The sequence below is a fragment of the Novosphingobium sp. PhB57 genome (assembly GCF_004342985.1).
Classification (GTDB): Bacteria; Pseudomonadota; Alphaproteobacteria; order Sphingomonadales; family Sphingomonadaceae; genus Novosphingobium.
Map to the genome: position 1 here is coordinate 400,178 of NZ_SMBO01000001.1, position 56,235 is coordinate 456,412.

The window sequence follows — 56,235 nt, forward strand, 5'->3', positions numbered from 1 at the left end:
CGCCGGCTGCGCTTCAACCTCGATGCCTTCCGGTCCGATTTCAAGGACTTCCAGGCGACGATCCTGACGCAGATCCCGGACGGTTCGGGGGGCCTGATCAACGCCACGGTGATCGGCAATGCCGGTGGCCTGCGCACCCAGGGCATCGAAGGCAGCCTGGTCGTGCAGCCGATGCGCGGCCTGCAGCTTTCCGGCGCGGTGACGTATACCGACGCCAAGTTCACCGACTACGTCTACAACGCGACGACCAACTACACCGGCACGCGCCTGACCAACTCGCCCGAATGGTCGGGCACCGCTTCGATCGACTACGACCACGAATTCGGCTCGGGCATGGGGCTGCGCGCTCACGCGGACTATGCCTATCGCAGCGAGTACTGGACCGTCGTCGGCCAGCCTGCCTATTCGAACGTGCCGGGATATGGCCTCGTCAATGGCCGGGTCAGCGTCACCCTGCCGAACAGCCGTGTGGAAGTGGGCGTCTATGCCCGCAACCTCTTCGACAAGTACTTCTCCACCGGCTGGCAGCAGTACGGCGTGCTGGGCCTGCTCCACTACACCTCGCCCAATGCCCGGCGCACGGTGGGCGGCTTCGTCAACTTCGACTTCTGACGCCAATCCGGCAAGCAGACCTGTCCCGCCGCCCCCCACATGGCGGCGGGAATTCCTTGCACCTTCCATCACGGACCATGCCATGACCACACGGCGAATGCTTCTTGTCGGTGCGCCGACGACTCTCCTGGCCGCGCCATCCGCATTGGCGCAGGCGCTCGATCCCGGCAGGGCACGGGGGGCGGATCTCGGCTCCCTCGAACAGCTGATGGCGCAGACCCTGCAGGGCGAGCTGGGCGATGAGGCCACCGCGCGCCAGCTCGCATCGCATATTGCCGACGCCGGATTTCGCTGGGAATATCCGAGCTTTCCCGTGCGCGAGGCAGAGAGCGTCGTCGCGTACAGCTTCGGCTACCGCTCGGCCACGGGCAAGGTCGATCCCAGGACCGGCCTTTCGGACGGCGAGGAAACGCCCGAGCCGGGTCCGATCAACGCCATGCTGGCCGATGCCGTTCATGCCATCAGGCAAGTGCGGGACGTGCCTGTCTACGCGCAGTGGGAAATCGCGCAGATCCTGGCCGAGAAGTACCGGATGAAGGATGTCTTCGCGATCTTTCCGGTGAAGGGCGCGGATGGGCGCAAGACCTACCTCAGCACGGACGGAGTGGCCCAGGCCGCCGTCGCCCGGGCGGGTACGGCGCAGGCTCTGGGCAAAGTGGCCGTCGTGGGCCACCGCGACCATGTGAAGCGCTGCATCCTGGTGTCGCGCAAGAACGGCATGACCGCCGCCGCCGCGCGCGAAGTGCCGCTGCCCGTGCACTACGATCCCCGCTCCGCGCAGCCCTGGACGCGCGGCCGCGAAGTCTATCTGCTGAGCGACGTGATCGCCCAGCTGACGATGGCGCAGGCCCGGCTCATCACCGAAGCCTCGGCCTGAACTCCCGCTCCCGAACGCACCGATGACCGGCAGCATTTTCGCTGCTCCGGTCATCGGGCGTTGGTCGCTTGAAAAACCACGCCTATTCAACGGCATGTGTGCCATACCTGAATGCCGACGGCAGAGGAGGCCGCTCGGGCTCGAAGTTGTCGCAGGCAGCGCTGCAACAGATTCGCAGGCCCGGACGAACAGCTAAGGCCGCTCCCTCGCAGCGCTGCGGCAAATTTGCCCGTGAACTCAGCCGATTGCTTTGTGTATTGACGGCAAGGGATTACCGCCGCGCCGGGTTCTATATTGCGCGCCTTCAACAAGACATGATGCCCCACGCGACCCTGTAGACAACGGTTCGTCGCACGGCGCGCCCGAATTACCTGCACAACCACCCGGCATGCCGGGGGTGTTCATGCGCCCGCAAGGTTAATCTGAACACCCAGAAGATCCATAGCGTTCAGGTGAGGCTCCGTGCCGCATATCATACGAAGCTAAAGGGACGGGCTTCGACAGCCGAGGGCGCATTTTGGCCCCGCCGGCAGTCGGACGAAAAGCTGCTGTACGCAGGCCCGATTGGTCGAGTTTGAAGGAGTAGCGCGATGTCTATCATGTCCAAAAGCCCCAAAGTTCTCTTGCTGCTCGCCACGCTGACCGGCGCTGCCTCGGTCAGCCTGTCTGTCCAGGCGCAGGAACAGGAACCGCCTGCGGCCGACGTTTCGGCAACCGTTTACGGCGATCGCCCGGTTGACGCGGGCGAAATGACCGAAGGCCCCGAAGTAAAGGGCATCATTTCCGCGCGCAGCGGCGCCCGCATGCAGGTGACCAGCGCGGATGGCGCCAATTCGGTCATCACCATCAACGATGCCACCAAGATCAAGGCCAGCGGCGGCTTCCTCGGCATGGCGAGCAACAAGCTGCCCGCTACCCAGTTGCTCAACGGCCTGCCGGTGACGGTGAAGACGATGCAGTCCGGCGCGGGCCTGGTCGCCAGCCAGATCAATCTTCAGAACAAGGATCTGAAGACCGCCTCGATGATCCATAACGGCACCGACCAGCGCTTTGCCGAGCAGACGGCCGCCACCGAAGCCCTGCGCGGCCGCATGGGCGATATCGACCAGTACAACGTCAAGAGCACGACCAACGTGAACTTCGACACCGGCAAGGCCGTCCTGTCGCCGCAGGCACAGCAGGAGCTTTGCGCAGCCGCCAGCTCGGCCGAGGGCATGGATAACGCGCTGCTGCTGGTCGTCGGCTACACCGACTCCACGGGCAGCCCCGATTTCAACCAGGCTCTCAGCGAGAAGCGCGCCGGCAAGGTCGTCAACTACCTGCAGCAGGCTTGCGGCTGGAAGCCCTATCGCATGCTGACGCCGACCGGCATGTCCGAAGCCGATCCCCTGGCGGACAACACCACTGCCGAAGGCAAGGCCCAGAACCGCCGCGTTGCGGTGAACATCCTGGTCAGCAAGGGCCTCGACGGCCTGTAAGGAAAACGGGGCGGGCATGGCCCGCCCCGCTGGTCCAGGGTCTGCGAACGGCATGTTCGACTCTCAAGTCGCAGCCACTCGCCGGATCCTGCAAGCCCCGTGCTTCCGATCATGCGGAAGCACGGGTTTTTTGCGCTCAGGCTATCAGAAACGATAGCCCAGGGTCGCCATGACGTTGCGCGGCGCGCCCACGAAGCAGTCGCCACGCGCCAGGCAGGAGGCGAAGTACTTGTTGTTGAGCAGGTTCGTCGCGTTGAGCGCGAGGCGCCAGCTATCCCAGTTGATCTCCGCCAGGGCGTCGACGGTGGTGCGCGAAGGCGTGACGACCGAATAGAGCGAACCGGCAGGAATGACGCTGGGGTTCAGGCCGTAAGGGTCCATCAGCCCGGTCGAAATGCTCTTGCCGCTGTAGACCACGCCGGCGCCGAGGCGCAGCTGGGCGTCGTCGGTGACGCCGAAGGTCTTGGTCGACCATACCGATGCCGTGTGGCGGGGCATATAGTCGAGGCTGCTGTTCACTTCGGATTTGAGCTGGTTGTAACCGTAGTTCACCAGCAGTTCGAAGTTGCCCGGCAGGGTATGGCTGGCTTCGAATTCCACGCCCTTCGTGGTCAGTTCGCCGGACTGGTCGATGGCCGAGCCGGGGCCATAGATGACGCGGTTGCGCTGCTTGATGTGGAAGGCCGTGATCGTCACGAGCGTGCTCGGCTCCGGCTGCCATTTCACGCCCGCTTCGAACTGCTTGCCGGTCTGGGGCTTGAAGGGCGCGCCGGGCGTGCCGGTGCTGTCGGCCAGCGTGCCGGCCAGCGGCAGGAAGCTTTCGGTATAGCTGAAGAAGGGTGAGAAGCCGGCGCCGATCTCGCCGATGATCCCTGCGCGGAATGTCGTGGCGTTGTCCTCGGTTCCTGCGGACGACGTCACGTGGTCGCGGCGGGCGCCCACCACGACGGAGACGCGGTCGTAGAAGCGGATCTGATCCTGAACGTAGACGCCAAGCTGCTTCTGGCTGACATTGGCGAAGGGCCCGGTGGGCTCGTAGGTCAGCAAGGCATCGTAGTCGATGTCGTAGAGATCGACCACTTCGTTGCCGCTGGCATTGCGCTTGCCGACCTTGTTCCAGCTGTAGTCGAGGCCGACCAGCAGCTTGTGTTCGATGTTGGCGCCGGTGTTGAAGGTGAACTGCAGGTTGTTGTCGGTCGAGAAGACGTTCATCCGCGCGTCGCTGGCATCGGCGGTCAGGCCGATGGTGCGGCCATCGGTGCCATAGACCGAGTACGGATCGAGCGGATAGGAATAGCTGTCGGCGTAGTGCGTCTTGTATTCAAGGTCGCTGTCGATGTAGCGGGCCTTGACGCTGAGGCGGACAGCGTCGGAAAACTTGTGCGTGATCGCGCCGCCGCCCTGCAGCGTGCGGCCAGCGTAGCGATCCCAGCCCGCCTTGCCCACGAACGTATATCGCCCGAGGCGGCCGGTGGGGTTTGCCGGGTTGGGGCTGAACGTGCCGACGATGGGCAGGAACTGCGAAGTCGATCCGGTATCATCCTCCTGGTAGAGGCCGGTCAGCACGATGTCCGTGTCGGGGGTGGGCTGCCAGCGGATCGACGGGGCGAACATCACGCGGTCGTCGGGGACGTGATCGACGTAAGTATCGGCATCGCGCACGCGGCCGACAGCGCGGATCGCCAGGTTGTCCGCCAGGGCCAGGTTGACGTCGCCCATGGCTTCCTTGCGGTCGAAGCTGCCGTAGACGAGGTTCACTTCACCGCCGGTCTTGAACTCAGGGGTCTTGGAGACCAGGTTCACGAGGCCGCCGATCGAGCCCTGGCCGAACAGCACCGATGCCGGGCCGCGCACGATTTCCACGCGGGAGAAGTTGTAGGGATCGGCGGTGATGCTGGCGTAATAGCTGAAGATGTCGCGCATGCCGTCGCGGAACTGCAGCGCATCGATGCCGCGGATGTTGAAGCCGTCCACGCGGGTATCGCGGCCGTAGGGATTGGCCAGGACGCCGGCGGCATATTTAACCGTGTCGCTGATCGAGATGGCGCCCTGCGAGGTGAACGTGTCGGACGTGATGACGGTCAGCGGCTGCGGGACCTGGATCAGCGGCGTTTCCGTCTTGGTACCGGTAACGCCGGCCGTGACGACGATGCTGCCATCTTCCACGCCGGTTTCGCCAGCAACGCTCGGGGCCTGATCCTCTGCACGGGCAGTGGCGGCGGTCGATACGGCAAGGAGCGCAACGCCACAAAGGGCGAGCGAGCGGGCGGATTTCATAGACTTTCCCTCATGCAAGTCATTCTCAATAACTGCGCCGTTAACGCTAATAGGAATGACTATCAATGCGCGAGGATCATTCGCCGGAAACTGTGTCCTGGATGCAACAGTGGAGGGAAGGCAGCCTTGTTCCTTTCCTTCTTTCCGCAAGCCTCGCCGCTATTTTCCTTGGCGTCGGCATTGGGCTAGGCTCCCCGGCATGACCGAGACACTGACCGCCGATTCTGCCTCTCATTCTGGCCCTGACTCCGGCCCCGATACTGGCGCCGCCCCGAAGGCTGCGCGCCACTGGGAGTGGCAATACCTCGATCTCATGCGCCGCATCTGGGAGGAGGGCGACGAGCGCGTGGATCGCACCGGCGTCGGCACGCGCTCGGTTTTCGGCGCGACCGTGCGGTTCGACTTGTCCGGCGGGGCGATGCCGCTGCTCACCACCAAGCGGGTCTACTGGAAGACGGCCACCCGCGAACTGCTCTGGTTCCTGACCGGAGAGACCAATATCCGCCCGCTCTGCGCACAAGGCGTGGAAATCTGGACCGACTGGCCCCTGGACCGCTATCGCCGCGAAACCGGCGAGGCGATCGCGCGCGCCGATTTCTCGCGCCGCATCGTCGAGGATGCGGCCTTTGCCGCGGAATGGGGCGATCTCGGCCCGGTCTATGGCAAACAATGGGTCGACTGGCCGGTCTACGAGGATGCGGGCGAGGGCCTGTTCCGCAAGCGTGCGGACGGCGTGAACCAGGTGGCGCAAGTGGTGGAGAGCCTGACGGCCAATCCCGGCAGCCGCCGCCACATCATCGAGGGCTGGAACGTCGCCGAACTCGATGCCATGGCCCTGCCGCCCTGCCACAAGACCTACCAGTTCCACGTCGCCAATGGCCGGCTCTCCTGCGCGCTCTACCAGCGAAGCTGCGACCTGGGCCTGGGCTTCGCCTTCAACATGTGGTCCCTGGCGCTCCTGACGCGGATGTTCGCGCAGCAATGCAACCTTGAGCCGGGCGAGGCCGTTTGGATGGGCGGCGATGTCCATCTCTACCTCAATCACGCGGCGCTGGTCGAAGAGCAGCTTTCGCGGGTCCCGCAAGGAGAGGCCCATCTGGATATCGCCCGCAAGCCCGATTCGATCTTCGATTACCGCGTCGAGGATTTCGTGGTGTCGGGCTACGCGCCGCAGGCCCATATCGCCGCTCCCGTGGCGGTTTGAGGCTGGTTTCGATGCCTCTCACTATGGATTGACATTGCTGGAGGTTGAAATAATATGACCTGACCGTGGAATTTTGAAACGCGCCAGGTTCGTCCCTTTTTCCTTGCGCAGTTCAGGTTTTCGCGGCCCGTAACATCGGGAGAGGATAACCAGAATGGCCGAAGGCCCGGTTCGCACAGGCAAGCCACGCGGCAATTTGCCGCCACTCGATCTCTATGTCCCCGAGCCGAAGTATCGGCCCGGCGATACGGTAGATTATACGCACCTGGAAATCCCCGAACCGGGCCTTCTGGCCCGGCCGGACGAGGCCTGCGAGGCACAGGATACCTGGCCCCTGACGCTGGACATGATCCGCGTGCTGGGCGACGACGACCGCGCGGTCGGTCCGTGGAATCCCGGTCTCGATGCCGAGACTTTGCGCCGCATGCTCGCGACGATGGCGCTTACCCGCGCCTTCGACGATCGCATGTATCGCGGCCAGCGGCAGGGCAAGACCAGCTTCTACATGAAGTGCACTGGAGAGGAGGCGATCTCGATCGCCTGCGCCCATGCGCTCGCGGCGGATGACATGGTGTTTCCCAGCTATCGCCAGCAGGGCATCCTCATCGCCCGCGGCTATCCGCTGGTGGAGATGATCAACCAGATCTACTCCAACCGCGCCGATCCCCTGAAGGGCCGCCAGTTGCCGATCATGTATTCGGCCAAGGACTACGGCTTCTTCACGATCTCCGGCAATCTCGCCACGCAGTTCCCGCAGGCGGTAGGCTGGGCCATGGCCAGCGCGATCAAGGGCGACACCCGCATCGCCACCAGCTTCGTGGGCGAAGGCTCCAGCGCGGAAGGCGACTTTCACGCGGCGATGACCTTCGCGGCGGTCTACAACGCGCCGGTCGTGCTTAACGTGGTCAACAACCAGTGGGCGATCTCCAGCTTCTCCGGCTTCGCCGGCGCGGAGCGCACGACCTTCGCGGCACGGGCGGCGGGCTATGGCATTGCCGGGCTGCGCGTGGACGGCAACGACATCCTGGCGGTCTACGCGGCGATGGAATGGGCCGCCAACCGGGCCCGCGCGAACAAGGGCCCGACGCTGATCGAGCACTTCACGTACCGCGCGGAAGGCCACTCCACTTCGGACGATCCCAGCGCCTACCGCTCCGCGCGCGAGGCGGAGGACTGGCCGCTGGGCGATCCGATCATGCGCCTCAAGCGCCATCTGATCGCGCTGGGCGAATGGTCCGAGGAACAGCACCAGGCGATGGACCGCGAATTGGCCGAGCAGGTCAAGGCGGCCACCAAGGAGGCCGAGAAGAACGGCATCCTCGGCCACGGTCTGCACCATCCGTTCCACACCATGTTCGAAGACGTGTTCGAGGATTTGCCATGGCATCTCCAGGAACAGGCCGAGCAGGCCATTCGCGAGCGACAGATCAAATGGCCGGAGTGGAAGGAGTGAGGACCATGATCGAGGAAAACCCCGTCAGCCTCCACGATGCACCGAGCCGTTCGATGAACATGATCGAGGCGATCAACGACGCGCTCGACATCATGATGGCGCGCGATCCCGATGTCCTCGTCATGGGCGAGGATGTCGGCTACTTCGGCGGCGTGTTCCGCGCGACGGCAGGGCTGCAGAAGAAGTTTGGCAGGAACCGCGTGTTCGATACGCCGATCAACGAATGCGGCATCATCGGCGCTGCCGTGGGCATGGCCGCCTATGGCCTGCGCCCGGTGCCGGAAATCCAGTTCGCGGACTATATCTATCCGGGCCTGGACCAGCTCGTCTCCGAAGCGGCGCGCCTGCGCTATCGCTCCGCCGGCGAATTCGTCGCGCCGATCACCGTGCGCTCTCCGTTCGGCGGCGGCATCTTCGGCGGCCAGACCCACAGCCAGAGCCCGGAGGCGCTGTTCACGCATGTCGCCGGTCTCAAGACGGTGATCCCGGCAACCCCCCATGACGCCAAGGGTCTGCTGATCGCGGCGATCGAGGACAATGACCCGGTCATCTTCTTCGAGCCGAAGCGGATCTACAACGGCCCGTTCGACGGCTATTACGACCGTCCGTCGCGTCCGTGGAAGGGGCTGCCGGGAAGCCAGGTGCCGGAGGGCTATTACCGCATTCCGCTTGGCAAGGCGCGCGTGGTTCGCGAGGGCGCGGCGCTGACCGTCGTGACGTACGGCACCATGGTCCATGTGGCCGAGGCAGTCCTGGCCGAGAAGGGCATCGATGCCGAAATCATTGACTTGCGCAGCCTTGTCCCGCTCGACATCGACACTGTGGAAAAGTCGGTGGAGAAGACGGGCAAATGTCTGGTGATACACGAGGCCACCCGCACGTCCGGCTTCGGCGCGGAACTGGTGACGCTCGTGCAGGAACGCTGCTTCTATCATCTCGAAGCGCCGGTGGAGCGCGTGACGGGTTTCGACACGCCTTATCCGCATAGCCTCGAGTGGGCCTATTTCCCCGGTCCCGTCCGCATTGGCGAGGCGGTCGATCGGCTCATGAAGGATTGATCCGATGGGTCGTTTCACATTCCGCCTGCCGGACATCGGCGAAGGCATCGCAGAAGCCGAGATCGTCGCCTGGCACGTCAAGGTCGGCGACACGGTCGAGGAAGACGGCCGCCTGGCCGACATGATGACGGACAAGGCCACGGTCGAGATGGAAAGCCCGGTTTCGGGCACGGTGATCGAAGTGGCGGGAGAGGCGGGCGACGTGATCGCCATCGGCTCGCCGCTGGTGGTGATCGAGGTCGAAGGCGCCGGCAACGAGGTCGACCGTGCGCCTGCGCCGACGGCTGCTGTGGTCGAGCAGCGGATCGCGGCGGAAACGCCCGATGCCGATGATGTCGCGCGCGTCGAGCAGGCGGCGGCGCCGGCTCCCGAGCCGAAGCGCGAACCGGCTCCGGCGCCCGCTCCGGAACCTGCTCCCTCTGCCGCCGGTGCCAAGGCCCCGCAGCCGCGCCCGGCCGCTCATTCGAAAGTCATGGCCAGCCCGGCGGTCCGCAAGCGGGCGGCCGATCTCGGCATCGACCTTGGCGAAGTGCGCCCCGCCGAAGACGGCCGCCTGCGTCATGCCGACCTCGACGCCTTCCTGTCCTACAATGCCGCGGGCGGTTTTCAGCCGGCCGGGCGAAAGGGCCAGGACGAACAGGTCCGCGTGATCGGATTGCGCCGCCGCATCGCCGAGAACATGGCGGCTTCCAAGCGCCAGATCCCGCACTTTGCCTATGTCGAGGAATTCGACGTGACGGCGCTGGAGGAAACGCGCGCACAGCTCAATGCGGGGAGGGGAGCCAATGTGGACGGGCGCCCCAAGCTGACGATGCTGCCGTTCCTCATCACCGCGATCTGCAAGCTGCTGCCGAAGTATCCGATGCTCAACGCCCATTACGATGACGAGGCGGGCGTGGTGACGCGCTATGGCTCCGTACATCTCGGCATGGCGGCGCAGACCCCCGCGGGCCTGATGGTCCCGGTGATCCGCGACGCGCAGGACCGCAACCTCTGGCAACTCGCCGCCGAGATCGGCCGTCTCGCCAATGCGGCGCGGGACGGGTCTGCGAAGTCTTCCGAGCTTTCGGGATCGACCATCACCGTTACCTCGCTCGGGCCGATGGGCGGCGTGGCGACCACGCCGGTCATCAATCGCCCCGAAGTGGCGATCATCGGTCCGAACCGCATCGTCGAGCGGCCGATGTTCGTGAAGGGCGCGGACGGCGCGGAGCGCATCGAAAAGCGCAAGATCATGAATATCTCGATGTCCTGCGATCACCGCGTGGTAGACGGGTGGGATGCGGCCAGCTTCGCGCAGGACCTCAAGAAGCTGATCGAGGCGCCGGCGCTTATTCTGGCGGGTTAGGCTGAGGGGCTGGAGCAGCGTATATGGGCAGGGATCCGCGTGTCGATGACTATATCGCCCGGTCTGCCGAGCCGCTGCGCCCCTTGCTCGAACAACTCCGCGACATGGCGCACAGGGCGCTCCCTGAGGCCGAGGAGGCCATCAAGTGGAGCGTCCCCCACTTTACCGTGCGGGGCAAGAACGTCGCCGGGATGAGCGCGTTCAAGGCGCATTGCGCTTTCGGTATCCACGGCGATGCCATGTCGCGCCGTTTCATCCGTGTGACATCCGAGGCTGACATGCCCCGCGAAGCCGAATTGTCGGCACTGCTGCACGAAGCGGCGGATCGTATTCTTGGCGGCCGCCCTCCTGCCGGGGCGCGAGCCGAACGAAAGCCGCGTCCGGAAATCCCCATGCCCGCAGAATTCGCCGCCTTGCTCGCAGCGGTGCCGCAGGCGCAGGCGGCGTTCGAGCGATTCGCGCCCTCGCACAGGCGCGACTATCTCGAATGGATCACCGAGGCGAAGACGGCGGCAACGCGGGACAAGCGCATGGCCCAGGCGGCCGAATGGATCGCCGAAGGCAAGACGCGCAACTGGAAGTACGAGAAGCCGCGCAAGGGCGTGTGAGGCCTCAGGGCGAGGGGTGCATCGGCTGGCGTGCCTCTCCAGGCAGCGGTGCCATATCACGTCCGACAGGGTTGGTGGGCCCGATTGCCGAAGTGCGGGGCTCAAGGATGCGGGAATCGCCCCTCGGCCAACTCGGCCTTCCGCTCCTGTCGTCCCTGATCCGGCGTTACCGGAAAGTTTTTTTCCTGCCGTTTTGTTCGCGCGAAGGCACCGGACTTTGCCTTCGGGCCATGAAACCGGCCGAAACCCGACGAAAATCCGCGGGCTATCGAAACTGTCCACAGGCTAGTCGCGGCGTCGTCGCAAAAATCTTCTTTGGCCTGGAATAGTGCGTTGACAGGCACCCGGTGCTGACATAGAGGGCGGCCTCCCAAGCGGACGCAACCGCAAGAACGCGGGTGTAGCTCAGTTGGTTAGAGTGCCGGCCTGTCACGCCGGAGGTCGCGGGTTCGAGCCCCGTCACTCGCGCCACTTGGGAATTTCCTGCCTGTGACAGGCAGGGGAAATGCTGGTAAACCAGCGACTTGAGGTAGTCTAAAAACCTCACTTACATTGCTGCGCGGGTGTAGCTCAGTTGGTTAGAGTGCCGGCCTGTCACGCCGGAGGTCGCGGGTTCGAGCCCCGTCACTCGCGCCATTTCCTTCACGGGAAGTGGTAAAGCAATGATACGAAACAGGCCGGGTTCACACCCGGCCTTTTCTTTTGCCTGCTCCGTTTCAGGGCCGTGCGCGGGGCAAGAAAAAAGCGCCGGGGAATCATCCCCAGCGCCCGGTCTCCATCCAGATCAGGAACCGCTTCAGCGGCAATATCCATACGATGCCGAGGGCTAGGTATACCGGCGTCTGCAGCAGCACATGCCAGTTGCCGATCACCGGCGGCAGGTAGCGCGCCAGCAGCAGGCCGTAGACGCAGAGCGCCGCAAACAGAGCGAGCACCCCGATGGGGATTCGCCAGGTCGGGGTTTCGCGCAAGTCAGATCTCTCCCTCGTAGATTCTGGTCGGCGTCACGATCGCGTCGAGAATGCGGTCGTGCGGCTCCAGGGGGAGAGTTTCGGCCAACTGGCAGTCCCAGGCAAGGCCGATCGCGGGAACGTCGGGATTGGCTTCGAGCCAGCGGTCGTAATGGCCGCCGCCCTGGCCGAGACGATGGCCCTGGGCCGTGAAGGCGAGCAGCGGCACCACGACGATGGCCGGGACCACCGGCTTTGCGTCGGGCAGGGGCTGAAGAGCGCCCCAGGGGCCGATCGTCAGCTGTTCCTCGTCGAAGGGATTGGCCCATTCCCGAAACTCCATCGCGCTTTCGCGCTCCGAGAACCAGGGCAGGGCGATGCGCCGGTCGTGTTCGGACAGCCATCGCGCCCAGCCGAAGGCCGGGGCTTCGTCACGCACGGGGGCGTAGAGGCCGATCGTCAGCCCCTCGGGCATCATTTCCGCGACAGGCGCGGGCGGGCGATTGAGGACGAGCGCTCGCATGCCCTGCGGCAGCGAGGCGACATGCTCCGCACGCGCGGCGCGATGCGCCTTGCGCAAGGCGCTTTTCTCGATCGTGGGGGAGAGAGGAGGCGACGAATCCACCGTGAGTCCCATTCTAGAATATCAGGCCAGAAAGTTCGGAACCGCGACAATACCACCGAAGCGCCTTCGCGGCATGTCGGAATTCGGGCATCTCGCGTGCCGAAAGGATAAGGCCGGAAGCGGGCCTTCGGGGGCCTGTGCGGAGTGGGTGACGGGTCCACCTTGGGTCGTTGCCTAGAAATCCTCTGACGCCTCGACGTCAGGTGGGGACCATGTGCGTCGGACCACGGTCCGGGCAGGGACAGACCCCATTGGATTGCTTATAGCCTCAGGGATGTTCGAACGGCTCGTGCCGGGCAGATCCCGTCATCCCCTAGTTAGGCGTTCGGAGCGCTCTGCTCAAGGAGGTCCGCAAGTTTTTCGACATGATCGGCGATCCGCGCCAGTTCCTCGACCAGCACCTCGGGAATTTCCGGTACCGGCGCGGGAGCGGGCGGCGGGGTGGGGGCCGGCGCCGCCGCGGGTTGCTGGGCGCGCTGGCGCAGCTCGTGCAGTTCGTCGGCCAGCATCAGCGAGGCGAAGAGCAGCATGCGCGGCTCGGTCTGCCCCACCGCGCCGGCCTGCGCCAGCTTTTCGTCAATCATCTCGGCCAGGCGGGTGAGGTGAGCCTCTTCGCCGTCCGCGCAGGCGAGCATGAATTCGCGCCCGCCGATCATCAGGGAGATGTTTGCCATCGGCTCAGGGCTTCTGCTGCGGGGGGAGATGCTGGGGCTGGCGGTGCTGCGCCAGCAGCGCGTCGATCTCGCCCAGCGTGTCCTCGACCGTGCCGCGCAGGCGGCCGTGGCGGTCCTGCAAGTCGCGGCTATGCGATACCGCGCTTTCCAGCCGTGCGAGTGCGGCCCGGATCCTGTCGATTGCCTGCTCTGTAGCGGCCTCGTTCGTCACCTTTTCCATTGCCGCCTGCGCTACCGTGAAAACGCCAAAAGGCAATCAATTGCCCCGCCTTGTTCACAGTGCATTCGATCAGACGAGACGAATGTGCCACCATATGATTGGCGCATCCCTGTACAAGTCCTCATGTAGGCGGCAGGCCAATCCTCCTTAGGTGAACTTGACGGGAGACGGCCTCGCCCTAAAGGGGGTCGGCAAGTTCGAATCGTCCCATTCTTTCCGTTTCCGGAGCCTTCACGATGACCCTTGCTGCTGACCGTCTCGCGCCGATGGCCAATGCCATCCGGGCGCTGTCGATGGACGCGGTCCAGGCGGCCAACAGCGGCCACCCTGGTATGCCCATGGGCATGGCCGACGTCGCGACCGTCCTGTTCTCGAAGTTCCTCAAGTTCGACCCCGCACAGCCCAAGTGGGCCGACCGCGACCGCTTCGTGCTGTCGGCCGGCCATGGCTCGATGCTGGTCTACTCGCTGCTCCACCTGACCGGCTATGCCAGCCCGACGATGGACGACATCCGGAACTTCCGCCAGCTCGGCTCGGTCTGCGCCGGTCATCCGGAAAACTTCCTGATCGAAGGCGTGGAATGCACCACCGGCCCGCTCGGCCAGGGCCTGGCCATGGCCGTGGGCATGGCGATGGCGGAACGTCATCTCAATGCCACGTTCGGCGACGATCTTGTGGACCACAAGACCTGGGTCATCGCGGGTGACGGCTGCCTTATGGAAGGCATCAACCACGAGGCCATCGGCCTCGCCGGAAATCTCAAGCTGGGCCGCCTCAAGGTGCTGTGGGACGATAACCACATCACCATCGACGGCGATACCGCGCTCTCCACCAGCGAAGACATCCCCGCGCGCTTCCGCGCCGCCGGCTGGGAAACGCTGGACTGCGACGGCCACGACTTCGCGGACATCGAACGCGCGCTGGCCGCTGCCGCCGCTTCGGACAAGCCCACGCTCGTCGCCTGCCGCACGGTGATCGGCAAGGGCGCGCCCAACAAGCAGGGCGGTCATGACGTTCACGGCGCCGCTCTGGGCGATGCCGAAGTCGCCGCGGCCCGCGAATACCTTGGCTGGACCTCGGCTCCCTTCGAGATCCCGGCAGAGATCCTGGCCGACTGGCGCGCCACGGGCGAAGCCGGCGCGGCTGCCCATGTGGAATGGTTCGGCCGCCTGGCCGCTTCCGACAAGGGCGAGGAATTCAGCCGCCGCATGGCCGGCGAACTGCCGGAAGCCGACGCGATCCGCGCCAAGCTGGCCGAATGGCTGGAGGGCGAATCCACCGTCGCCACCCGCAAGGCTTCGGAAAACTGGCTGAACGTGCTGGCCCCGGCCATCCCCGAGATGATCGGCGGCTCGGCCGACCTCACCGGCTCGAACAACACCAAGGCCAAGTGCCAGGATCCGTTCAATCCCGAGAACTACGGCGGCCGCTACGTCTATTACGGCATCCGTGAATTCGGCATGGCCGCGGCCATGAACGGCATGGCCCTGCACGGCGGCGTGATCCCCTACGGCGGCACGTTCCTGATCTTCTCGGACTACTGCCGCAATGCGATCCGCCTCTCGGCGCTGCAGCAGACCCGTGTGATCTACGTGCTGACGCACGATTCGATCGGTCTCGGCGAAGACGGTCCGACTCACCAGCCGGTCGAGCATGTCATGTCCATGCGCCTGATTCCGAACCTCTACGTGTTCCGCCCGGCCGACGTGATCGAGACGGCGGAGTGCTGGAACATCGCGCTCGAATCCGAGGAAACGCCTTCGGTCCTGGCCCTTACCCGCCAGAACCTGCCGCAGCTTCGCAGCAGCGGCGACATGCTCTCGGCCCGCGGCGCCTACACGCTCCGCCATGCCGGCGCCGACCGGAAGGTGATCCTGATCGCCACCGGTTCGGAAGTCGAACTGGCCGTGAAGGTGAAGGACGCACTGGAATCGCAGGGCATCGGCGCCGATGTCGTCTCGATGCCGTGCATGGAACTCTTCGCCGCGCAGGACGAAGCCTACCAGCACGAGATCCTTCCCCATGATGCGTCGATCCTGAAGGTCTCGATCGAGGCCGGAACGACCATGGGCTGGGAACGCTATACCGCACAGAGCCGCAATGGCGGCCTGAACATCGGTCTCGACCGCTTCGGCGCCTCGGCCCCGGCCAAGGACCTGTTCGCGCGCTTCGGCTTCACCGTCGAGGCGATCGTTCCGAAGATTCTCAACAAGCTCAGCGTTTAAAGAGGAGATTATTGCAATGGCGACCAAGGTTGCGATCAACGGTTTCGGGCGTATCGGGCGCAATGTCGCTCGCGCCATTCTCGAACGCACGGACCATGACCTCGAGCTGGTTTCGATCAACGACCTGGCGGACGCCAAGGCCAATGCTCTCCTGTTCAAGCGCGACAGCGTCCACGGTACTTTCGAAGGTACCGTGGAAGTTGACGGCACCGATCTCGTCATCAACGGCAAGCGCATTCATGTGACGGCCGAGCGCGATCCCGCCAACCTGCCGCATGCCGCGCAGGGCGTGGACATCGTTCTGGAATGCACCGGTTTCTTCACCAACAAGGAATCGGCCTCCAAGCACATCGACGCGGGCGCCAAGCGCGTGCTCGTCTCGGCGCCGGCCAAGGGCGTGGACCTCACCGTCGTCTACGGCGTGAACCACAAGGAACTGACCGCCGATCACGTCGTCGTGTCGAACGCCTCGTGCACCACCAACTGCCTGGCGCCCTTCGCCAAGGTCCTGCATGAGAAGATCGGTATCGAGCGCGGTCTGATGACCACGATCCACTCGTACACCAACGACCAGAAGATCCTCGACCAGATCCACAGCGATCCGCGCCGCGCCCGCGCCGCCGCGATGAACATGATCCCCACCAGCACCGGCGCCGCCGTTGCCGTGGGCCTCGTTCTTCCGGACCTGAAGGGCAAGCTCGACGGTTCGTCGATCCGCGTGCCGACCCCGAACGTCTCGGTCGTCGACCTGACCTTCGTGCCGAAGCGCGACACCACCACCGAAGAAGTCAACGCGCTGCTGAAGGAAGCGGCCGAGGGCGAACTCAAGGGCGTGCTCGCCTTCACCGAAGAACCGCTGGTCTCGATCGACTTCAACCACGACGCCCATTCGTCGACCATCGACAGCCTTGAGACTTCGGTCCTCGAAGGCAAGCTGGTCCGCGTCCTGTCGTGGTACGACAACGAGTGGGGCTTCTCCAACCGCATGGTCGATACGGCCGGCGTGATGGCCAAGTTCCTCTGATGCGCCTGCTCTGAGGCGTTGATGGAGGCGGGCCGCCTCATCGGTATCGCGCGGCGGAAACGGCCGCGCGCGCCGATGGAGGAACTGCGGTCCGCCGCCGTAACTGCCGCCGCGGGAGTCCAGGGGGACTTTCGCGGCGCGGTGCGTCCGGGCCGGGTGCCGCGCCGACAGGTCTCGCTGCTGGCAGCCGAAGACTGGCTGGCCGCGCTGCGCGACCTGGGATTGGCGGAGGGCGATTGTCCGCCCTGGCATGCACGGCGCGCCAACTTGCTGGTCGAAGGCCTGCGGGTGAACGGGATGCACCTTCCGCGCGAGAAAGGCTGCGTCATCGCCATCGGCGAAAGCCTGCGCATCGCAGTGACCATGGAATGCGACCCATGCAGCCGCATGGAAGACGTGGTGCCGGGGCTCATGGCCGCGCTCCTGCCGGATTGGCGGGGCGGCGTGCTGGGCACGGTGCTGACAGACGGCACGATCGCCGTCGGTGACGAGATAAGGATCGAGCAATGAGCGCTTTCAAGACCCTTGACGACCTTGGTGATGTGACGGGCAAGGTCGCGCTCGTGCGCGTCGACCTCAACCTGCCGATGAACGACGGGCAGGTCACGGATGACACCCGCATCCGCGCCGCGGCGCCGACAGTGCTGGAACTGGCCGAGAAGGGCGCCAAGGTGCTGCTGCTGGCCCACTTCGGCCGCCCCAAGGGTGAGCGCGTCTCGACCATGTCGCTGTCGATGGTGGTCGGCGCGGTCGAAAAGGTGTTCGGCAAGGAAGTGATGTTCGTGCCGGAGATCGCCGGCGACGTCGTCAAGCAGACGGTCGGCATCCTGCGCGCGGGCGACATCGCCATCCTGGAGAACACGCGCTTCTGGAAGGGCGAGGAAAAGAACGACCCCGAGCTGGTCAAGGCCATTGCCGCCAATGCCGACTTCTACGTGAACGACGCCTTCTCCGCCGCCCACCGCGCCCATGCCACGACCGAGGGTCTTGCCCATGTGCTGCCCGCTTATGCCGGCCGCTCGATGCAGGCCGAACTCGAGGCGCTCGACAAGGCGCTCGGCAAGCCCGAAAAGCCCGTCGCGGCCGTCGTCGGCGGCGCGAAGGTTTCCTCCAAGCTCGACGTGCTCAAGCACCTCGTCACCCAGGTCGATCACCTCATCATCGGCGGCGGCATGGCCAACACGTTCCTGGCCGCCAAGGGCGTGGACGTGGGCAAGTCACTTTGCGAGCACGACCTTACCGGCACGGCCAACGAGATCCTCGACGTGGCCGACCAGTCGGGCTGCACCGTCCACCTCCCTTACGAAGTGGTCGTCTCGAAGGAATTCGCCGCCAATCCGCCCAGCTTGCGCACCTGCAACGTTCATGAAGTGGCCGCGGACGAGATGATCCTCGACGTCGGCCCGCTGGCCGTCGAAGCCCTGGGCGACGTGCTCAAGACCTGCCGCACGCTCGTGTGGAACGGGCCGCTGGGTGCGTTCGAGACGGTTCCCTTCGATGCGGCCACCGTGGCCCTGGCAAAAACCGCTGCCGCGCTGACCCGCGAGGGCTCGCTGGTCTCGGTTGCCGGCGGCGGCGATACGGTTGCGGCGCTTCACCACGCCGGCGTGGCGGACGACTTCTCGTACATCTCGACGGCAGGCGGCGCCTTCCTCGAATGGATGGAAGGCAAGGAACTTCCGGGCGTGGCCGCGCTTTCGGCCTGAGTCGATTACACCATCGGTCCCGGACCTGATCCGGGACCGATGACAGGTCTTTGGGCGGGGATGCGAAGCGCGCCGCCGCGAAGGGGCCGTTCAGGGCCGGCGGTCCCGGATCAGGTCCGGGACGGCGAGAGGGGGATGCCGCAGGAATGAGCCACCGTGACCAAGTCGCGCCGCCGTGGCACGGGCGCTACGTCACGTTGGACGGCATGCGCGGGATTGCCGCGCTGGCGGTGGCGCTGTTCCACTTCAACATCTCCCAGGCACCGCACGGCTACGTCGCGGTGGATTTCTTCTTCGCGCTCTCGGGCTTCGTGCTTTGCACCAGCTACCTGCCGCGCTGGCAGGGAGGCATGGGCGCGGGCGACTTCATGACCAAGCGCCTGGTCCGGCTCTATCCGCTGTTTCTCGTCGGGGTGCTGCTGACGACCACGGTGGGCCTGGTACGCCACTATACCGGCGGTGACACTTCGCTGCGCGTGCCGACGATCGTGATCAGCACCGCCATCAATGCGCTGATGCTGCCTTCTCCGCTGACGAACACCCTGTTTCCGCTCAACGTCCCGGCCTGGTCGCTTTTCTACGAGCTTGTCGCCAATCTGGTGATGATCCTGGTGCTGTTCCGCCTGCCGCGGTTCGCCCTGCTGGCGGTCTGCGCGGCTTCGGCATGGTGGTTCGCCCCGGCGGTATTGGAGAACGGCTCGGGCAATATTGGTGCGATCTGGAACGAGTGGTCGGTGGCGCTGGCCCGCACGCTTTACTCCTTCTGCGCCGGCATGCTGATCGCGCGCCTGCGCCAGCCCGCGCACCGGCCGGCGACGCTCGGCGGGCTGGCCTGCCTTGCCGCGATCGCTGCAATGCTGCTGGCCGATCCCCACTGGCTATCGGCCAGCCACTACGACCTTGCCTGCACGCTCTTGCTGTCCCCCTTGCTGGTCTGGCTGGGATCGCGCGTCGAACCCTCGCGAAAGCTGGCGCCTGCGGCCTGGTTCGTGGGCGAGGTGTCGTTCGCGCTCTATGCCGTGCACTGGGCGCTGATAGAGCCGATGCGCTACTTCAAGGACGACCTCCACTACAACGAAGTGCTGATGGCCTTCGCGTTCCTGGGCGCGTGCCTCCTCGTCGCGTGGTTCTGCGTGCGCTGGATCGACGTTCCCGCGCGCATGCTGCTGTCCGACATGCTGCGCCGCCGCAAGCGCGCGCGCGTCTTCGCCGGAACGGATCACCCAACCGACGGATAGCCTTTTGCCGCAGTTGCGAAACGGTGGCTCGGGGAATAAGCCCGTTTCAGGTTGTCGATACAACTAGGAGGAGAAAACCATGCAATATTCGGAAATGGCGGCCAAAATGGCCGGCGGGAACGGCTTTATCGCCGCGCTCGACCAAAGCGGCGGCTCCACGCCCAAGGCCCTGAAGGGCTACGGCATCGAGGAAGGCGCCTGGTCGAGCGAAGAGGAGATGTTCGGCCTGATCCACCAGATGCGCGCCCGCATCATCGCCTCGCCGGCCTTCACCGGTGACAAGGTGATCGGCGCGATCCTGTTCGAGCGGACCATGGATGGCGAAGTCGCCGGCGTGCCCACTCCGCAGGCGCTGATCGCCAAGGGCGTGGTTCCCTTCATCAAGGTCGACAAGGGCCTGGAAGACGAAGCCAACGGCGTACAACTGATGAAGCCGATGCCGACCCTCGATGCCCTGCTGGAGCGTTCCAAGGCGCTCGGCGTGTTCGGCACCAAGGAGCGTTCGGTGATCAATTCGGCCAATGCCGAAGGCATCGCCGCCGTGGTGAAGCAGCAGTTCGAGATCGGCAGCCAGGTGCTCTCGCACGGCATGATGCCGATCATCGAGCCGGAAGTGAACATCAAGAGCGAGACTCGTGCCGAGTGCGATTCGCTGCTCCTGGCCGAGATCCTCAAGAACCTCGATGCCCTGCCGGAAGGCACGCGCGTCATGCTCAAGCTTTCGCTGCCGATCGTGCCGGGCACGTTCGACCCGCTGGTCTCGCACCCCAAGGTGCTGCGCGTGGTGGCGCTTTCGGGCGGCTACAAGCGCACCGAAGCCTGCGCCGAACTGGCAAAGAACAAGGGCATCATCGCCAGCTTCAGCCGCGCGCTGCTGGAAGACCTGCGCTCGCAGATGAGCGACGCGGAATTCGACGCCGCGCTGAGCGAGGCGATCGACGAAATCTTCGCGGGTTCTACCGAAAAGGTCGGCGCGACCACCGCCGCCTGATCCTGCCCGGGGATTTTCGCTTGAAGGAAGGGCGGTGCCGCAAGGCGCCGCCTTTTTCCGTTACGGCCTTTCGTCAGGTCCTTGGCTGCTTGGCAGCGGTCAGAGGCCGCCCATGAAGCGGAAGCCGAACTGGTAGGCGAAGGGCGCCGGTTTCCTGCCGGCAGTGGGCCGGGGCAGGGCATCCAGCAAGTCGAGCTGTCCATCCGCGATCTGCACGGGCTGTCCCAGCGTCATCTCCACTTCGCGCGGCCCCGAACCCAGGTCCACGCGAACGCGAACTCTCAGGCGGCCGGCCCAGACGCATTGGGTGCCTTCGGCGCAGCGGCTGTCCTCCAGCAGGGCGAGCGGGGTCACCTTGGGGCCGTCGACGAAGACCGTCTCGCCGATGCGGGTATAAGCGAGCGGTGGTCCCTCGTAGGGCGCGCGCGGCGGGGGGGATTGCGGGGTGTAGAAATCGGTGGCCGGTGGACCGCCTGCATGGACATCCGGTTCGGGGGCCAGCACTTCCGGGTCCGGGGCGGTCGGCGGCGGGAGCGGGGCAGGGGCCGATGCTGGTGCCGGAGTCGAGGCGGGCGCATGGGGCCGCACAGGGGAGGCTGGAATGATCCGGCAGGCAGACAGCGCGACCAACGCGGTCGCGAGCGAAAGGGCAGTCGTCAGGGCGCGGCTTCTCATGATCCTCACACGGTAGGGGGAGAGGGACTTGGGGCGGCTCCTCGCCGAGAAACCGCATCGCGCCTGAACCTTGCCCGAACTGAAGCCCTTGCGCCAATGCCTCATCGGACGAGGAAGCCTTTTCCTGAGCCCGAGGACGCGCTAGGGCCGCGGCATGGACGAAAACGAACGCGAACCGACGCAGCTTTACCTTATCTCGCCGCTCGAAGTGGGCGGCGGCTTTCCCGATCGCCTGGCGCGTGCGCTGGATGCGGCGCCGGTCGCGGCGTTCCAGTTCCGGGTCAAGGACCTCGACCAGCACGAGGCCGCGCGGCTTGCGGAACCGCTGCAGAAGATCTGCGGGGAACGGGACGTGGCGTTCATCGTCAACGATTCGATCAGCCTGGCCAAGCGTCTCGGCGCCGATGGCGTGCACATCGGCCAGGAAGACGGCACGGTGGAAGAGGCGCGCAATGCGCTCGGCCGCGATGCGCAAGTCGGCGTGACTTGCCACGACAGCCGCCACCTGGCCATGGATGCGGGTGAGGCCGGCGCGGACTACGTGGCGTTCGGGGCCTTCTTCCCTACGACGACCAAGCAGGTGAAGCACATGGCGGGCGTCGACCTGCTTGAATGGTGGCAGGCGATCTTCGAGATTCCTTGCGTGGCCATCGGCGGGATCACGCCTGAAAACTGTGCTCCGCTGGCGAAGGCCGGCGCGGACTTCCTGGCCGTATCGGGCGCGGTCTGGAACGGCGACGAAGCCGCCGCGATCAAGGCTTTCCACGAAGCGCTGACCGCAGCGAACTGATCCTGCCGGGAGGGGGCGGGGCGAAGCGGGAAACCCACAGGGTTTCCACTGTCGCTCCACCGGCTTTCCACGGCCAGTCCCCAGGCTTTGCACAGCTTATCCACAGGCTTGCCCCGCAGGGGCGAGCGGTGCAGAAGCGGCACATGGACATCGATCGTTACTTCGCCCGTATCGGCCTTTCCGAGATGCCGGCCCGCTCTTCGGAAGGGCTGGGCGCGGTGCAGACGGCGCATCGCCAGTCGATCGGTTTCGAAAACCTCGCGATACCGCTGGGACAGGGCATCCGCATCGACAGTGCCAGCGTCTTCGAAAAGCTCGTGACGCGCGGTCGCGGGGGCTATTGCTTCGAACAGAACCGCCTCTACGCCGACGCGCTTTCGGCCATGGGGCTGGTCAATCGGCCCCTGCTGGCCCGCGTGCTGCTGGGACTGGGCGAGGGCGTGGTTCCGCCTCGTACTCATACCCTGCTGCTGGTCAATCTGGACGGCGAGGCCTGGATCGCCGATGCCGGCTTCGGCGGCAGCTACGTTCCGCCGCTCCCGCTAGAAGACGGCGCGCAAGTGCAGACCGGCGACGGCGCCTGGCACAGGCTTCTGCGCGGCGGAGAACGCGGATCGCTGGGCGGTGAATGGCGGCTCGAACGCGCCGGTCCCGCAGGCGCCACCGATGGACGCGGCGCTCCCCACGGCGACTGGCAGCCGCAATATGTGTTTGATCTCGATGATGTCGCGCAGGACGACCTGGAGATGAGCAACCACTGGACCTCGACCCGGCCCGGCACGCGCTTCACCACGCTCTGCGTCGCCAGCGTGGTGCTGGAAGGCGGCTTCGCGTCCTTGAGCGACCGGCAGTTCACGATCGGCCGTCACGGCGAGAGCGAAGTTCGCCAGATCGAAACCGCCGCCGAATATGCCCGCCTGCTGGGCGAGACGTTCGGCATCACGCTCAGCGAGGAAGACGCTGCAAAACTGCCGATTTTCGCCTGAGCAGGCAGTCCCTTACGAGAAGCTCATTTTTCGCTGAGCGGTGATGGCCGGGCGGCTGAGAGCCGCCCAGCTTACTTCTCTCGCAGCCTCGGCATCAGTTCCACGAAGTTGCAGGGCCGGTTCCGGCTGTCGAGCTGCTCGGCCAGAATGCCGTCCCAACCGTCCTTCACCGCCCCGTTCGAGCCGGGGAGAGCGAAGAGGTAAGTGCCGCGCGAAACGGCGGCGCAGGCGCGGGACTGGACGGTGGACGTGCCGATGGTCTTGTACGAAAGCCAGCGAAACAGCTCTCCGAACCCCGGAATGTCGCGCTCCTTCACCCGGTCGATGGCTTCGGGCGTGACGTCGCGGCCGGTGAGCCCGGTCCCGCCGGTGGAGACGATGGCGTCCACGTTCGGATCGTCGATCCAGACGTTCAACCTTGCGGCGATCACGTCGGCATCGTCGCGCTCGATCGCGCGGTCGGCCAGGGCATGGCCGGCATCGCGAATGCGCTGGACGAGGATGTCGCCCGAAGTGTCGTTTTCGGGGCCGCGCGTGTCGGAGACGGTCAGGACGGCGATATTGATGGGCTTGAAGACACGCTCGGGATCAATGGCCACGCACGATTGCCCCGTTGGCCGTCATGCGGACGGCCTGCGAACCCGAAAGGCCGGGGAACGTCGGCCACATATCCTGCGCCAGCGCCATGCGGCTTTCGGACTGGCCGCCGGCCTGACGCTCGTACATCCAGTAATTGCGCAGCACGATGTTCACGTAACCGCGCGTCTCCCAGTACGGCAGGGATTCGATCCACAGCAGCGGATCGCCCTGGCAGTTCACTTCGGAGTTCCAGCGACGCACCGGCAGCGGTCCGGCATTGTAGGCGGCCATGACCTTGGGCAGCAGGCCCTGCGTACCCGGATCGTTGCGCAGCATCTCAAGATGGCGCTGGCCGAAGGCAAGGTTCACTTCCGGCTTGTTGAGATCGGAAGCATTGCCGGTGTAGCCGAGCGAGTTGGCATGATCGCGCGCGGCCGCGGGCATGATCTGCATCAGGCCGCGCGCGCCCGCCGGGCTGACGACGCTGGTCTGGAAGATCGATTCCTGAAGGGCATGGGCATAGACCAGTGCCGGATCGACCTTCCAGCCGCCGACCGGGTTCCACTTGGGCGTGGGGAACCGGCTTGCCGGCTCGGGCTTGCCGCCGAAGGGCGCGTTATAGGCCATCCAGAGCTGGGTGGAGGGCAGGCCGAGATCGCGGGCGAGGCGCGTGATCGAGGCATATTGGTCCGGCGTGCCGATGCGGGCCTGGTGGCGCAGCACTTCGTCGGCCAGGCTGTCCTCGCCGATTTCGGCGAGTTCCACGGCCGTGCGGATGTTGGTGTTGGTGCGCAGCACCTGCCAGTCGTTCTGGGTGAAGTCCGCCGCGGCATGCTGTTCCGGCAGCTTCATGCCCAGCTGCTCGGCGGCCAGCATGCCGTAGAGCGTCTCGTCGCGGGCGGCGGCGAGGCGCAGGGCTGCCGAAGCCTGTTCTGGCTTGCGGCAACGCACGAGCGCGCGGCCGCGCCAGTAGTGCGCCGCGCTGGTGAGTTCGGCGTTCTCGGACGACTTGGCGGTCTTGTCGAAAGCGTCGGCCGCGCCGTCGCAGTCGCCCAGACGCCAGGCGGCCAGACCGGCGGTCCACCACGCTTCGCCGACCCAGGGGCCGGTGCCCATCGCGGCAAGCTGCGCCAGCTGATAGGCCTGCGCATCCTGGTTCTCGATATAGAAGCTCCAGGCCACCTTCTGGCGCCATTCGGCCCGGGTCGAGGGGCTGAGGCCAGCGTCGATCCCGTCCAGCAGCATGCGGGCGCCGGTGGGATCGTCGGCCTTTATGCGGTCGTTGATGCCACTTGCGATCATGGCGGGCATCGTGCCGTCGTCGATCGAGGAGGGCCGCACGCGCTTCACCATGGTCGGCAGGCGGGCAAACTGCTGCTCGGCGGGAAGCGAGGGCACGTTGAGCGCGCCGCGCTTCAAAGCCAGGCGGCTGATCTGGTCTGCGCCGGGCAGGTCGGTGCCTTCGGCCAGCCACGATTGCAGCGCGGGAAGCTCGATCTTGGGAGAGCCGGACGCAAGATAGTAGGCGGCGCGCAGCTGCTGATGGAGCGGGCCCTCGGGACGGTCCGCCAGCAAGCGCTGGACGGTGGACCAATCCTTCGAGTCCACGGCGTCGAAAGCCTGCTTGTAATAGGCGCGGTCATCCTGGCTCAGCAGCGAGGGAACCGCGGTATTGTCCGCGCGCGAGCGAAAATATTCCACGGCCGCGCTGTTGGCGATGGCCGGGCTTGCGCCCAGGGCGGACATGACGGTGAGAACGGCAAAAGTGACCCCTGTGGCTGCGCTGGCGCGCCAGGGTCCCTTGCGGTTTCTCTCCATGCCGGATCTTTTCAAATTCATTCCCCGCATCGTGCGACCTAATCGCCGGCGGAAATCGGTCCTTTCAGGACTTCTGATCCTCCGGCGCGGTTGATACCGACTTGTCAGTTTCAGACTTTGACCACTCTAGCCAGGCGCTCCAGAAGCTCGCCTTCGCGCGCGGTTGTTGCATCAGCGCGGCGAGCCCCCACCCGGCCAGAAGCGGTATAACACATCCTTCATGATGAAATTGTCTTAAAACGGCAGCGCGTTGCGGCGATTCGTGGCCAATGAGCGACAGGACGTTTCCGCCCAGCACCATGAGTCGCTGCGGGGCCACAAGGTTAACGTGCCGCGCCAGCGCATCGCCAAGGCCGCGAGTCTCCGCGGCGCGCCAGTCGGGCAGGGCGTCGTGGCGGGGCAGGGCGCTGGCGAGGTAGACTTCCTCGCGCCGGGTGCCGAAGGCGGCCAGCATCGCGTCCAGCAGCTTGCCCTGGGGGCCGGTCAGCAGCGTTTCGCGGTCCTGCGGCTCGGGAGTCTCGACGACGATCATCAGCGGCGCGCCGCTTTGCCCCGAGGGCAGGATGCGCCCGGTGGACCCGCCGTCGTCCAGCAGCGATTCGCGCATCCACCAGTCGCGGAAGGCCGGAAGGTCGGCCGGTAGCAGCCCCGGATCGATCCGCGAAGGCAGGGCCGGCGGCGCGTCGACTTGCACCGGGGGGCGCCGCCGCGGGGGAATCCGGCCGCCGTTTTCGTCGCGTTCTTCCTCGGGCACGATCCACTGGCGCGGCGTGTCCAGGAAGTCGAAATCGACCCCGGCCTCGCGCCACCAGTCCAGCGCACCTGTGATATCGTCCAGAAATTGCCGATTTGAGGCCTGATCCATCGGCTGGGTCTTGACCTCTTGGCTTCCACCAATCAAGGCAATTCGAGAAAATTAATCGAGCGACTAAATTAGGGGCAGGCTCAGTGGACGCAATGATTGAACGCGAAGAGATGCCGTATGACGTCGTCATCGTCGGCGGTGGGCCTGCCGGCCTTGCCACGGCGATCCGGCTGAAGCAGGTCGATCCGGCGCTGTCGGTCTGCGTGCTGGAGAAGGGCTCGGAGATCGGCGCGCACATTCTTTCGGGCGCGACGATCGATCCCAGGGCGCTCGACGAACTGCTGCCCACCTGGCGCGAGGACGGCTGCCCGCTGGCGGAAACGCCGGTGACCGACAACTGGCACTGGCATCTCACGAAGAAGAAGAAGTTCGGTCTGCCGCATCTGGTCATGCCGCCGTTCATGTCGAACGAGGGCAATTACACCGGCTCGCTGGGCAATCTCTGCCGCTGGCTGGCCGAACAGGCCGAGGCGCTGGAGATCGAGATCTTTCCGGGCTTCCCGGCCGCCGAGATCCTCTATGACGAGAGCGGCGCCGTGATCGGCGTGCAGACCGGCGACATGGGCGTCGACCGCGAGGGCAATCCCAAGGCCGACTTCCAGCCGGGCATGAACCTGCTGGGCAAATATACCGTGTTCTGCGAAGGCGCGCGCGGCCACCTGACCAAGCGGCTCAAGGCCAGGTACGACCTGGAGGCGGATTGCCAGCCGCAGATCTACGGCATCGGCATCAAGGAACTCTGGGATATCCCCGCCGACAAGCACGTCCCCGGCCGGGTGATCCACACCCAGGGCTGGCCGATGAGCGAGACCGACAGCTGGGGCGGCGGCTTCCTCTACCACCAGGCGAACAACCAGGTGGCGCTCGGCTTCGTGACCGCGCTCGATTACAAGAACCCCTACGTCTACCCGTTCGAGGAATTCCAGCGCTGGAAGCAGCACCCGGATATCCGCGCGATCCTGGAAGGCGGCAAGCGCGTCGCCTACGGTGCGCGCGCGATCAACGAGGGCGGCTGGCAGTCAGTGCCGATGCTGGCCTTCCCGGGCGGCGTGCTGGCAGGTTGCTCGGCCGGTTTCGTCAACGTGCCGCGCATCAAGGGCACGCATACCGCGATGAAGAGCGGCATGCTGGCAGCCGAGGCGATGGCCGCGGCGATCAACGCGGGCCGCGCGCAGGACACGCTGGGCGAATACGACACGGCGGTGCGCGAAAGCTGGATCGCCAAGGAACTGAAGCTGGTCCAGAATGCCGAGCCGATGGTCGCCAAGTGGGGCGGAGAAATCGGCACGGTGCTGGCCGGCGCGGACATGTGGCTGCGCACGCTGTTCGGCTTCGGCCTGGCCAAGCCGATGAAGCATCACACCGATGCTTCCACGCTCCAGCGCGCCGATCTCTACCAGCCGATCGCCTATCCCAAGCCCGACGGCGTCATCAGCTTCGACCGCCTGACCAGCGTGTCCTACTCGTTCACCAATCACGAGGAAGACCAGCCGGTCCACCTGAAGCTCAAGGATGCCAGCATCCCGACCGCGATCAACCTGCCGCTCTATGCCGGGCCGGAAGCGCGCTATTGCCCGGCCGGCGTCTACGAATTCGTCGATCCGGACGGTGCGGGCGCCAAGCTCCAGATCAACGCGCAGAACTGCGTCCACTGCAAGACCTGCGACATCAAGGACCCCACCCAGAACATCGAATGGGTGACGCCGGAAGGCGGCGGCGGTCCGAACTATCCGAATATGTGATCGAGAAGGGGAAGGCCATGCCTTCCCCTTTTTCGTTGCCGGTCGGGTGACGGAAGCAGTCTGTCGGGGCATATTGGCGAAGAGTGATGCAGTACCGGGCCGGCGAAGCTCAACTTGCCTCTCCGCGCGCGGCGCGGCATGGACGGTGCGATGCTGACCGAAATCGCCTACGCCAAGATCAACCTCGCGCTTCATGTCCGCAGGCGGCGCGAGGACGGCTATCATGAGCTGGAAACCCTGTTCGCCTTCGTCGACGCGGGGGACGCCCTGGCTGCGACTCCAGCAGAGGCGGACCGGCTGACCACGCACGGCGAATTTGCCGGGAAGATCGACGATCCTTTCGGCAATATCGTCGCCAAGGCGCTGCTGGCGCTGCCGCATGGCGAGGGGAAGCGGGGCTGGGCGGTCGATCTCGAAAAGCGCTTGCCGGTTGCGGCGGGGCTGGGCGGCGGATCGGCCGATGCCGGCGCGGTGTTCCGCATGGTCGAGCGTGCCCATGGCCTGCCCGAGGACTGGCATGCGCGGGCGGCAAGACTGGGCGCGGACGTGCCCGCCTGCGTGCTGTCGCGGCCCTGCATCGGCACCGGCACGGGCACCGATCTGGCCGAAGTGGCGGAGAACGACCTCGAAGGCTGCCCCGTCCTCCTGATCAACCCGCGCGCCCCCGTGCCGACCGGGCCGGTGTTCAAGGCCTGGGACCAGCGCGACCGCGGGCCGATGCCGAGCGGAACCTTGCGGCAGATCGCCCTGGCCGGTCGTAACGACCTGGAAGACCCGGCGATCGCCCTATGCCCGGTGATAGCCGAAGTGCTCGCGGCCTTGCGGGACACCGCGCCGTTCCTAGCGCGCATGTCCGGCTCCGGCGCGACGTGCTTCGCCCTCTATGAGAGTCAGGCAGCCTTAAGCCAGGCCGCGGCAAGGATCGCGGCAGACCATGCCGATTGGTGGCAATTATCCGGGAAGCTGCGTTGAAAACTTCCGATATTTCAGACCCCGAAGCGGCGGGTGAAGTCTACCGGGTGCTCGGCACGCCGGCCGCAGGCGGCATTCTCGTCGTGGCGGACCATGCTTCGAACCATGTGCCGGAGGGGATCGATCTCGGTATTCCCGCCGAGCTGATGAACCAGCACATCGCCATCGACATCGGCGTGGCGGGGGTGGCGCAGCGCATGGTGGCTCCGGGCGTGTGGGGCTGGCTCGCCGGGATCAGCCGCCTGGTCTGCGACCTCAACCGCGATATCGGCATGCCCGGCATGTTTCCCGAGATTTCGGACGGCTATGCGATCCCCGGCAACATGATCGGCGATGAAGGCCGGGCAGCGCGCGTCGCGGCCTATTTCGATCCCTATCACACGGCGCTTGAACAGGCGCTGGAGCAAGCCGCTCCCGCCCTGATCGTCTCGCTTCACAGCTTCACGCCCGGGCTGGCGACTTGCGACAAGCCGCGCCCCTGGGAAATCGGCATTCTCTACAACGAGGACGATCGCGCCGCCCGTCTCGCCATTCCGCTGCTGGAAGCCGAAGGCCTGACAGTGGGCGACCAGGAGCCTTACTCGGGCCGAGTGCTCAACGCCTCGATGAACCGTCACGCCGAAAGGCATGGCCGCCCCTACCTTTCCATCGAGATCCGGCAGGACCAGATCGCCGATGCGGCAGGACAGGCGGTCTGGGCGGAACGGATGACCCGTATCTGCAGCGCGGTCGCCGACGGGCTGCGCTGATTCGTCCGGGTTGTCGCGAAGGCGCGGCGCGGATAGGCTGCCGGAGATTGATCCGGGGGCAACATGATCGGCTATCACCTTGTACGACTGGCGAAATTCTCCGGTCGTGAAACCCGCGCAGCATTCTGGCCATGGGCGGCCGTGGTGGTCGGGCTGGTCCTGCTCGGCGGCGTTGCCGCGATGACGCCGCAAGTGCTCGCGTCCATGGCGAAGATGCGCAAGTTCGCGCTGGAGCATCCCGATCAGGCGACGATCACTTCGGGGCCGGGCCATTATGAGATCAGCATAGAGGGCCATCATCCGGAACTGATGCCCGACATGGGCCCGTTCGTGCTGGCGCTGGAGGGTACGATGGCCGTGTTGATCGTGCTGATCGCCGCCGCTGCGGTGCGCCGCCTGCATGACACGGGGCGTTCGGGCGCCTGGGCGCTGCTGCCCTTGCCGTTCCTGTTTTTCGGCTTCTCCAGGATGCCCGTGCTCTTTGCCGATCCGGTGTTCGACACCCGGCTGTTCGGACTGCTGTTCCTCAACAATCTCTGCTATCTTGCAGCCCTTGGCGCGCTAATCCTGCTGCTCGCCCGGTCCGGCAAGCCCGGTGAAAACCGTTTCGGCCCGGAGCCGCGAGGCTAGTTCCGCACGATCCGAAAAGCGAAAAGCGCGTTTTTGGAAATTTTATGCCTCGCAAAAGCCAGGCACTTGTCGTAGGGGCGCGGTCGAGACGGTAGCTGTCCCGCGCCGTGCCCATGAAAAATCCCGGAGTTCGCACAATGCCCGCCTATCGTTCACGCACTTCCACTCACGGCCGCAACATGGCGGGCGCGCGTGGCCTCTGGCGCGCGACGGGCATGAAGGACGGGGACTTCGGCAAGCCGATCATCGCGGTGGTGAACTCGTTCACGCAGTTCGTGCCCGGCCACGTCCACCTGAAGGACCTGGGCCAGATGGTCGCGCGCGAGATCGAGGCGGCCGGCGGCGTCGCCAAGGAATTCAACACCATCGCGGTGGATGACGGCATCGCCATGGGCCACGACGGCATGCTCTATTCGCTGCCCAGCCGCGACCTGATCGCGGACAGCGTGGAATACATGGTCAACGCTCACTGCGCGGATGCCATGGTCTGCATCTCCAACTGCGACAAGATCACGCCGGGCATGCTGATGGCGGCGCTGCGCATCAATATCCCGGTGGTCTTCGTTTCCGGCGGACCGATGGAAGCGGGCAAGGTCGTGCTGCGCGGCAAGGAGCAGGCGCTCGATCTGGTCGACGCCATGGTTGCAGCCGCCGACGAAAGCTACACGGACGAGGAAGTCCAGGCGATCGAGCGTTCGGCTTGCCCGACGTGCGGCTCGTGCTCGGGCATGTTCACCGCCAATTCGATGAACTGCCTGACCGAAGCGCTGGGCCTCTCGCTGCCGGGCAATGGCTCCACCCTGGCCACCCACTCCGATCGCCAGCGCCTGTTCCTGGAGGCCGGCCGCCTCGCCGTGGACTTGTGCCGCCGCTATTACGAGCAGGACGACGAGACGGCCCTGCCGCGCAATATCGCCAGCTTCGGCGCGTTCGAGAACGCCATGAGCCTGGACATCGCCATGGGCGGATCGACCAACACCGTGCTCCACCTGCTCGCCGCCGCCGTGGAGGCGGGCGTGGACTTCACGATGGAGGACATCGACCGCCTCAGCCGCAAGGTGCCGTGCCTGTCGAAGGTCGCGCCGGCGAAGAACGACGTCCACATGGAAGACGTTCACCGCGCCGGCGGCATCATGGCGATCCTCGGCCAGCTCGACCGTGCGGGCCTGCTGCATACCGACCTGCCGACCGTTCACGCGCGCACCCTGGGCGATGCGCTGAACCACTGGGATATCTCGCGCACCAATGCGCCTTCGGTGCAGGAATTCTTCAAAGCGGCGCCGGGCGGCGTGCCGACGCAGACCGCGTTCAGCCAGAGCCGCCGCTGGGAAGAACTCGATCTCGACCGCGAGAACGGCGTGATCCGCAGCAAGGAGCATGCGTTCAGCCAGGACGGCGGTCTTGCCGTGCTCTACGGCAATATCGCGCAGGACGGCTGCATCGTGAAGACGGCGGGCGTGGATGACAGCATCCTGAAATTCACCGGCACCGCGCGCGTCTACGAATCGCAGGACGCCGCTGTTGCCGGCATTCTTGGCGCGCAAGTCGGCGCGGGCGACGTGGTCGTGATCCGCTACGAAGGGCCGCGCGGCGGGCCGGGCATGCAGGAAATGCTCTATCCCACTAGCTACCTGAAGTCGAAGGGCCTGGGCAAAGCCTGCGCGCTGCTGACCGACGGCCGCTTCTCGGGCGGTACCTCGGGCCTGTCGATCGGCCACGCCTCGCCGGAAGCCGCCGAGGGCGGTGCCATCGGGCTGGTCGAGAACGGCGACACGATCGAGATCGACATCCCCGGCCGCACCATCAACCTGATGGTTTCGGACGAGATTCTGGCCCATCGCCGCGCCCAGCAGGAAGCACGCGGTGCCGATGCCTGGTCGCCTGTGCATCCGCGCCCGCGCAAGGTTTCGGCCGCGCTCCAGGCCTATGCCGCGATGACTACCAGCGCCGCCAAGGGCGCGGTGCGCGACGTGACCCAGCTCAAGCGCCGCTAAGGCATGCATGCCGCCTCCCCGGATGCGATCCGGGGAGGCGGTGTCCCATTTTGGTCTGCCTTGCACATGGCGTTGGCGCCGCGCTGCTTGCGCCTGTAGCAAGGCGCATGGCCATGAAATTCCTCACCGTCCTGCCGCTTTCCCTTGCTCTTGCGGCATGCTCTGCCGGGCATGAGGTGCCGGAGCAGGCCGAAGGCGGAGAGCGCATTCCCTGCGCCGTCGCCGGTTCGGCGGAACTTAAACCGGTCTGCGCGGTAGAGCGCGTGCGCGAGCAGGACCGGTTGGTGCTGGTGGTCCATCATCCGGACGGCGGGTTCCGGCGCTTCACGGTCATGACCGACGGCAGCGGGCTGGCGGTTGCCGATGGGGCGCAAGTGGCGGTAACAAGGCTGGACGGTGATCGGCTCGACGTCAGCCTCGGGGCGGACCGTTACCTGTTCCCGGTCACGAGGAAGCCCCATGCCGCAGAGTCCAAGCCCGCACGATAGCCAGATCCTCACCGTGTCGCAGATGCGCGGCGCGGAGGAGGCGCTGATCGCGGCGGGTTCTTCCGTCGATGCGCTGATGCAGCTGGCGGGGCGCGGCGCGGCCGAGTGGATCTGGCGGATTTGCGCCGGGCGGCGGGTCACGGTGCTGTGCGGCCCGGGGAACAACGGCGGCGACGGATATGTCATGGCCGAGGCCATTCGCGAGCGCGGGGGGCAGGTCGCCGTGGTGGCCGCCGGCGAGCCGAAGTCCGATGCAGCGCGGCATGCGCGCGCGCTCTATCAGGGCCGGGTGCTGGACGCCGGACAGGCGGGCGCAGCCGAAGGCGATGTCTTCGTCGACTGCCTTTACGGCAGCGGGCTGACGCGGCCGCTCTCGGCGGAACAATTCGCGCTGCTGAACCGTCTGGCCGAGGCGCATCACCACCGGGTCGCCATCGATCTGCCCAGCGGCGTACAATCCGATACCGGCATGGTGCTGAACGAAGTGCTGCCGCGCTATGACCTCACCCTGGCGCTTGGGGCATGGAAGTTCGCCCATTTCCTGATGCCGGCGACCGCTAGAATGGGGGCTTTGCGCCTGGTGCCGATCGGTGTCGAACCGGTGTCGGGCGCGGCAACGGCCGTGAGCAAGCCTCGGATTTCGGCGCCCGGGCCTGACGCGCACAAATATCGGCGCGGCTTGCTGGCCGTGGTCGGCGGCGCAATGCCCGGCGCGGCCGTACTGGCGAGCCTGGCCGCGCAGGGAGCAGGAGCGGGCTATGTGAAGCTGTTCGCAGACAGCAAGCGCAATGTTCCCGCGGACCTCGTGGTCGACCAGGGCAAGTTGATCGACGTACTGGCCGATGATCGCAACACGGCCATTCTCGTGGGACCGGGACTCGGCCGCGACACTGCCGCGCGCGAGCGACTGGCGATTGCCCTGGCCGATTCGGCTGCGGCCCTGGTGGATGCCGATGCACTGGTGCTGCTGGGCCCGCGCCATCTGGCCGAGCGCAAGGCGGCGACCGTGGCGACGCCGCACGAGGGTGAACTGCTGGCGCTCGAACGTGCTTTCGGTCTCGACGGCACGGGCAGCAAGCCGCACCGGGCGCTGGCGCTGGCGGAAGCGACGGGGCTGGTCGTCGTCGCCAAGGGGCCGGATACGGTGATCGCCGCGCCCGATGGCCGACTGGCCTGCGCCCCGCGCGCGACGTCGTGGCTCTCCACGGCCGGAACCGGCGATGTGCTGGCCGGCTGCATCGCCAGCCGCCTCGCCGCCGGAGCGGATGGCTTTACCGCCGCCTGCGAGGGCGTCTGGCTCCACGGAGAGGCCGCGCGGCGGTGTCCGCCTGCCTTTACTGCCGGTCAGCTTGGACAAATGGTCCCGGCTGCGCTAGCGGCCTGCCTGTGACTACCGAAACCGAAGAAATCCTGAGAATCGCCTCCAAGGGCGACGGCGTAACCGCGAGCGGGCGTTTCGCCTGGGGCGCCGCGCCGGGCGACCTGCTGCGCGAAGACGGCACCCTGGAATGGGGGCCGCACCATATCCAGGCCGCGTGCACCCATTTCGGCCGCTGCGGCGGCTGCCAGCTCCAGCAGCTGGACGAGGAAAGCCTGGCCGCCTTCGTCGAAGGGCGCGTCGCCAATGCCTCGGCCTCGCAGGAACTGGGCGCGGAGACGATCTCCGCTCCTTACCTGTCCCCGCCGGGCGCGCGCCGCCGCGTGTCGCTGCGCGCCGAAAGCTCGGGCGGGCGCATCGTCATCGGCTTCCGCGAGGCGAAGTCCCACCGGCTGGTGGAGCTCGAAGAGTGCCCGGTCATGGCGCCGGAGCTTTTTGCCGTGCTCGGTCCGCTGCGCAAGCTGCTCATCATGATGGGCAAGGCGGCACCGGCGAAGAAGGGCGGCAAGCCCGGAAAGTCGGCCCGGCACCAGCAGGCGCGCATGGCCGCCGATATCGAGATGACCCTGACTGACCAGGGCGTGGACCTTGGCGTGAAGGGACTCACTGCCGAGGGGTTGGCCGCGACCGAAGCGATGCTAGACTTCTCGCGCGAACATGGCCTCGCGCGCCTTACCATGGACGGCGGCTACGGCTTCGAAACCGTGTGGGAGCCGGTGCCGGTCACCGTGAAACTCGGCGGCGTGCATGTGCCGTTTCCGCCGGGCTCGTTCCTGCAGGCGACGGTGGACGGCGAGGAAGCGCTGGTCGAAGCGGCGCGCGGCTGGCTTCAGGGCGCCGCGACCGTTGCCGATCTCTTTTCCGGGCTTGGCACTTTCGCGCTGGCATTGGCCGGACCGCAGACCAAAGTGCTGGCAGCCGAAGCCGCGCGCGATGCGCATCTGGCCTGCAAGTCTGCCGCTGACCGGGCCCAGCTGCCGGTGTTCAGCGCGCACCGCGACTTGTTCCGCAACCCGCTCCAACCCGACGAACTGAGCAAGTTCGAGGCCGTGCTGCTCGACCCGCCGCGCGCCGGTGCGCGCGAGCAGGTGGAATGCATCGCCGGGTCCACGGTGAACCGCGTCGTCTATATCTCGTGCAATCCGTCGAGCTGGTCGCGCGATGCCGCGCGGCTGATCGAGGCGGGCTTCAGATTGGTGGAACTGCGCCCCGTAGGCCAGTTCCGCTGGTCCACCCACGTCGAACTCGCGAGCTATTTCGAGCGCGCCTGAAGCTGCGGGTTACCCGAAGCGCGGATGTGTGCTGACTGAACCGGCGGCGCCGGATCAGTCAGCCTCTTGCGCTTTCGCCATCATGTCCATGAAATCCCGCGCGGCGTTGCGGTCCTCGTCATTGTCGAAAGCGACGTCGAGGTCCGGCGAGGCGTTGAACAGATAGAGCAGGGACCACAGCGCGAACCGGCGGCTCCGGTCCTTCTCCATGCCCAGATCGACGCGCATGCGATCGATGCCGGTTTCCAGCGCGGTGGGTGCGATGGTCGAAAGGTCGTCGGTGCCGAAATAGCGGCGGAGCTGATCGTCGAAATCCATGCCCCGGCCCTAGCACCGGAAGATCGGATCGCGAAGACCCGTCAGGAATCGCCGTCCTTTTCGGCCATCTGGGCCGCGACGAGCTGGTAGATCACCAGGGCCCAGGTGCTGCCGATCATGCCCACGAAGAAAGTCGACCAGCTAAGGCCCCAGTCCGCGTCCAGCAGATTATTGGTGAGCGCAGCCAGCGTGACCAGCACCAGCAGCGTTTCCAGAGTAGCGAAACCCCAGCGCATGGAGACGACCGAATATGACTCGCTGCGTGTGCTCACGCCCGTCTCCCAACCCAAAGTTATCCCTTTGAGGCAAGAATAATACGGAGAAGGGGCCTCGTCCAGAAAATACGTTCAGATGAAAGCATCTCGAAACGGGATTCCGCCAAAGGCGGAGCGCTGGGTTCAGGTGTCTTCCCGAAGGACGCGTGCGAAGGCTTCGGCATCGGTATTGCCGCCCGAGAGGATCACGGCGGTGCGATCGGTCAGGTCGACTTTGCCTGCCAGCACGGCCGCCAGCGCCGCGGCGCCGCCCGGTTCGATCACGAGACGCAGTTTGGCGAAGGCCAGGCGCTGGGCAGCGCGGATTTCGGCCGGTGTCGCCACGAGGCCGAAGGGGCAGCGGGCTTTCATGATCTCGAAATTGACGGGCCATGTCGCCGGCGTCTGCAGAGCGTCGCAGGCGGTAGGAGGGGCATCGGCGGCCACGCGCTGGATCTCTCCTGCCGCCAGACTGCGGCAGACATCGTCCCAGCCTTCCGGCTCGACCGGGACGATCCGGGCGTCCGGCAAGGCGAGGGCGAGGCCGGCCGTGAGGCCACCGCCGCCGCAGGGCGCCACCACCTGATCGGGGGCTTCAAGGCCCAGTTCCGCCATTTGCGCGGCGATTTCAGTGCCGGTGCTGCCCTGTCCCTCGATCACCCAGGGGTCGCCGAAAGCATGGACGAGCGTGGCGCCGCGGGCGGCGCAGATCCGACCGGCCACCGCATCGCGGTCCTCGCCGCCGGGGCGATTGTAGAGGATCACTTCGGCGCCCAGGGCGCGGGTGTTGTCCAGCTTCACGGCGGGCGCGTCGATGGGCATGACGATGGCAGCGGCAATGCCCAGGCGGCGCGCGGCCCAGGCCACGCCTTGCGCATGGTTGCCGCTGGAGACGCCGACGACGCCGCGCGCCCGCTCCGTTTCGCTCAATGCGGTGAGCCGGTGCCAGGCCCCGCGGATCTTGAAGGCGCCCACGGGTTGAAGGCTCTCGGCCTTGCACCAGATCGTGCGGCCCTCGACCTCTAGCGGAAGCAGGGGCGTGCGCGGCAGGATTTCCGCGACCTTGCGGGCAGCCAGGGCCACGCCTGCGGCAGTGGGGCGATAGTCGGGCGAGTGCGTCATGCCCGGGGGCATAGCCTCAGCGGATCAGGCGCACCATCTGATAATAGCCAAGCGGTCCGCGCTGGACCTCGATCCGTAGGCCATGCTCCCCCGCGAGGCGCGCAGCGACCATCGGCAGGTCCAGGCGCGGGGATACGTGGAATTTCCCCAGCCAGGCCCTGAGCGCGGCGCGCAAGGGAGAGGGCAGGCCGGAAAGATCGCCGAAATCGACCGCATGGAGGACACCGCCGGGCGCCAGCGCCGCGGCGGCCTGCGTCAGCGCCGCCTGCCAGCCGGGGATCATCGAGAGGGTGTAGGAAAGCACGACCCGGTCGAAGCCGGTTCGCCCGAACAGCGCTTGCGAATCGAACCGCGTTGCATCGCCCAGCGCCAGCTGCGCCTGCGGGCCGAGCCGGGCGCTCGCGCTTTTCAGCATCTCGCTGGAGATGTCGAAGCCGTGGCACTGCACGTCCGGCCATGCCGCTGCGATCAGTTCGAGATTGCGGCCCGTGCCGCAACCCACTTCGAGCACGGCCATTCCGGGCCGCGCATCGAGTTCGCGGATCAGGCGATCCCGGCCGAACAGGTAATATTTGCGCGTAAAGTCGTAGATGTGGCGCTGGCCGCGATAGACTTTGTCCATCAGGGCCGCATGATCCTGCGAAACGGCGGTTCCGGTCATCGTCCGGCGCTCAGCCGCGCAGCACGTAGAGGTGGACGCCGCCATAGATCGACGAGCGATCCGCCTGGGTTGCCGCCCGCGATTCATCCTCGCGATAGTCCCAGCGCGACAGGATTTCCTCGGGCACACGGCCCGGCAGGAGCGTCGGCTCCGCGGCCGTGCGGAACAGCACGCGCGAGCCGGGGCGGGCGGTGCGGGTGATTTCGCTCCAGAGTTCGGTCAGCTGCGCGTCGCTCATCCAATCCTGCGCGTCGAGCAGGATATAGCGGTCGAGCGAGGCTTCGGCGCTTTCCTTCAGCACCTGGGTGAAGTTCGCGTGGCGCAAGGTGAGCCGGCCCAGCCGTTCGCGTACCAGCTCGACATTGGCTTCCTGCAGATAGGGGGGCAGCGGCGCCTTGGCCTCACGGCCATAGCCGCGGCCGAAGGCCTGCCAGGCGAAGTAGTTGTCATCGAGCGGGAAGTGGCAGGCCAGCTTCTCCAGCCGCGCGCGCAGCACGTCGGCCATGCGGTTGCCGCCGGCCAGCGCGTCGTATTGCGCAGGCGGGATGCCGAGGCCGAAGAGCGAGGCGGGCTGGTCGGTCAGCCAGCGCACGAGCTTGCGTTCGAAAATCGGCGCGAAGCGTTCGTCGAACACCCGGCGCTGTTCCTCCAGCGTTTCCGCGCCGAGGATCTCGCTCGGGTCGATCTTGTAGAGCTTGGCAAGGACGTGGGCGGCGCCGATGAAGTGACCGAGCAGGCCCTGCTTGTAGATGCCGCGCGTAAAGCCCTTGATGCGCCGGCGGCCCACGAGGTCGCGGCCTTCCCAGTAGCGGCGGGTGGCCTCGTCGAGATGGGGCGCAAGACGCTCGCGATAAGTCGCGAAATTGCCCGGATGGTCGGCCTCGCCGATGAAGCGGCGCAAGTCCGCATAGTCCGTCAGGTTGCGGATCGCAGCGATCTTGAGGCGGCCGAGCGCGATATGCGCGGTGTTGAGGTCCACGCTGGTGATCGCGGCCGGGTCTGCCGTGAGATAGGACAATGCGTTGCAGCTGCCGCTGGAAATCGTGATGATCCGGCTGTCCGGCCCGATCTGCAGGGCTTCCATGTCGGCGACCGGGTCCTCCCAGATCTGCGCGTAGACCAGGCCCTTGAAGGCGAGCGCGAAGGCCTTGTCGAGCAGGCGCGCACCGCGCCTAGTTTCCTGGCGGACGACGGCGCCTTCGATGAGGTTGGATGCGGGATGGGCATTGGACATCGTTCGGCGGACCCCCGGGCCGTAAGAAGCTTGTGCGGCTCCAATGCCTCCGCGGCGTGACCGCGCGATGACGGGACGATGGCGGATTATGACAGTCTTTTGTTTGGTACGCCTGCGACCTCCGTCGTTTTTGCCCCGACCGCCAGTTCGGGCAAAAACTCTCACAGTTGAGTTGTCACACAGGGCCTCTATATGCGGCTGTTCGCGAGCATCGCGTTAAGGAGACAGATTGGTGAGCAAGGTTCTGGTGATCGGCGCAGGCGGCGTCGGTTCGGTCGCGGTCCACAAGATGGCGATGAATCCCGACATCTTCTCGGACATTCACCTCGCGAGCCGCACGGTCTCCAAGTGCGAGGCGATTGCCGAGTCGGTCAAGGAGCGCACCGGCGTCTCGATCAGCACTTATGCGATCGACGCTGATGACGTGGCCGCGACGAGCGCGCTGATCCGCTCGATCGGGCCGGAACTCGTCGTCAACCTCGCGCTGCCTTATCAGGACCTCGCGATCATGGACGCCTGCCTGGCGACCGGCGTGAACTACATGGATACCGCGAACTACGAGCCCAAGGACGTGGCCAAGTTCGAATATCACTGGCAGTGGGCCTACCAGGACAAGTTCAAGGAAGCGGGCCTCACCGCGCTGCTCGGCTCGGGCTTCGATCCGGGCGTGACCTCGGTCTTCGCCATGTGGCTGAAGAAGCACAAGCTCAAGACCATCCGCACGCTCGATATTCTCGATTGCAACGGCGGCGACCACGGCCAGGCTTTCGCGACCAACTTCAACCCGGAAATCAACATCCGCGAAGTGACCGCGCCGGCCCGCCACTGGGAGAACGGCCAGTTCGTCGAAACCCCGGCGATGGGCGTGAAGCAGAGCTTCGACTTCGAAGCCGTCGGTCCCAAGAACATGTACATGATGTATCACGAGGAACTGGAAAGCCTCGCGAAGTTCATCCCCGAGATGGAGCGCGCGCGCTTCTGGATGACCTTCGGCGATGCCTATATCCAGCACCTTACCGTGCTGCAGAACGTGGGCATGACCCGCATCGACCCGGTGATCTACAACGGCGTCGAGATCATTCCGCTCCAGTTCCTGAAGGCGGTGCTGCCCGAGCCGGCCTCGCTCGGCCCCACGACCAAGGGCAAGACCAACATCGGCGACATCGCGACCGGCGAAGCGCTCGATGGTTCGGGCGAGAAGACGTTCTACATCAAGAACATCTGCGACCATGAAGACGCCTATGCCGAAACCGGCAACCAGGCCGTCAGCTACACCACCGGCGTTCCGGCGATGATCGGCGCGGCCATGCTGCTGACCGGCAAGTGGAGCGGTGCAGGCGTGTTCAACATGGAGCAGTTCGATCCCGACCCCTACATGGACATGCTCAACCAGCATGGCCTGCCGTGGACGGTCGAGGAACTCGACGGACCGCTGGCGTTCTGATGGCAGGGCTGCGGACCGTCCTCGTCGCTGCCTTCGGCGCTCTCGCGCTGGTCGGCTGCGCGCCGCAGGACGGTCCGCAGCCGCCTTCCACCCCGACACCGCCGACCCAGCCGGCCGGACACAAGGGCGAGGGGCAGGACTATAACCGCGACATGAGCGCGGACGATCGCGCGGCCTGCCAGTCCGCAGGCGGCACCGTGCAGCGCCGCGGCATGCTGGGCATGGAGCAATGCGTCCATCCCTACGCCGATGCGGGCAAGCCCTGCACCGATTCCGCGCAGTGCCAGGGCAAGTGCGTCGGCAGTGCGGGCGCCGTGTCTCCGGACAAGGCGGCGAGCGGGACCTGCCAGGCCGACGACAAGCTCTATGGCTGCTATGCCGAGGTCAAGCAGGGCAAGGCGGTCAACGCCATCTGCGTCGACTGAGGCGGCCGTGAACTGGACCTTCGTTGCGCCCGTGGCCATGCTGGCGGGCTCCAATATCTTCATGAACACCGCCTGGTACCTGCATCTCAAGATGCCGGGCAAAGCCCTGTGGGTGGCCGTGGCGATGAGCTGGGGCATTGCCTTCTTTGAATATTGCCTGGCCGTGCCTGCCAACCGGATCGGCAGCCAGGTCTATTCGCTGGGCCAGCTCAAGGTGCTGCAGGAGGCCATGTCGCTCATGGCTTTCGTCCTGGTGGCCTGGGCGCTGTTCGGTCAGAAGCCGGGGTTGAACGAGATTGTCGGCTTCGCGCTGGTCGGGGCAGGGGCCTGGTTCATCTTCAAGGGCCCGTTCGGCTGACGTGTTCTTGAAGCCGTGCGCAGGCAGGGCCATCTGGTTGCAAATTCGGCTCCCTTCGCGGGGGCCATCCGAAAAGGACTGAACGAACATGGAAACCCGCGCCGGTGATCCGGGAGCTTTCGCCCATTTCGACCTGTCGCGCGTCGACAGCCCCAGTTTCGTGGTCGATGCGGCCCGGCTGCGCAGCAACCTGCGCGTGCTGGCCGATGTCGGCGAACGATCGGGCGCCAAGGTCCTGTCCGCGCTCAAGGCCTTCTCGATGTGGTCGACGTCGCAGATCGTCGGCGAATATCTCGACGGCGTCTGCACCTCGGGCCTGTGGGAAGCCCGCCTTGCCTCGGAATTCTACGATGGTGAGATCGCGACGTATTGCGCGGCCTACAAGGAACAGGATCTCGACGAGATCCTGCGCCTGTCGGACCATGTGATCTTCAATTCACCGATGCAGATCGAGCGCTTCTGGGCGCAGATTGAGGCGGCGCGCGCGCGCGGAGAGGACTTCGACATCGGTCTGCGCGTCAATCCGATGCATGCTGAAGGCGAAGTGCCGAAGTACGACCCCTGCGCACCGCATTCGCGCCTGGGCTTCCCGATCGACCAGCTCACCGAAGAGCATGTCGAGATGATCGACGGCATCCACATGCACACTTTGTGCGAACAGGACTTCGAGCCGCTGCGGCGGACCTGGGACAAGGCTTTCGATTACCTTGAACCGTTCTTCGGCCAGTTCAAGTGGATCAACCTGGGCGGGGGCCACCACATCACCCGCGCCGACTATCAGCGCGACGAGCTGGTGGAATTCCTGATCGACCTTCAGGAGGATACCGGCGCCGAAGTCTATATCGAGCCGGGTGAGGCCGTCGCGCTCGATGCGGGCATCCTGGTGGGGTCCGTGCTCGACGTGGCGCATAACGGCATGCCCGTGGCGATCGTCGACATTTCCGCCACCTGCCACATGCCGGACGTGATCGAAGCGCCCTATCGGCCCGCGATGCTGGGGGAAAAGGAAGAGGGCGAAGGCGAGCCGGTGCGGCTTGGCGGGCCTTCGTGCCTGGCCGGCGACGTGATCGGCGATTACGTCCTGCCCGTCGCGGCCGAGCCAGGAGCACGTTTCGCGTTCCTCGATCAGGCCCACTACTCGATGGTGAAGACCACGACCTTCAACGGCGTTCCGCTTCCCTCGATCTGGCTCTGGGATTCCGAGACCGACTCGCTCGAATGCATCCGCCGCTTCGGTTACGAGGATTTCCGCGACCGTCTCAGCTAAGGGAAGCCCCTGAAATCAACGCGGGACGGCTCGATCCGTCCCGCGATTCCCCCACTCGGTCCCCTCCTGGTCGACTCGAAAGAACTCGGCCGACCTCTCCTGCATTGTAGCTGTGAAACCGGCATATCCAGGTGTCCCTTTCATGACGGATGACCGGTTAGGGTTGCGCGAGCTAACGCTCTGTAAAGTCGCAGAAAAACCAAGTGGAGAGGCGGCATGATTTCACGCCCGATTTCCGATTATGACGTTTCTGTGAAACGGACCTTTTTTCACTTGCGATTCAGCTTGAGAGCCCTATATCCCGCCCCTCGCTGCCCCATGGGGACTTCCAAACCGCAAGGCAGCTCTTGTCATTAACAATTCCGTTTGGGGGTCCCTTGAGTTGCTCGAATTTCTTGACGCACCGGCTGTAGCGCGCGCAATCGCGCCCGACGAACCCGTTATTCTCAACCGCCCGCACGCTGCTGCGCGCGCGGCCCGTTTCTTCGCAACGAAGTTTCCGGGCAAGGCGCTCTATGCCGTGAAGGCGAACCCGTCGCCGGATCTTATCAAGATCCTCTGGGCGAACGGCATCACGCATTACGACGTCGCTTCCATCGGTGAAGTGCGCATGGTTCGCGGGGCACTGCCCGACGCGACCCTGTGCTTCATGCATCCGGTGAAGACGGCCAGCGCGATCCGCGAAGCCTACTTCGAACACGGCGTCCGCACCTTCAGCCTCGACACGATCGAGGAAGTCGAGAAGATCCTCGAAGCGACCACCGACGCGGAAGGCAACCGCGCGACGGACCTGCGCCTCTGCGTGCGTCTGCGCGTCTCTTCCGAATATTCGGAACTGAGCCTCGCCTCGAAGTTCGGTGTCGATCTTGCCGATGCCGGAGAGCTGCTCCAGGCCACCCGTCAGGTTGCTGACTGGCTGGGCGTATGCTTCCACGTCGGTTCGCAGGCGATGACGCCTTTCGCCTACGTCCAGGCTCTCGAGCGCGCACGCGCCGCGATTGCCGACGCCGGTGTCGTCATCGACATGATCGACGTTGGTGGAGGTTTCCCCTCGGTCTATCCGGGCATGGAGCCGCCGCCGCTGGAAGACTATTTCCAGGTCATCCACCGTCACTTCGAAGCCCTGCCGATCGCCTACAACGCCGAACTGTGGTGCGAGCCCGGTCGTGCGCTCTCGGCCGAGTACAGTTCGATGATCGTCAAGGTCGAGAAGCGCCGCGGCGATGAGCTTTACATCAACGAGGGTGCCTATGGCGCGCTCTACGATGCCGCCCACGTCGCCTGGCGCTTCCCGGTGAAGTGCATCTCGCGCGAGGCCGCCGTCGGTGGCGAGCGTTCGGACGATCTCGAAGGCTTCTCGTTCTACGGCCCGACCTGCGACGACGCGGACTTCATGGAAGGCCCGTTCATGCTCCCCGCCGACATCAAGGCGGGCGACTGGATCGAAGTGGGCATGCTCGGCGCTTACGGCGCGGCCATGCGCACGGCCTTCAACGGCTTCGGCACGGGCGAAGTGCTGAACGTCGCCGACGAGCCGATGGCGAGCCTCTACACGGGCGAGCGCAAGGATCCGCGCGTCTCCGACAATGTGGTGTCGCTGCGCTGATCTGAGGCATCCGATTACAGAAAAGCCCGCCGGGAGCAATTCCGGCGGGCTTTTTCGTGGTTGCTGCCGCCGTCCCGGATCGCGTCCGGGACGGCGGCGCTGCCTCAGGCCTGGACGAACAGGTCCTTGTAGGCGCGTGGCTGGCTGCGCAGGAACTGCGGGGCCGCCTTGACCTTGGCGCCCAGGGCCGCAGCCGCATGCCAGGGCCAGCGCGGATCGTAGAGCACGGTGCGGGCCAGCGCGATCATGTCGGCCTCGCCCGTCGCGATGATGGCTTCGGCCTGCTCGGGCTCGGTGATGAGGCCAACGGCGATCACTGGCATCGACACCGCGTCCTTGACCTTGCGGGCAAGCGGAACCTGATAGTTCGGGCCGACCGGGATCGTCTGCGCAGCGTCCAGTCCGCCGCTGGAAACGTGGTAGGCGGCGCAGCCGCGCGCTTCCAGCGCCTTGGCGAATGCGATGGACTGTTCCACGTCCCATCCACCCTCGACCCAGTCGGTACCGGAAACGCGCATCGTCACGGGCTTGTCGGCCGGGAAAGCGGCGCGAACGGCATCGTAGACTTCGAGGGGGAAGCGCATGCGGTTTTCCAGGCTGCCGCCATATTCGTCCTCGCGCTTGTTGGAGAGCGGCGAGAGGAACTGGTGAAGCAGATAGCCGTGAGCGCCGTGGATCTGCACGGCATCGATGCCGAGGCGGGCAGCGCGGCGGGCGGCGTCGGCGAAGGCGTCACGAATGCGGGCAAGTCCTTCGCGGTCGAGCGCTTCGGGCGGGTTCTCGTCGGGCAGGAACGGCAGGTTCGATGCCGAGACGGTCTGCCAGCCGTTCTCGTGATCGGGCGCGATCTGCGCGCCGCCGTCCCAGGGCTTGGCCGTGCTGGCCTTGCGTCCGGCATGGGCAAGCTGGATGGCAACCGGCATGTCGGACCAGCGGCGCACGCTTTCCAGCACCTGGCCCATCGCCTGTTCGGTGGCCTCGTCCCACAGCCCGACATCGGCGTAGGAAATGCGGCCCTCGGGGCTGACGGCGCTGGCCTCGATCGTCAGGATGCCCGCGCCGGACTGCGCCAGATTGCCGAGGTGAATGGTGTGCCAGTCCGTCATCCGGCCATTTTCGGCGGAATATTGGCACATCGGCGCGATGACGATGCGGTTGTCGAGAGTGAGGTTGCCGATGGTGATCGGCTCGAACAGCTTGGCCATGAAAGTCCTTCTGGTCACGTCGTCGCGGGGGGAAGGCGTCGGGAGAGACGCGCGGAGGCGACGGGAGGAACTTGGGGGCCGATGCGCAAATGAAAAGGGCTCCGCCGTGCGAACGGGGAGCCCTTTGCAAAAGAAAATGTTGCGCCTGCGAAAGCGCGCGGCGGTCAGGCCGCCAGGCGCATTTCCAGCCGTTCCCAGATTTCGACGAGGGCTTCGGTGAGGCTCTGCATCATCGCCTCGGTATGCGCCGGGCCGGGCGTGAAGCGCAGGCGTTCGGTGCCGCGCGGCACGGTCGGGAAGTTGATCGGCTGCACATAGGCGCCATATTCCGCGAGCAGGATGTCGCTGATCTTCTTGGCTTTCACCGGATCCCCGACCATCAGCGGCACGATATGCGTGGTCGAATCCATGACCGGCAGGCCCGCATCGCGGAACATCTGCTTCATCAGGGCGGCGGACCGCTGCTGCCCTTCGCGCTCGGCGCTGGAGCCCTTGAGGTGCTTCACCGAGGCGAGCACGCCCGCAACGAGCACCGGCGAAAGCGAGGTGGTGAAGATGAAGCCCGGTGCGTAGGAGCGGATGCAGTCGATGATCTTCTGGTTGGTGGCGATATAGCCGCCCATCACGCCGAACGCCTTGCCCAGCGTGCCTTCGATGATGTCGATGCGGTGGGCCGCTTCGTCACGATCGGTGATCCCGCCGCCCCGCGGGCCGTACATGCCGACCGCGTGGACTTCGTCGATATAAGTGAGGGCGTTGTACTTCTCGGCCAGGTCGCAGATCGCGTGGATCGGGGCGACATCTCCATCCATCGAATAGACCGACTCGAAAGCGACCAGCTTCGGCAGCGCGGGGTCGGTGGCGGCCAGCAATTCCTCGAGATGTTCGAGGTCGTTGTGGCGGAACACCTTCTTTTCGCAGCCCGAATTGCGAATGCCGGCGATCATCGAGGCGTGGTTGAGTTCGTCCGAAAAGATCACGCAACCCGGCAGCAATTTCGCCAGGGTGGAGAGCGTCGCGTCGTTCGAGACATAGCCCGAAGTGAACAGCAGCGCGCCTTCCTTGCCGTGAAGGTCGGCCAGCTCACTTTCGAGTTCGATGTGATAGTGCGTGTTGCCGCCGATATTGCGGGTGCCGCCGGAACCGGCGCCCACGTCGTGCAGCGCCTCTTCCATGGCCTCGATCACCTTGGGGTGCTGGCCCATCGCGAGATAGTCGTTCGAGCACCAGACCGTGATCGGCTTCGGTCCATTGTGACCGGCGAAGCAGCGGGCATTCGGGTAGGCACCCTTGTTGCGCAGGATGTCGATGAAAACGCGATAGCGGCCTTCCGAATGGAGGCGCTCGATCGCTTGATCGAAGATGTTTTCGTAGTTCACCTAGGCTCTATCCTGCGTTCGCCTTGAAGGGGCTGTTACCCAAGGGCTATTACCCGTTGCTGCGGGCAAATACATGATCGATCGGGACATGGCCAGAAGCTTGTCCTGCGGACTGTGATCGATCTTTTGCAAATCCGCTTGCAATCCCCGCCACGTCTCGCGGTTCGTGCCCGGAAACCACGATCATCGCCGGGGCGGCCCGCTTCAGGGCCTTGATGGTCATGAGCCAGGAGACGGTCAGGCGGCGCTCGTCGCCGTTTCGCATCGTCGCGAAAGTGCGGGCCGGCGGGCGGCCCTCCATCCAGTTGGCATCGATCTTGGCGACATCGCCGGTGAAGAGATATTCGCGGCCGTCCTCAAGCCGGATGTAGACCATCATCGCGCGGTCGGGCAGGCCCTTCAGCGGGATGGCGACCACGCCGGGGGCCACCGCGCGCGGCTCCCCGTCACCGAGATCGGGAAGCGGCACGGCATCGGGCGAGGCCAGCGCCGGATTGCCCCGGTGGAGCGGCCGATCCAGCAGCACCAGCTTCATCGTGGCGATTTCGGCCGCTTCGTCGACGCGCCTCTGGGCGGAGAAGTCGAAATCCTCCACGTCCCGCTTCCTGGCATCGACGGGCGTGGTGCCGGCATCGATCAGGATCGGGGCACGGCCCGGAACGACCAGCTCGAAAGCGCGCAGGGCCAGCCTCACCGGGCGCAGGCCGCTGCCGGCGGCGATGCGGTTGTAGAGTTCGGAATGGTAGCCCAGGACTTCCTGCCGCAAAGCGACAGGGGCAGGCCCGGGGATGCCCTCGGCCAGTTCGCGCAGGCGCGACATGGTGATCGGCAGCGGTTTGGCGCCGGGGGCGCTGGCGTCGAACTGGAACCAGTAGAGCGGCACGCCCAGCAGGAGCACCAGGATGAGCAGCAACAGGTTCAGTCGCGGCGTCAAAACCGTCCACCCTCCGGCAACCCGTAGCGAGCCAGCGCATCGCCATACGCTCCGGGAAATTCTCCCGATCCGGTGAATAACGCGCGGTCCGGTTGCTGGCGAGCGTATTCCTGGCCCTCGGTAAGCTGGGCGATGCGCCGGGCGATACCCGCGGCGCCGTGGATGAAGCGGACGCCGGGGCCGAAAGCCTGCGCGAGTTCCTCTTCGAGCAGAGGGAAATGAGTGCAGGCCAGCACCAGCGTGTCGATATCCTCGCCGCCGGGCATGGCGCGCAGAGCCTCTGCGGCCCGGACGATCGCGGAAAGGTCGACCGGCTCGCCGCGCAGCTTGGCTTCGGCGGCTTCGACCAGGCCGGGGCCGCCATAGCGCAGCAGGCGCTTGCCCGGCGCAAATTCCTGCTCCAGCCTGTCGACATAGGCCTGCCGGACGGTTGCCTGGGTGCCCAGGAGGCCGATGACGCCGGTTCGGGTCATCGCGGCGGCAGGCTTGATGGCCGGGACCGTGCCGACAACCGGCACTTCCAGCACTTCGCGCACCATGCCGAGCGCGATCGTGGAGGCGGTATTGCAGGCGATGCAGACCAGACGCGGCGCAAAGCGCTCCGTCATGCGGCCGAGCAGCCCGGCAACGCGCGCGGTGACTTGCGCCTCGCTTTTGGTGCCATAGGGCAGGCCGGCCATGTCGGCGGCATAGATCACCGGCGCCTGCGGCAGGATCTTGCGCAATTCGCCCAGAACGGTGAGCCCGCCCACGCCCGAATCGAAAAGCAGGATCGGCGCGCCCGGTTCGACGGAAGTGGGATCGACGGAAGTGGGATCGACGGAAGCGGGGGCGACGGACGTCGCGGGCAGCGCATGGGGCATTGGGGACATCGTTTTTCCTGGACCTTGTACCCTGTTAATCGCTCGGCACGGGAAAGAGCAATGTTCAAAGCTGCAAGTCCGCTCGCGATTTGCGCGTAACCGGGTAAGACTGCGCCGAAATGGAGCCATCGAACAGCGGCGCGGCGAATGCACCTCTGGCGGATTTTCACGCAGGCTCTTAAGAGGCGTTCATGGATTGGATTCTCGCCCTTTTTATGGGTTATGCCCTCGGTTCGGTGCCCTTCGGCCTGTTGATTACGCGCATGGCCGGGGCCGGCGACTTGCGCTCGATCGGTTCGGGCAACATCGGGGCCACGAATGTCCTGCGCACGGGCCGCAAGGGGCTGGCGGCCGCCACCCTGCTGCTGGACCTGCTGAAGGGCCTGGCCGCGGTCCTGATCGCTGCTCATTTCCTGCCGGAATGGACCTGGCTGGCCGCGCTCGGCGCGTTTCTCGGCCACTGTTTCCCGGTCTGGCTGGGCTTCAAGGGCGGCAAGGGGGTCGCCACCACCGCCGGCATCGCCTTCGGGCTCGCCTGGCCGGTGGGGCTTGCCTATGCCGTGACCTGGATCGGGCTGCTGCTGACCTTGCGGATTTCCTCTGTTGCGGGAATGACGGCCGCCGTCGTCGCGCCGATTGTGGCCCTGTTGCTGGGTCATGGTGAGGCGGCCGGCGTGCTCGCCGTGATCGCCGCTATCGTGGTGTTCCAGCACCGCGAGAACCTCGCCCGCCTGCGCGCCGGAACGGAACCCAGGATCGGGAGCGGCAAGAAGCCGTGACCGGGGCGGGGGGCGCGGAGCAGGGCGTACCGCCGGGGGAGGCTGCTGCGCTTTCGCAGGAGGAAGCCTTCGCCCGCATTCGCCTGCTGCGCTCGCCGAATATCGGCCCGATCACCTACAGGCAACTTCTCGGCCGGTTTGGGGAGGCGCGCGCGGCGCTCGGCGCGCTTCCGGATCTCGCCGGACGGGCAGGACGGCCATACGAAGCGGCGTCCGAACACCGGGTCCAGGCGGAAATCGCGGCGACGCGAAAGGCCGGTGCGCGTTATCTTTTTCACGATTCGCCGGATTATCCGCAGCTTCTCGCCCATAGCGACGGCGCGCCGCCGATCCTGACCTATCGCGGCGATCTTGCCGTTCTGGGCCGCCCGGCCGTGGCTATCGTGGGCGCACGCAACGCTTCGGCAGGTGCCGTGCGTCTGGCGCGGGACTTCGCGCATGGCCTTGCCGAGGCGGGTTTCACGGTAGTTTCCGGTCTGGCGCGCGGCATCGACGGCGCGGCGCATGCCGGCGCTCTGGCGGGCGGCTCGACCATAGGCGTGATCGCCAGCGGGATCGACATCGCCTATCCGCCCGAACATGCCGACTTGCAGGCGCGTGTCGCCAGCGAGGGCCTGCTGCTCGCAGAGCAGCCGCCGGGGACGGAGCCGCTGGCCCGTCACTTTCCCACTCGCAACCGCATCATCGCCGGGCTGGCAACGGGGACCCTGGTGGTGGAGGCGGCGCCGAAGTCCGGGTCGCTCATTACCGCGCGGCTCGCCGGAGAGATGGGGCGCGAGGTCATGGCAGTGCCGGGCTCGCCGCTCGATCCGCGCTCGCGTGGTTGCAACCAGCTCATTCGCGATGGCGCCGTGCTAGTGCAATCGGTGGAGGACGTCATCGAACTGCTTTCCGGTTTCGACGGGATACCCGGATCGCGGATGACCGCCAGCTTGCAGGAAGCCCAGTCGCAGTGGCAGGACGAGGATCGGCCGCTTGTGGCGCCGCCCGAAATCTGTGTGGCGGACCTGCTGACGAGCGCGCCGGTAGCGGTCGACGAATTGATTCGCCAGTCGGGCGCGGGCGCGCCATCGGTGCAGATGGCCCTTCTTGAACTCGAAATCGGTGGCCGTCTGCAGCGTCATGCGGGGGGCAGGGTCAGTCTGTCCTGAGCGTCCTGTTCGCGGTGAGCGGCGGAAAAGGCGGGTTTCCCGCAGCCAGGGCAGAAACCTGACCTGAATTTTGGTTTGAAATGAAGATGCCACATCTGGGCGCTTGACGAGTGCCCCAATCGCTTCCCACCCTATGCGTACACGTATATGCGCACGTAAGGCGCATGTCGCCCAGGGGCACACAGAGTCTGAAAGAATGCAGCTAGTCATCGTAGAATCGCCGGCAAAGGCGAAAACCATCGAGAAGTACCTCGGCAAGGACTACAAGGTTCTCGCCAGCTACGGCCACGTCCGCGACCTTCCGCCGAAAGATGGCTCCGTCCGTCCCGACGAGGGCTTCGAGATGGACTGGGAGCTTTACGGGGACAAGCAGAAGCAGGTGAAGGCGATCACCGACGCCGCGAAGGGGGCAGACCGCCTGATCCTCGCGACTGACCCTGATCGCGAAGGCGAAGCGATTTCCTGGCACGTGCGCGAACTTCTGGCCAAGCGCAAGGCGCTGCCGAAGGACGTGCAGCGCGTGACCTTCAACGCCATCACCAAGGATACCGTCACCAAGGCGATGACCCAGCCGCGCGAGCTGGATCAGGATCTGATCGACGCCTATCTCGCCCGCCGCGCGCTGGACTACCTGTTCGGCTTCACGCTTTCGCCGGTGCTCTGGCGCAAGCTGCCGGGTGCCAAGTCGGCCGGCCGCGTGCAGTCGGTGGCCCTGCGCCTGATCGTCGACCGCGAGCGCGAGATCGAGGCTTTCAAGCCGCAGGAATACTGGTCCGTAGCGGCGCAGATGGCGCATGACGGCACCGAGTTCGCCGCCAAGCTGGTCGCTTTCGAGGGCAAGAAGCTCGATCGCCTCAGCATCGGCGAAGAAGGCACGGCGATGCGCGCCAAGGCTGCTGTCGAAAACGGTGCCTTCACCGTCGAATCGGTCGAGACCAAGCCGCACAAGCGCAACCCGCAGCCGCCGTTCACCACGTCTACGCTGCAGCAGGAGGCGGCGCGCAAGCTCGGCTTCTCGGCCAGCCAGACCATGCGCGTGGCGCAGACGCTCTATGAAGCCGGCGCGATCACTTACATGCGTACCGACGGCGTGCAGATGGACCCCAGCGCCATCTCGGCCGCCCGTGCCGCGATCACGGACCGGTTCTCGGGCCATTACCTGCCCGAGCAGCCGCGCATCTACCAGACCAAGGCGAAGAATGCGCAGGAAGCGCACGAGGCGATCCGGCCGACCGAGTTCACCCGCGACCGTTTCGGCTCGGGCGACGAGGCGCGCCTCTACGACCTGATCTTCAAGCGCGCCATGGCCAGCCAGATGGCCTCGGCCGCGCTGGAACGCACCACGGTCACTCTCCGGGACGGCACCGGCCAGCACGAGCTGCGCGCTTCGGGCCAGGTGGTGAAGTTCCCGGGCTTCCTTGCCGTCTACGAGGAAGGTCAGGACAACAAGTCCGAAGATGACGACGGCGGCCTGCTGCCGTTCATGAAGTCGGGCGACATGCCGGCGAAAAAGGGCGTCACGGCCGAGCAGCACTTCACCCAGCCGCCACCGCGTTTCTCGGAAGCCAGCCTGGTCAAGCGCCTCGAAGAACTCGGCATCGGCCGTCCGTCGACATATGCGGCGACGATCCAGGTCATCAAGGACCGCAACTACGTCCGCACCGAGAAGAACCGTTTCTTCGCAGAGGAATCGGGCCGACTTCTCACCTCGTTCCTCGAACGCTTCTTCCAGCGCTACGTCGCCTACGAATTCACGGCGGGCATGGAAGACGAGCTGGACGACGTTTCGGGCGGCCGCCAGGAATGGAAGGCGCTGCTCGAAGCCTTCTGGCGCGACTTCAAGCCGAAGTCGGACGAAGTCATGGAAAAGAAGCCCTCGGAAGTGACCGAGGCGCTGGACGAATTCCTGTCCGACTACCTGTTCCCGCCCAAGGCGGACGGTACCGATCCGCGTCTTTGCCCGAAGTGCGGCGAGGGCCGCCTGTCGCTGCGCGGCGGTCGCTACGGCGCATTCGTCGCCTGCTCGAACTACCCGGAGTGCAAGTTCACCCGCAAGTTCGCACAACCCGGCGGCGCCGCGGATGGCGGCGATGACGAAGGCCTGGGCAAGGACCCCGAAACCGGCCTTGAGATCATGCGTCGTTCGGGACGTTTCGGTCCCTACATCCAGCTCGGCGAAGGCAAGGAAGCCAAGCGCGCGTCGATCCCCAAGGATATCGATGAACTCACGCTGGAATGGGGGATCAAGCTGCTCAGCCTGCCGCGCACGATCGGGCCGCACCCGGAAACCGGCAACGACATCACCGCGAGCATCGGCCGTTACGGCCCCTATCTTGCGCATAACGGCAAATATGCCCGCCTGCGTTCGACCGCCGAAGTGTTCGAGACGGGCATGAACATGGCCGTGACCAAGCTTGCCGAAGCGGCGGCGGGCGCGGGCGGGCGTGGTTCGCGTGCGGCAGCCGAGCCGATCAAGGTTCTGGGCGCTCACCCGACATCGGGCGGCGAGATCAAGGTGCTGGCGGGTCGCTACGGGCCTTACGTCACTGACGGCACGACCAATGCCACCCTGCCGCGCGACCAGAAGCCGGAGGACCTGACGGCCGAGCAGGCGATCACGCTGATCGACGAGAAGGCTGCCAAGGGTCCGGCGAAGGGCAAGAAGAAGGCGGCGCCCAAGAAGGCCGCGCCCAAGAAAGCGCCTGCAAAGAAAGCGGCCGCAAAGGACGCCGGGGACAAGCCTGCTGCAGCCAAGAAGCCCGCAGCCAAGAAGCCTGCCGCAAAGAAAGCCACCGCCAAGGCTCCGGCAAAGCCCAAGAAGGAAGCAGCCGAATGAGCGACAAGATCGCCAAGCACAAGCAGCCCTGGAAGCCGGAGGAACTGCAGAAGCTTCAGACCCTGGCCGGTAAGGGCAAGGGTCTGAAGGAAATTGCCAAGGCGCTCAACCGCACCGAGGAATCGACCAAGGATGCCGCGCGCCAGCACGGCTTTGCGGTCGCCAAGGCGCGCTGACCCGCCAGCCGGGCTCGCCGTTGAAGCAGTGGGCCTGGCTCAGAAGGCCGGTTTCAGCCGGTAGAGCCCGAATTTCCGGGTGCCGACGATGACGCCCTCGTAGCGCTCGTATGAGTGCGCGAGGGCTTTTCGTATTTGCGCGCGGGTCTGCAGATTGGGCAGGTTGGGACGGCTCGATTCCGAGACCACGATCACGCCGGGGCGGTTTTGCAGGATCCGGCCGACTTCCGCCTCGGGATCGACTCCCAGCGCGCCGGCCTCGTTCATTGCATTGAGATGGCTTGGGTAGGCGAAGCGCGTGGGAATGCAGGCATTGGTGGTGCGGTAGAGGGCGCTGTCGCCTTCGTAGACATAGAGGCAGCGGCCCCGCAGTTCGCGTGCGACCGCCTGGCTGGCGGCGGCAAAGTCCGCCGCCGTGCCGCGTTCGCGCACTTGCAGGGCCGGAACCACCAGAGCGCCCAGCAGGCCGAAGCCCAGCAGGAGCCGTCCGTACCAACGCTCGCCGCGAGCCTCGCGGGCGAGGGCCGGGGCCGACAGCAGGCAAAGGGGCACGAGGACCGGCCCGAGATAATGGTCGTACCAGGTGCCGAAAGCCAGGAATCCCAGCACGGCGACGAGCGCCCAGACCCGCATGCCCGGAAGCATGGCGGGACAAGTTCCGCCTGGAAGCGCATGGCGCCGCGGCGCGAGCAGGATGGCGAGCGCGAAGGGCGTCATCGCCAAGCCCTCTTTCGCCAGTTGCGCGAAAGCGTCTGCCTGATCGACGGCGCGGCCGAATATCGAGAGGAAGTTGGCCTGGACGAATGCCGCGCCGTGCCCGGCCGCGGCATAGCCGGCCCAGACGGCGAGAGTGGGGGCGAGGGCGGTTCCGGCCCAGACCGCGCCGGTCAGAGCCAGCCGCGGTAGGCCCCAGCCGTCCCGCCGCCCGCGAAGCAGCAGCATCATGCCGAAACCCACGCCCTCGAAAACAACACTATATTTGATCTGCAGGGCCAGGCCGAGCAGCAGCATGGCGGCGCATCCCCGCAGGACCAGCCTTGTATCCCGGTTTGGCGGCATGGCCCGAAGCACGATCAGGGCGGCCAGCGCGACGGGGAGATTGTAGAATACCGGCGCCTGTCCCAGTGCCACGTTGAACACCGGCTGGTAGAGCAGGTAGACAAGGCCCGCGGCCTGCGCTGCCCGGGCAGGCGCGATGGCGCGGGCCATGCGTTCGATCACCAGCGCCGTGAGAACCGAAAAGACCAGGCCGGCGAGCTGATATGCCAGCACCGGGTCGATGGGCAGGGCGAACAGGCTGCGATAGAGCAGGAACAGGCCGTAGGGCTTTCGGTCCCAGATATCGACGAAAGGCAAGGCGCCCTGCGCCATGCGCTGGCCGACCAGCAGGTAGAATTGCTCATCCGATTGGAAAGCCGGCTTGCCGAACATCATCAGCCGGAGGAACAGTCCAGCGGTCAGGTAGAGCAGGGGCGAGGCGACCGCCGGCCGTGCCGGTGCGGCATTGCCCGCGCGGGCGATCCTCGCCGCCGTCAGCCGCGCGATTCCGATCATTGCTTCGACCCTTTTTCACCCGCCCTCGTGCCCCGTTACGGCGGGCAGGCGTTGGCGCGGCCGTGTCATGCCGGGGCAAGGTTGCGGTATGGAGACACCGGCGCCACCCGCCCTTCGGATGGCTTGCGACAATTTCTTACCCGAGCCACCTTGCGACCGGAGCGGAACTCAGGCGTTGGAAGATAATGCTGCGAATGCGAGACGATGAAGGCGTGACCCCGGCCGCCTTGAAGGACGAGGACGATAGCGGCCTGCCGATGCCGCGCCGCATATGGGCGATCGTGGCCATCTCGTTCGGCACGGCGCTGTTCGTGCTGGACGGGACGATCGCCAATGTCGCCCTGCCGACGATTGCGGGCGAGCTTTCGGTGGAAGAGGGCGTCGTCGTCAACGTGGTGACGGTTTACCAGCTCGTCATGGTCATGGCGCTCCTGCCTTTCGCCAACCTGGGTGAGCGCCTGGGGCTGCGACGGGTCTACCAGACGGGGCAGGTGATCTTCATGGCCGCTTCGGCGCTGGCGTTCCTCGCCAATTCGCTGCCGATGCTGCTGGTGATCCGTGCCGGTCAGGCACTGGGTGCCGGCATGGCCATGAGCGTGGGCACCGCGTTGATCCGGCAGATCTACCCCAAGGCAAAGCTCGGCAGCGGGCTGGGCATCAATTCGGTGATCGTGGCGTCGTCGAACGCGCTGGCGCCGGTGCTGGGGGGCTTCATCGTGGCCCATGCGGACTGGCGCTGGGTCTTCGTGGCGGCAGTGCCTTTCGCGCTGATCTCGCTCGTCATCGGGCGTTTCCTGCCTGAGCCGCAGCGGGGAGAAACCCCGTTTGACTGGGCCGCCGGGCTGTGGAGTGCGGCCAGCTTCGCCATGTTGATCGGCGGCCTGGAACTCGCCGCGCATGGTGGCATGGTGGAACTGGGCATCGTCGTGGCGCTGGGCGGTCTGGGCTCGGCCCTGCTGCTGGCACGGCGGGAGCGGGGTAAAGCCAATCCGGTGTTCCCGGTAGACCTCATGGCGCGTCCGGCCATCGGCCTCTCCACGATCGCCGCCGTGGCCGCCTTCATCGGTTCGGCGGCGCTGATCGTGGCACTGCCGTTCCGGCTGGAGCAGGGCATGGGCTATAGCGCCCAACAAGTGGGTCTGCTGGTGCTGCCGTTCCCGTTGA

At 65.8% G+C, this 56,235-nt stretch carries 53 protein-coding genes and 2 tRNA genes (2 of these 55 only partly in view); 36 read left to right on the forward strand and 19 right to left on the reverse strand.

Features of this window, described 5'->3' with window-relative positions:
• The 3 genes from EDF58_RS01705 to EDF58_RS01715 form a co-directional block, all read left to right on the forward strand.
• Positions 1 to 612, forward strand: the 3' portion of a protein-coding gene (locus EDF58_RS01705; RefSeq protein WP_132262126.1) for a TonB-dependent receptor. 1,677 nt of this gene lie to the left of the window's left edge; only the last 612 of its 2,289 coding nucleotides appear in the window; its start codon lies beyond the left edge, outside the window; it ends in the stop codon at positions 610 to 612.
• A gap of 82 nt (positions 613 to 694) precedes the next feature.
• Positions 695 to 1,489: a hypothetical protein gene (locus tag EDF58_RS01710; RefSeq protein ID WP_165921315.1), complete on the forward strand. Its 795-nt coding sequence runs from the start codon at positions 695 to 697 to the stop codon at positions 1,487 to 1,489.
• A 590-nt stretch (positions 1,490 to 2,079) separates the two neighbouring features.
• Positions 2,080 to 2,967 carry an OmpA family protein gene (locus EDF58_RS01715; protein ID WP_132262130.1) on the forward strand — a complete coding sequence of 296 codons (888 nt, stop codon included), beginning with the start codon at positions 2,080 to 2,082 and terminating at the stop codon, positions 2,965 to 2,967.
• Positions 2,968 to 3,111: 144 nt separating this feature from the next.
• Here EDF58_RS01715 and EDF58_RS01720 read toward each other — a convergent pair whose 3' ends face one another.
• On the reverse strand, positions 3,112 to 5,244 hold the full coding sequence (locus tag EDF58_RS01720; protein ID WP_132262132.1) for a TonB-dependent siderophore receptor: 2,133 nt from the start codon (positions 5,242 to 5,244) through the stop codon (positions 3,112 to 3,114).
• A 199-nt stretch (positions 5,245 to 5,443) separates the two neighbouring features.
• Between EDF58_RS01720 and thyA the strand changes: the two genes are divergently transcribed.
• The 7 genes from thyA to EDF58_RS01755 all read left to right on the forward strand — a co-directional run bounded on the left by thyA (position 5,444) and on the right by EDF58_RS01755 (position 11,551).
• Entirely contained in the window at positions 5,444 to 6,448 is a 1,005-nt protein-coding gene (thyA, locus tag EDF58_RS01725; RefSeq protein ID WP_132262133.1) for a thymidylate synthase, read from the forward strand.
• A 154-nt stretch (positions 6,449 to 6,602) separates the two neighbouring features.
• The gene (locus EDF58_RS01730; protein WP_132262135.1) at positions 6,603 to 7,901 is read left to right on the forward strand and encodes a thiamine pyrophosphate-dependent enzyme; all 1,299 of its coding nucleotides are present in this window, start codon (positions 6,603 to 6,605) and stop codon (positions 7,899 to 7,901) included.
• A gap of 5 nt (positions 7,902 to 7,906) precedes the next feature.
• Positions 7,907 to 8,959, forward strand: a complete 1,053-nt coding sequence (locus EDF58_RS01735; RefSeq protein ID WP_132262136.1) for an alpha-ketoacid dehydrogenase subunit beta — start codon at positions 7,907 to 7,909, stop codon at positions 8,957 to 8,959.
• 4 nt (positions 8,960 to 8,963) lie between these two features.
• Complete coding sequence (locus EDF58_RS01740; protein WP_132262138.1) at positions 8,964 to 10,307, forward strand: dihydrolipoamide acetyltransferase family protein; 1,344 nt, start codon at positions 8,964 to 8,966, stop codon at positions 10,305 to 10,307.
• A gap of 23 nt (positions 10,308 to 10,330) precedes the next feature.
• Entirely contained in the window at positions 10,331 to 10,915 is a 585-nt protein-coding gene (locus EDF58_RS01745) for a YdeI/OmpD-associated family protein (RefSeq protein ID WP_132262140.1), read from the forward strand.
• A gap of 394 nt (positions 10,916 to 11,309) precedes the next feature.
• Positions 11,310 to 11,386, forward strand: a tRNA-Asp gene (locus EDF58_RS01750).
• Positions 11,387 to 11,474: 88 nt separating this feature from the next.
• Positions 11,475 to 11,551 (forward strand) — tRNA-Asp (locus EDF58_RS01755).
• A 119-nt stretch (positions 11,552 to 11,670) separates the two neighbouring features.
• Here EDF58_RS01755 and EDF58_RS01760 read toward each other — a convergent pair.
• The 4 genes from EDF58_RS01760 to EDF58_RS01775 form a co-directional block, all read right to left on the reverse strand.
• Positions 11,671 to 11,886, reverse strand: a complete 216-nt coding sequence (locus EDF58_RS01760) for a DUF2842 domain-containing protein (protein WP_132262141.1) — start codon at positions 11,884 to 11,886, stop codon at positions 11,671 to 11,673.
• Position 11,887: 1 nt separating this feature from the next.
• The gene (locus EDF58_RS01765) at positions 11,888 to 12,490 is read right to left on the reverse strand and encodes a 5-formyltetrahydrofolate cyclo-ligase (RefSeq protein WP_243654036.1); all 603 of its coding nucleotides are present in this window, start codon (positions 12,488 to 12,490) and stop codon (positions 11,888 to 11,890) included.
• Positions 12,491 to 12,807: 317 nt separating this feature from the next.
• The gene (locus EDF58_RS01770; protein ID WP_132262145.1) at positions 12,808 to 13,164 is read right to left on the reverse strand and encodes a cell division protein ZapA; all 357 of its coding nucleotides are present in this window, start codon (positions 13,162 to 13,164) and stop codon (positions 12,808 to 12,810) included.
• A 4-nt stretch (positions 13,165 to 13,168) separates the two neighbouring features.
• Positions 13,169 to 13,384: a hypothetical protein gene (locus tag EDF58_RS01775; RefSeq protein ID WP_132262146.1), complete on the reverse strand. Its 216-nt coding sequence runs from the start codon at positions 13,382 to 13,384 to the stop codon at positions 13,169 to 13,171.
• 236 nt (positions 13,385 to 13,620) lie between these two features.
• Between EDF58_RS01775 and tkt the strand changes: the two genes are divergently transcribed.
• From tkt to EDF58_RS01805, 6 genes are all read left to right on the forward strand, one after another.
• The gene (gene tkt, locus EDF58_RS01780) at positions 13,621 to 15,609 is read left to right on the forward strand and encodes a transketolase (RefSeq protein WP_132262148.1); all 1,989 of its coding nucleotides are present in this window, start codon (positions 13,621 to 13,623) and stop codon (positions 15,607 to 15,609) included.
• Positions 15,610 to 15,625: 16 nt separating this feature from the next.
• On the forward strand, positions 15,626 to 16,633 hold the full coding sequence (gene gap, locus EDF58_RS01785; protein WP_132262150.1) for a type I glyceraldehyde-3-phosphate dehydrogenase: 1,008 nt from the start codon (positions 15,626 to 15,628) through the stop codon (positions 16,631 to 16,633).
• Between the two features lie 75 nt (positions 16,634 to 16,708).
• Complete coding sequence (locus tag EDF58_RS01790) at positions 16,709 to 17,143, forward strand: MOSC domain-containing protein (protein WP_132264040.1); 435 nt, start codon at positions 16,709 to 16,711, stop codon at positions 17,141 to 17,143.
• Entirely contained in the window at positions 17,140 to 18,339 is a 1,200-nt protein-coding gene (locus EDF58_RS01795; RefSeq protein ID WP_132262152.1) for a phosphoglycerate kinase, read from the forward strand. Before EDF58_RS01790 ends, EDF58_RS01795 begins: the two co-directional genes overlap by 4 nt.
• A gap of 146 nt (positions 18,340 to 18,485) precedes the next feature.
• On the forward strand, positions 18,486 to 19,577 hold the full coding sequence (locus EDF58_RS01800) for an acyltransferase (RefSeq protein WP_132262154.1): 1,092 nt from the start codon (positions 18,486 to 18,488) through the stop codon (positions 19,575 to 19,577).
• Between the two features lie 79 nt (positions 19,578 to 19,656).
• Positions 19,657 to 20,568, forward strand: coding sequence for a fructose bisphosphate aldolase (locus EDF58_RS01805; RefSeq protein WP_132262156.1), 912 nt, complete (start codon positions 19,657 to 19,659; stop codon positions 20,566 to 20,568).
• Positions 20,569 to 20,667: 99 nt separating this feature from the next.
• Here EDF58_RS01805 and EDF58_RS01810 read toward each other — a convergent pair whose 3' ends face one another.
• The gene (locus EDF58_RS01810) at positions 20,668 to 21,072 is read right to left on the reverse strand and encodes a hypothetical protein (protein WP_207912790.1); all 405 of its coding nucleotides are present in this window, start codon (positions 21,070 to 21,072) and stop codon (positions 20,668 to 20,670) included.
• A gap of 325 nt (positions 21,073 to 21,397) precedes the next feature.
• Here EDF58_RS01810 and thiE point away from each other — a divergent pair, with 325 nt between their 5' ends.
• Together thiE and EDF58_RS01820 are read left to right on the forward strand one after the other, a co-directional pair.
• Positions 21,398 to 22,033 (forward strand): thiamine phosphate synthase, encoded by a 636-nt coding sequence (gene thiE, locus EDF58_RS01815; protein WP_132262157.1) that lies wholly within the window; start codon positions 21,398 to 21,400, stop codon positions 22,031 to 22,033.
• A gap of 143 nt (positions 22,034 to 22,176) precedes the next feature.
• Entirely contained in the window at positions 22,177 to 23,019 is an 843-nt protein-coding gene (locus EDF58_RS01820; protein ID WP_132262159.1) for an arylamine N-acetyltransferase, read from the forward strand.
• Positions 23,020 to 23,090: 71 nt separating this feature from the next.
• Here the strand turns inward: EDF58_RS01820 and moaB are convergent, their stop codons facing one another.
• The 3 genes from moaB to EDF58_RS01835 all read right to left on the reverse strand — a co-directional run bounded on the left by moaB (position 23,091) and on the right by EDF58_RS01835 (position 26,281).
• Positions 23,091 to 23,618, reverse strand: a complete 528-nt coding sequence (gene moaB, locus EDF58_RS01825; protein ID WP_132262161.1) for a molybdenum cofactor biosynthesis protein B — start codon at positions 23,616 to 23,618, stop codon at positions 23,091 to 23,093.
• A complete protein-coding gene (locus tag EDF58_RS01830) occupies positions 23,608 to 25,344 on the reverse strand; it encodes a lytic transglycosylase domain-containing protein (RefSeq protein WP_207912836.1) in 1,737 nt (578 codons plus the stop codon). Before EDF58_RS01830 ends, moaB begins: the two co-directional genes overlap by 11 nt.
• Positions 25,345 to 25,480: 136 nt before the next feature.
• The gene (locus tag EDF58_RS01835; RefSeq protein ID WP_132262164.1) at positions 25,481 to 26,281 is read right to left on the reverse strand and encodes a uracil-DNA glycosylase family protein; all 801 of its coding nucleotides are present in this window, start codon (positions 26,279 to 26,281) and stop codon (positions 25,481 to 25,483) included.
• Positions 26,282 to 26,373: 92 nt separating this feature from the next.
• Here EDF58_RS01835 and EDF58_RS01840 point away from each other — a divergent pair, with 92 nt between their 5' ends.
• From EDF58_RS01840 to EDF58_RS01875, 8 genes are all read left to right on the forward strand, one after another.
• Positions 26,374 to 28,023 (forward strand): electron transfer flavoprotein-ubiquinone oxidoreductase, encoded by a 1,650-nt coding sequence (locus EDF58_RS01840; RefSeq protein ID WP_132262166.1) that lies wholly within the window; start codon positions 26,374 to 26,376, stop codon positions 28,021 to 28,023.
• Between the two features lie 150 nt (positions 28,024 to 28,173).
• Positions 28,174 to 28,995 carry a 4-(cytidine 5'-diphospho)-2-C-methyl-D-erythritol kinase gene (locus EDF58_RS01845; RefSeq protein WP_132262167.1) on the forward strand — a complete coding sequence of 274 codons (822 nt, stop codon included), beginning with the start codon at positions 28,174 to 28,176 and terminating at the stop codon, positions 28,993 to 28,995.
• On the forward strand, positions 28,992 to 29,744 hold the full coding sequence (locus tag EDF58_RS01850) for an N-formylglutamate amidohydrolase (RefSeq protein WP_243654037.1): 753 nt from the start codon (positions 28,992 to 28,994) through the stop codon (positions 29,742 to 29,744). The genes EDF58_RS01845 and EDF58_RS01850 overlap by 4 nt, the downstream gene beginning before the upstream one ends.
• Before the next feature lie 63 nt (positions 29,745 to 29,807).
• Complete coding sequence (locus tag EDF58_RS01855; RefSeq protein ID WP_132262169.1) at positions 29,808 to 30,374, forward strand: DUF805 domain-containing protein; 567 nt, start codon at positions 29,808 to 29,810, stop codon at positions 30,372 to 30,374.
• A 137-nt stretch (positions 30,375 to 30,511) separates the two neighbouring features.
• The gene (ilvD, locus tag EDF58_RS01860; protein ID WP_132262170.1) at positions 30,512 to 32,368 is read left to right on the forward strand and encodes a dihydroxy-acid dehydratase; all 1,857 of its coding nucleotides are present in this window, start codon (positions 30,512 to 30,514) and stop codon (positions 32,366 to 32,368) included.
• Positions 32,369 to 32,481: 113 nt separating this feature from the next.
• Positions 32,482 to 32,856 (forward strand): hypothetical protein, encoded by a 375-nt coding sequence (locus EDF58_RS01865; protein ID WP_243654038.1) that lies wholly within the window; start codon positions 32,482 to 32,484, stop codon positions 32,854 to 32,856.
• Entirely contained in the window at positions 32,828 to 34,246 is a 1,419-nt protein-coding gene (locus EDF58_RS01870) for an NAD(P)H-hydrate epimerase (RefSeq protein WP_132262173.1), read from the forward strand. Before EDF58_RS01865 ends, EDF58_RS01870 begins: the two co-directional genes overlap by 29 nt.
• The gene (locus tag EDF58_RS01875) at positions 34,243 to 35,505 is read left to right on the forward strand and encodes a class I SAM-dependent RNA methyltransferase (RefSeq protein WP_243654039.1); all 1,263 of its coding nucleotides are present in this window, start codon (positions 34,243 to 34,245) and stop codon (positions 35,503 to 35,505) included. Before EDF58_RS01870 ends, EDF58_RS01875 begins: the two co-directional genes overlap by 4 nt.
• 54 nt (positions 35,506 to 35,559) lie before the next feature.
• Here EDF58_RS01875 and EDF58_RS01880 read toward each other — a convergent pair whose 3' ends face one another.
• The 5 genes from EDF58_RS01880 to EDF58_RS01900 all read right to left on the reverse strand — a co-directional run bounded on the left by EDF58_RS01880 (position 35,560) and on the right by EDF58_RS01900 (position 39,094).
• Positions 35,560 to 35,823: a hypothetical protein gene (locus EDF58_RS01880; RefSeq protein WP_132262175.1), complete on the reverse strand. Its 264-nt coding sequence runs from the start codon at positions 35,821 to 35,823 to the stop codon at positions 35,560 to 35,562.
• A gap of 41 nt (positions 35,824 to 35,864) precedes the next feature.
• Complete coding sequence (locus tag EDF58_RS01885; protein ID WP_132262177.1) at positions 35,865 to 36,095, reverse strand: hypothetical protein; 231 nt, start codon at positions 36,093 to 36,095, stop codon at positions 35,865 to 35,867.
• 126 nt (positions 36,096 to 36,221) lie between these two features.
• Entirely contained in the window at positions 36,222 to 37,199 is a 978-nt protein-coding gene (locus EDF58_RS01890) for a pyridoxal-phosphate dependent enzyme (RefSeq protein WP_132262179.1), read from the reverse strand.
• 16 nt (positions 37,200 to 37,215) lie between these two features.
• Positions 37,216 to 37,860, reverse strand: a complete 645-nt coding sequence (locus EDF58_RS01895; RefSeq protein ID WP_132262181.1) for a class I SAM-dependent methyltransferase — start codon at positions 37,858 to 37,860, stop codon at positions 37,216 to 37,218.
• Positions 37,861 to 37,870: 10 nt separating this feature from the next.
• Positions 37,871 to 39,094, reverse strand: a complete 1,224-nt coding sequence (locus tag EDF58_RS01900; protein WP_132262183.1) for a BtaA family protein — start codon at positions 39,092 to 39,094, stop codon at positions 37,871 to 37,873.
• A gap of 232 nt (positions 39,095 to 39,326) precedes the next feature.
• Here EDF58_RS01900 and EDF58_RS01905 point away from each other — a divergent pair, with 232 nt between their 5' ends.
• From EDF58_RS01905 to EDF58_RS01925, 5 genes are all read left to right on the forward strand, one after another.
• Positions 39,327 to 40,538, forward strand: coding sequence for a saccharopine dehydrogenase family protein (locus EDF58_RS01905; RefSeq protein ID WP_132262184.1), 1,212 nt, complete (start codon positions 39,327 to 39,329; stop codon positions 40,536 to 40,538).
• Complete coding sequence (locus tag EDF58_RS01910) at positions 40,538 to 40,963, forward strand: hypothetical protein (protein ID WP_132262186.1); 426 nt, start codon at positions 40,538 to 40,540, stop codon at positions 40,961 to 40,963. The genes EDF58_RS01905 and EDF58_RS01910 overlap by 1 nt, the downstream gene beginning before the upstream one ends.
• A gap of 7 nt (positions 40,964 to 40,970) precedes the next feature.
• Positions 40,971 to 41,321 (forward strand): DMT family protein, encoded by a 351-nt coding sequence (locus EDF58_RS01915; RefSeq protein ID WP_132262188.1) that lies wholly within the window; start codon positions 40,971 to 40,973, stop codon positions 41,319 to 41,321.
• Between the two features lie 88 nt (positions 41,322 to 41,409).
• Positions 41,410 to 42,588 (forward strand): carboxynorspermidine decarboxylase, encoded by a 1,179-nt coding sequence (locus tag EDF58_RS01920; protein ID WP_132262190.1) that lies wholly within the window; start codon positions 41,410 to 41,412, stop codon positions 42,586 to 42,588.
• A gap of 382 nt (positions 42,589 to 42,970) precedes the next feature.
• Complete coding sequence (locus tag EDF58_RS01925; RefSeq protein ID WP_132262192.1) at positions 42,971 to 44,194, forward strand: type III PLP-dependent enzyme; 1,224 nt, start codon at positions 42,971 to 42,973, stop codon at positions 44,192 to 44,194.
• Between the two features lie 104 nt (positions 44,195 to 44,298).
• Here the strand turns inward: EDF58_RS01925 and EDF58_RS01930 are convergent, their stop codons facing one another.
• The 4 genes from EDF58_RS01930 to murI form a co-directional block, all read right to left on the reverse strand.
• Positions 44,299 to 45,399, reverse strand: coding sequence for an NADH:flavin oxidoreductase/NADH oxidase (locus tag EDF58_RS01930; protein ID WP_132262194.1), 1,101 nt, complete (start codon positions 45,397 to 45,399; stop codon positions 44,299 to 44,301).
• 164 nt (positions 45,400 to 45,563) lie between these two features.
• A complete protein-coding gene (gene hemA / locus EDF58_RS01935; RefSeq protein ID WP_132262196.1) occupies positions 45,564 to 46,778 on the reverse strand; it encodes a 5-aminolevulinate synthase in 1,215 nt (404 codons plus the stop codon).
• A gap of 49 nt (positions 46,779 to 46,827) precedes the next feature.
• Entirely contained in the window at positions 46,828 to 47,712 is an 885-nt protein-coding gene (locus EDF58_RS01940) for a hypothetical protein (protein WP_207912792.1), read from the reverse strand.
• Positions 47,709 to 48,584, reverse strand: a complete 876-nt coding sequence (gene murI / locus EDF58_RS01945; RefSeq protein WP_243654040.1) for a glutamate racemase — start codon at positions 48,582 to 48,584, stop codon at positions 47,709 to 47,711. The genes EDF58_RS01940 and murI overlap by 4 nt, the downstream gene beginning before the upstream one ends.
• A 182-nt stretch (positions 48,585 to 48,766) precedes the next feature.
• Between murI and plsY the strand changes: the two genes are divergently transcribed.
• From plsY to EDF58_RS01965, 4 genes are all read left to right on the forward strand, one after another.
• Complete coding sequence (plsY, locus tag EDF58_RS01950) at positions 48,767 to 49,354, forward strand: glycerol-3-phosphate 1-O-acyltransferase PlsY (protein WP_132262198.1); 588 nt, start codon at positions 48,767 to 48,769, stop codon at positions 49,352 to 49,354.
• Positions 49,351 to 50,505 carry a DNA-processing protein DprA gene (dprA, locus tag EDF58_RS01955; protein ID WP_132262200.1) on the forward strand — a complete coding sequence of 385 codons (1,155 nt, stop codon included), beginning with the start codon at positions 49,351 to 49,353 and terminating at the stop codon, positions 50,503 to 50,505. Before plsY ends, dprA begins: the two co-directional genes overlap by 4 nt.
• A 196-nt stretch (positions 50,506 to 50,701) precedes the next feature.
• Positions 50,702 to 53,341, forward strand: coding sequence for a type I DNA topoisomerase (topA, locus tag EDF58_RS01960; protein ID WP_132262202.1), 2,640 nt, complete (start codon positions 50,702 to 50,704; stop codon positions 53,339 to 53,341).
• Positions 53,338 to 53,517, forward strand: coding sequence for a hypothetical protein (locus EDF58_RS01965; RefSeq protein WP_132262204.1), 180 nt, complete (start codon positions 53,338 to 53,340; stop codon positions 53,515 to 53,517). Before topA ends, EDF58_RS01965 begins: the two co-directional genes overlap by 4 nt.
• Positions 53,518 to 53,556: 39 nt before the next feature.
• Here EDF58_RS01965 and EDF58_RS01970 read toward each other — a convergent pair whose 3' ends face one another.
• Complete coding sequence (locus EDF58_RS01970) at positions 53,557 to 55,071, reverse strand: hypothetical protein (protein WP_132262206.1); 1,515 nt, start codon at positions 55,069 to 55,071, stop codon at positions 53,557 to 53,559.
• Positions 55,072 to 55,265: 194 nt separating this feature from the next.
• On the opposite strand from EDF58_RS01970, the gene EDF58_RS01975 reads away from it, so the two are divergent.
• A protein-coding gene (locus EDF58_RS01975) for an MFS transporter (protein ID WP_243654041.1) crosses the window boundary here: on the forward strand, positions 55,266 to 56,235 show its 5' portion. 422 nt of this gene lie beyond the right edge of the window; the window shows 970 of its 1,392 coding nt (coding positions 1-970); it begins with the start codon at positions 55,266 to 55,268; the stop codon falls past the right edge of the window.

What these genes read in the sequence shown, in the direction of transcription:
- EDF58_RS01710 (WP_165921315.1), top strand. Translation starts at nt 695, where the DNA reads ATGACCACACGGCGAATGCTTCTTGTCGGTGCGCCGACGACTCTCCTG.
- EDF58_RS01715 (WP_132262130.1), top strand. Translation starts at nt 2,080, where the DNA reads ATGTCTATCATGTCCAAAAGCCCCAAAGTTCTCTTGCTGCTCGCCACG.
- EDF58_RS01720 (WP_132262132.1), bottom strand. Translation starts at nt 5,244, where the DNA reads ATGAAATCCGCCCGCTCGCTCGCCCTTTGTGGCGTTGCGCTCCTTGCC.
- thyA (WP_132262133.1), top strand. Translation starts at nt 5,444, where the DNA reads ATGACCGAGACACTGACCGCCGATTCTGCCTCTCATTCTGGCCCTGAC.
- EDF58_RS01730 (WP_132262135.1), top strand. Translation starts at nt 6,603, where the DNA reads ATGGCCGAAGGCCCGGTTCGCACAGGCAAGCCACGCGGCAATTTGCCG.
- EDF58_RS01735 (WP_132262136.1), top strand. Translation starts at nt 7,907, where the DNA reads ATGATCGAGGAAAACCCCGTCAGCCTCCACGATGCACCGAGCCGTTCG.
- EDF58_RS01740 (WP_132262138.1), top strand. Translation starts at nt 8,964, where the DNA reads ATGGGTCGTTTCACATTCCGCCTGCCGGACATCGGCGAAGGCATCGCA.
- EDF58_RS01745 (WP_132262140.1), top strand. Translation starts at nt 10,331, where the DNA reads ATGGGCAGGGATCCGCGTGTCGATGACTATATCGCCCGGTCTGCCGAG.
- EDF58_RS01770 (WP_132262145.1), bottom strand. Translation starts at nt 13,164, where the DNA reads ATGGCAAACATCTCCCTGATGATCGGCGGGCGCGAATTCATGCTCGCC.
- EDF58_RS01775 (WP_132262146.1), bottom strand. Translation starts at nt 13,384, where the DNA reads ATGGAAAAGGTGACGAACGAGGCCGCTACAGAGCAGGCAATCGACAGG.
- tkt (WP_132262148.1), top strand. Translation starts at nt 13,621, where the DNA reads ATGACCCTTGCTGCTGACCGTCTCGCGCCGATGGCCAATGCCATCCGG.
- gap (WP_132262150.1), top strand. Translation starts at nt 15,626, where the DNA reads ATGGCGACCAAGGTTGCGATCAACGGTTTCGGGCGTATCGGGCGCAAT.
- EDF58_RS01790 (WP_132264040.1), top strand. Translation starts at nt 16,709, where the DNA reads ATGGAGGAACTGCGGTCCGCCGCCGTAACTGCCGCCGCGGGAGTCCAG.
- EDF58_RS01795 (WP_132262152.1), top strand. Translation starts at nt 17,140, where the DNA reads ATGAGCGCTTTCAAGACCCTTGACGACCTTGGTGATGTGACGGGCAAG.
- EDF58_RS01800 (WP_132262154.1), top strand. Translation starts at nt 18,486, where the DNA reads ATGAGCCACCGTGACCAAGTCGCGCCGCCGTGGCACGGGCGCTACGTC.
- EDF58_RS01805 (WP_132262156.1), top strand. Translation starts at nt 19,657, where the DNA reads ATGCAATATTCGGAAATGGCGGCCAAAATGGCCGGCGGGAACGGCTTT.
- thiE (WP_132262157.1), top strand. Translation starts at nt 21,398, where the DNA reads ATGGACGAAAACGAACGCGAACCGACGCAGCTTTACCTTATCTCGCCG.
- EDF58_RS01820 (WP_132262159.1), top strand. Translation starts at nt 22,177, where the DNA reads ATGGACATCGATCGTTACTTCGCCCGTATCGGCCTTTCCGAGATGCCG.
- EDF58_RS01830 (WP_207912836.1), bottom strand. Translation starts at nt 25,344, where the DNA reads ATGTCCGCCCTGGGCGCAAGCCCGGCCATCGCCAACAGCGCGGCCGTG.
- EDF58_RS01835 (WP_132262164.1), bottom strand. Translation starts at nt 26,281, where the DNA reads ATGGATCAGGCCTCAAATCGGCAATTTCTGGACGATATCACAGGTGCG.
- EDF58_RS01840 (WP_132262166.1), top strand. Translation starts at nt 26,374, where the DNA reads ATGATTGAACGCGAAGAGATGCCGTATGACGTCGTCATCGTCGGCGGT.
- EDF58_RS01845 (WP_132262167.1), top strand. Translation starts at nt 28,174, where the DNA reads ATGCTGACCGAAATCGCCTACGCCAAGATCAACCTCGCGCTTCATGTC.
- EDF58_RS01855 (WP_132262169.1), top strand. Translation starts at nt 29,808, where the DNA reads ATGATCGGCTATCACCTTGTACGACTGGCGAAATTCTCCGGTCGTGAA.
- ilvD (WP_132262170.1), top strand. Translation starts at nt 30,512, where the DNA reads ATGCCCGCCTATCGTTCACGCACTTCCACTCACGGCCGCAACATGGCG.
- EDF58_RS01865 (WP_243654038.1), top strand. Translation starts at nt 32,482, where the DNA reads ATGAAATTCCTCACCGTCCTGCCGCTTTCCCTTGCTCTTGCGGCATGC.
- EDF58_RS01870 (WP_132262173.1), top strand. Translation starts at nt 32,828, where the DNA reads ATGCCGCAGAGTCCAAGCCCGCACGATAGCCAGATCCTCACCGTGTCG.
- EDF58_RS01880 (WP_132262175.1), bottom strand. Translation starts at nt 35,823, where the DNA reads ATGGATTTCGACGATCAGCTCCGCCGCTATTTCGGCACCGACGACCTT.
- EDF58_RS01890 (WP_132262179.1), bottom strand. Translation starts at nt 37,199, where the DNA reads ATGACGCACTCGCCCGACTATCGCCCCACTGCCGCAGGCGTGGCCCTG.
- EDF58_RS01895 (WP_132262181.1), bottom strand. Translation starts at nt 37,860, where the DNA reads ATGACCGGAACCGCCGTTTCGCAGGATCATGCGGCCCTGATGGACAAA.
- EDF58_RS01900 (WP_132262183.1), bottom strand. Translation starts at nt 39,094, where the DNA reads ATGTCCAATGCCCATCCCGCATCCAACCTCATCGAAGGCGCCGTCGTC.
- EDF58_RS01910 (WP_132262186.1), top strand. Translation starts at nt 40,538, where the DNA reads ATGGCAGGGCTGCGGACCGTCCTCGTCGCTGCCTTCGGCGCTCTCGCG.
- EDF58_RS01920 (WP_132262190.1), top strand. Translation starts at nt 41,410, where the DNA reads ATGGAAACCCGCGCCGGTGATCCGGGAGCTTTCGCCCATTTCGACCTG.
- EDF58_RS01930 (WP_132262194.1), bottom strand. Translation starts at nt 45,399, where the DNA reads ATGGCCAAGCTGTTCGAGCCGATCACCATCGGCAACCTCACTCTCGAC.
- murI (WP_243654040.1), bottom strand. Translation starts at nt 48,584, where the DNA reads ATGTCCCCAATGCCCCATGCGCTGCCCGCGACGTCCGTCGCCCCCGCT.
- plsY (WP_132262198.1), top strand. Translation starts at nt 48,767, where the DNA reads ATGGATTGGATTCTCGCCCTTTTTATGGGTTATGCCCTCGGTTCGGTG.
- topA (WP_132262202.1), top strand. Translation starts at nt 50,702, where the DNA reads ATGCAGCTAGTCATCGTAGAATCGCCGGCAAAGGCGAAAACCATCGAG.
- EDF58_RS01965 (WP_132262204.1), top strand. Translation starts at nt 53,338, where the DNA reads ATGAGCGACAAGATCGCCAAGCACAAGCAGCCCTGGAAGCCGGAGGAA.
- EDF58_RS01970 (WP_132262206.1), bottom strand. Translation starts at nt 55,071, where the DNA reads ATGATCGGAATCGCGCGGCTGACGGCGGCGAGGATCGCCCGCGCGGGC.